51 protein-coding genes and 2 tRNA genes (2 of these 53 only partly in view) are annotated in these 57,671 nt (G+C 58.7%); 34 read left to right on the forward strand and 19 right to left on the reverse strand.

Annotated elements, in window-relative coordinates; all coding sequences use genetic code 11:
* From DWV57_RS10895 to dnaA, 8 genes are all read right to left on the reverse strand, one after another.
* Nucleotides 1-15, reverse strand: partial view of a glycosyltransferase family 2 protein gene (locus DWV57_RS10895; protein WP_120020806.1) — the start only. It extends 981 nt beyond the left edge of the window; 15 of the gene's 996 nt are visible here — the first part of the coding sequence; its start codon is at nucleotides 13-15; its stop codon lies off the left edge, out of view.
* A 143-nt stretch (nucleotides 16-158) separates the two neighbouring features.
* Nucleotides 159-2,741: a DNA gyrase subunit A gene (gene gyrA, locus DWV57_RS10900; protein WP_120020807.1), complete on the reverse strand. Its 2,583-nt coding sequence runs from the start codon at nucleotides 2,739-2,741 to the stop codon at nucleotides 159-161.
* A gap of 83 nt (nucleotides 2,742-2,824) precedes the next feature.
* Nucleotides 2,825-4,819: a DNA topoisomerase (ATP-hydrolyzing) subunit B gene (gyrB, locus tag DWV57_RS10905; protein WP_097774101.1), complete on the reverse strand. Its 1,995-nt coding sequence runs from the start codon at nucleotides 4,817-4,819 to the stop codon at nucleotides 2,825-2,827.
* An 83-nt stretch (nucleotides 4,820-4,902) separates the two neighbouring features.
* Entirely contained in the window at nucleotides 4,903-5,160 is a 258-nt protein-coding gene (locus tag DWV57_RS10910; RefSeq protein WP_005937016.1) for a DUF370 domain-containing protein, read from the reverse strand.
* An 82-nt stretch (nucleotides 5,161-5,242) separates the two neighbouring features.
* Nucleotides 5,243-6,364: a DNA replication/repair protein RecF gene (locus DWV57_RS10915; RefSeq protein WP_120020808.1), complete on the reverse strand. Its 1,122-nt coding sequence runs from the start codon at nucleotides 6,362-6,364 to the stop codon at nucleotides 5,243-5,245.
* On the reverse strand, nucleotides 6,364-6,579 hold the full coding sequence (locus tag DWV57_RS10920) for an RNA-binding S4 domain-containing protein (RefSeq protein WP_005937022.1): 216 nt from the start codon (nucleotides 6,577-6,579) through the stop codon (nucleotides 6,364-6,366). Before DWV57_RS10920 ends, DWV57_RS10915 begins: the two co-directional genes overlap by 1 nt.
* Nucleotides 6,580-6,591: 12 nt before the next feature.
* Nucleotides 6,592-7,698 (reverse strand): DNA polymerase III subunit beta, encoded by a 1,107-nt coding sequence (gene dnaN, locus DWV57_RS10925; protein WP_097776786.1) that lies wholly within the window; start codon nucleotides 7,696-7,698, stop codon nucleotides 6,592-6,594.
* A gap of 398 nt (nucleotides 7,699-8,096) precedes the next feature.
* Nucleotides 8,097-9,419 (reverse strand): chromosomal replication initiator protein DnaA, encoded by a 1,323-nt coding sequence (dnaA, locus tag DWV57_RS10930; RefSeq protein ID WP_005937115.1) that lies wholly within the window; start codon nucleotides 9,417-9,419, stop codon nucleotides 8,097-8,099.
* 356 nt (nucleotides 9,420-9,775) lie between these two features.
* Between dnaA and rpmH the strand changes: the two genes are divergently transcribed.
* The 22 genes from rpmH to DWV57_RS11040 all read left to right on the forward strand — a co-directional run bounded on the left by rpmH (nucleotide 9,776) and on the right by DWV57_RS11040 (nucleotide 32,258).
* Nucleotides 9,776-9,910, forward strand: coding sequence for a 50S ribosomal protein L34 (rpmH, locus tag DWV57_RS10935; RefSeq protein ID WP_005924258.1), 135 nt, complete (start codon nucleotides 9,776-9,778; stop codon nucleotides 9,908-9,910).
* 215 nt (nucleotides 9,911-10,125) lie between these two features.
* The gene (rnpA, locus tag DWV57_RS10940) at nucleotides 10,126-10,536 is read left to right on the forward strand and encodes a ribonuclease P protein component (protein ID WP_120020809.1); all 411 of its coding nucleotides are present in this window, start codon (nucleotides 10,126-10,128) and stop codon (nucleotides 10,534-10,536) included.
* Entirely contained in the window at nucleotides 10,533-10,847 is a 315-nt protein-coding gene (yidD, locus tag DWV57_RS10945; protein WP_118529193.1) for a membrane protein insertion efficiency factor YidD, read from the forward strand. The genes rnpA and yidD overlap by 4 nt, the downstream gene beginning before the upstream one ends.
* 95 nt (nucleotides 10,848-10,942) lie before the next feature.
* A complete protein-coding gene (locus tag DWV57_RS10950) occupies nucleotides 10,943-12,004 on the forward strand; it encodes a YidC/Oxa1 family membrane protein insertase (RefSeq protein ID WP_243112351.1) in 1,062 nt (353 codons plus the stop codon).
* Nucleotides 12,005-12,021: 17 nt separating this feature from the next.
* On the forward strand, nucleotides 12,022-13,185 hold the full coding sequence (gene jag, locus DWV57_RS10955) for an RNA-binding cell elongation regulator Jag/EloR (RefSeq protein WP_120020811.1): 1,164 nt from the start codon (nucleotides 12,022-12,024) through the stop codon (nucleotides 13,183-13,185).
* A gap of 303 nt (nucleotides 13,186-13,488) precedes the next feature.
* Nucleotides 13,489-15,300, forward strand: coding sequence for a 5'-nucleotidase C-terminal domain-containing protein (locus DWV57_RS10960; RefSeq protein WP_243112352.1), 1,812 nt, complete (start codon nucleotides 13,489-13,491; stop codon nucleotides 15,298-15,300).
* Nucleotides 15,301-15,509: 209 nt separating this feature from the next.
* On the forward strand, nucleotides 15,510-16,565 hold the full coding sequence (locus DWV57_RS10965) for a GGDEF domain-containing protein (protein ID WP_097776781.1): 1,056 nt from the start codon (nucleotides 15,510-15,512) through the stop codon (nucleotides 16,563-16,565).
* A gap of 10 nt (nucleotides 16,566-16,575) precedes the next feature.
* Nucleotides 16,576-17,946 (forward strand): tRNA uridine-5-carboxymethylaminomethyl(34) synthesis GTPase MnmE, encoded by a 1,371-nt coding sequence (gene mnmE, locus DWV57_RS10970; protein ID WP_118529197.1) that lies wholly within the window; start codon nucleotides 16,576-16,578, stop codon nucleotides 17,944-17,946.
* A gap of 22 nt (nucleotides 17,947-17,968) precedes the next feature.
* Nucleotides 17,969-19,840: a tRNA uridine-5-carboxymethylaminomethyl(34) synthesis enzyme MnmG gene (gene mnmG, locus DWV57_RS10975; protein WP_120020813.1), complete on the forward strand. Its 1,872-nt coding sequence runs from the start codon at nucleotides 17,969-17,971 to the stop codon at nucleotides 19,838-19,840.
* 1 nt (nucleotide 19,841) lies between these two features.
* Nucleotides 19,842-20,399, forward strand: a complete 558-nt coding sequence (locus DWV57_RS10980; protein ID WP_347562396.1) for a prolyl-tRNA synthetase associated domain-containing protein — start codon at nucleotides 19,842-19,844, stop codon at nucleotides 20,397-20,399.
* Between the two features lie 19 nt (nucleotides 20,400-20,418).
* On the forward strand, nucleotides 20,419-21,126 hold the full coding sequence (rsmG, locus tag DWV57_RS10985; protein ID WP_120020814.1) for a 16S rRNA (guanine(527)-N(7))-methyltransferase RsmG: 708 nt from the start codon (nucleotides 20,419-20,421) through the stop codon (nucleotides 21,124-21,126).
* A gap of 160 nt (nucleotides 21,127-21,286) precedes the next feature.
* Complete coding sequence (locus tag DWV57_RS10990; RefSeq protein WP_097774092.1) at nucleotides 21,287-22,084, forward strand: ParB/RepB/Spo0J family partition protein; 798 nt, start codon at nucleotides 21,287-21,289, stop codon at nucleotides 22,082-22,084.
* Nucleotides 22,085-22,683: 599 nt separating this feature from the next.
* Entirely contained in the window at nucleotides 22,684-23,517 is an 834-nt protein-coding gene (locus tag DWV57_RS10995) for a ParA family protein (RefSeq protein ID WP_097774091.1), read from the forward strand.
* A gap of 18 nt (nucleotides 23,518-23,535) precedes the next feature.
* Nucleotides 23,536-24,405, forward strand: coding sequence for a ParB/RepB/Spo0J family partition protein (locus DWV57_RS11000; RefSeq protein WP_118529200.1), 870 nt, complete (start codon nucleotides 23,536-23,538; stop codon nucleotides 24,403-24,405).
* An 86-nt stretch (nucleotides 24,406-24,491) separates the two neighbouring features.
* Nucleotides 24,492-25,823: a serine--tRNA ligase gene (serS, locus tag DWV57_RS11005; protein ID WP_005937144.1), complete on the forward strand. Its 1,332-nt coding sequence runs from the start codon at nucleotides 24,492-24,494 to the stop codon at nucleotides 25,821-25,823.
* A 203-nt stretch (nucleotides 25,824-26,026) separates the two neighbouring features.
* Nucleotides 26,027-26,103, forward strand: a tRNA-Met gene (locus tag DWV57_RS11010).
* A gap of 92 nt (nucleotides 26,104-26,195) precedes the next feature.
* Nucleotides 26,196-26,267: transfer RNA gene (locus DWV57_RS11015), tRNA-Glu, on the forward strand.
* Between the two features lie 1,196 nt (nucleotides 26,268-27,463).
* Nucleotides 27,464-28,327, forward strand: a complete 864-nt coding sequence (locus DWV57_RS11020) for a branched-chain amino acid ABC transporter permease (RefSeq protein ID WP_005937151.1) — start codon at nucleotides 27,464-27,466, stop codon at nucleotides 28,325-28,327.
* A gap of 1 nt (nucleotide 28,328) precedes the next feature.
* Nucleotides 28,329-29,384 (forward strand): branched-chain amino acid ABC transporter permease, encoded by a 1,056-nt coding sequence (locus DWV57_RS11025; RefSeq protein WP_120020815.1) that lies wholly within the window; start codon nucleotides 28,329-28,331, stop codon nucleotides 29,382-29,384.
* A gap of 2 nt (nucleotides 29,385-29,386) precedes the next feature.
* Nucleotides 29,387-30,136, forward strand: coding sequence for an ABC transporter ATP-binding protein (locus tag DWV57_RS11030; protein ID WP_005937157.1), 750 nt, complete (start codon nucleotides 29,387-29,389; stop codon nucleotides 30,134-30,136).
* Complete coding sequence (locus DWV57_RS11035; protein ID WP_118529203.1) at nucleotides 30,129-30,836, forward strand: ABC transporter ATP-binding protein; 708 nt, start codon at nucleotides 30,129-30,131, stop codon at nucleotides 30,834-30,836. The genes DWV57_RS11030 and DWV57_RS11035 overlap by 8 nt, the downstream gene beginning before the upstream one ends.
* Nucleotides 30,837-30,935: 99 nt before the next feature.
* Nucleotides 30,936-32,258 (forward strand): ABC transporter substrate-binding protein, encoded by a 1,323-nt coding sequence (locus DWV57_RS11040; protein WP_120020816.1) that lies wholly within the window; start codon nucleotides 30,936-30,938, stop codon nucleotides 32,256-32,258.
* Between the two features lie 63 nt (nucleotides 32,259-32,321).
* Here the strand turns inward: DWV57_RS11040 and DWV57_RS11045 are convergent, their stop codons facing one another.
* From DWV57_RS11045 to DWV57_RS11065, 5 genes are read right to left on the reverse strand one after another with little or no spacing between them, the layout of a single operon-like run.
* A complete protein-coding gene (locus tag DWV57_RS11045; RefSeq protein ID WP_120020817.1) occupies nucleotides 32,322-32,978 on the reverse strand; it encodes an HAD family hydrolase in 657 nt (218 codons plus the stop codon).
* 21 nt (nucleotides 32,979-32,999) lie between these two features.
* Nucleotides 33,000-34,352, reverse strand: coding sequence for a PH domain-containing protein (locus DWV57_RS11050; RefSeq protein WP_120020818.1), 1,353 nt, complete (start codon nucleotides 34,350-34,352; stop codon nucleotides 33,000-33,002).
* A complete protein-coding gene (locus DWV57_RS11055; RefSeq protein WP_120020819.1) occupies nucleotides 34,349-34,780 on the reverse strand; it encodes a hypothetical protein in 432 nt (143 codons plus the stop codon). The genes DWV57_RS11050 and DWV57_RS11055 overlap by 4 nt, the downstream gene beginning before the upstream one ends.
* A complete protein-coding gene (locus DWV57_RS11060; RefSeq protein ID WP_118529207.1) occupies nucleotides 34,777-35,442 on the reverse strand; it encodes an NAD-binding protein in 666 nt (221 codons plus the stop codon). The genes DWV57_RS11055 and DWV57_RS11060 overlap by 4 nt, the downstream gene beginning before the upstream one ends.
* 16 nt (nucleotides 35,443-35,458) lie before the next feature.
* Nucleotides 35,459-35,872 carry a TrkA family potassium uptake protein gene (locus tag DWV57_RS11065; RefSeq protein ID WP_005937093.1) on the reverse strand — a complete coding sequence of 138 codons (414 nt, stop codon included), beginning with the start codon at nucleotides 35,870-35,872 and terminating at the stop codon, nucleotides 35,459-35,461.
* Nucleotides 35,873-36,095: 223 nt separating this feature from the next.
* On the opposite strand from DWV57_RS11065, the gene DWV57_RS11070 reads away from it, so the two are divergent.
* Nucleotides 36,096-36,956, forward strand: a complete 861-nt coding sequence (locus DWV57_RS11070; protein ID WP_256372191.1) for an undecaprenyl-diphosphate phosphatase — start codon at nucleotides 36,096-36,098, stop codon at nucleotides 36,954-36,956.
* Nucleotides 36,957-37,367: 411 nt separating this feature from the next.
* The gene (locus DWV57_RS11075; protein ID WP_120020820.1) at nucleotides 37,368-38,492 is read left to right on the forward strand and encodes a DUF362 domain-containing protein; all 1,125 of its coding nucleotides are present in this window, start codon (nucleotides 37,368-37,370) and stop codon (nucleotides 38,490-38,492) included.
* 305 nt (nucleotides 38,493-38,797) lie between these two features.
* Here the strand turns inward: DWV57_RS11075 and DWV57_RS14840 are convergent, their stop codons facing one another.
* The gene (locus DWV57_RS14840; protein ID WP_242959163.1) at nucleotides 38,798-39,415 is read right to left on the reverse strand and encodes a hypothetical protein; all 618 of its coding nucleotides are present in this window, start codon (nucleotides 39,413-39,415) and stop codon (nucleotides 38,798-38,800) included.
* Nucleotides 39,416-39,663: 248 nt separating this feature from the next.
* Here DWV57_RS14840 and DWV57_RS11090 point away from each other — a divergent pair, with 248 nt between their 5' ends.
* Together DWV57_RS11090 and gluQRS are read left to right on the forward strand one after the other, a co-directional pair.
* Nucleotides 39,664-41,211, forward strand: coding sequence for a PTS transporter subunit EIIC (locus DWV57_RS11090; protein ID WP_120020821.1), 1,548 nt, complete (start codon nucleotides 39,664-39,666; stop codon nucleotides 41,209-41,211).
* Nucleotides 41,212-41,678: 467 nt separating this feature from the next.
* A complete protein-coding gene (gene gluQRS / locus DWV57_RS11095) occupies nucleotides 41,679-42,659 on the forward strand; it encodes a tRNA glutamyl-Q(34) synthetase GluQRS (RefSeq protein WP_120020822.1) in 981 nt (326 codons plus the stop codon).
* A gap of 54 nt (nucleotides 42,660-42,713) precedes the next feature.
* Here gluQRS and DWV57_RS11100 read toward each other — a convergent pair whose 3' ends face one another.
* From DWV57_RS11100 to DWV57_RS11110, 3 genes are all read right to left on the reverse strand, one after another.
* Entirely contained in the window at nucleotides 42,714-43,373 is a 660-nt protein-coding gene (locus tag DWV57_RS11100; protein WP_118529211.1) for a phosphatase PAP2 family protein, read from the reverse strand.
* A gap of 183 nt (nucleotides 43,374-43,556) precedes the next feature.
* A complete protein-coding gene (locus DWV57_RS11105; RefSeq protein WP_120020823.1) occupies nucleotides 43,557-44,924 on the reverse strand; it encodes an MATE family efflux transporter in 1,368 nt (455 codons plus the stop codon).
* Nucleotides 44,925-45,021: 97 nt separating this feature from the next.
* Nucleotides 45,022-45,819 carry a hypothetical protein gene (locus tag DWV57_RS11110; RefSeq protein WP_243112353.1) on the reverse strand — a complete coding sequence of 266 codons (798 nt, stop codon included), beginning with the start codon at nucleotides 45,817-45,819 and terminating at the stop codon, nucleotides 45,022-45,024.
* Nucleotides 45,820-46,051: 232 nt separating this feature from the next.
* On the opposite strand from DWV57_RS11110, the gene DWV57_RS11115 reads away from it, so the two are divergent.
* Together DWV57_RS11115 and DWV57_RS11120 are read left to right on the forward strand one after the other, a co-directional pair.
* Nucleotides 46,052-47,707: a putative manganese-dependent inorganic diphosphatase gene (locus tag DWV57_RS11115; protein ID WP_120020825.1), complete on the forward strand. Its 1,656-nt coding sequence runs from the start codon at nucleotides 46,052-46,054 to the stop codon at nucleotides 47,705-47,707.
* 166 nt (nucleotides 47,708-47,873) lie between these two features.
* Nucleotides 47,874-48,206: an acylphosphatase gene (locus tag DWV57_RS11120; RefSeq protein ID WP_120020826.1), complete on the forward strand. Its 333-nt coding sequence runs from the start codon at nucleotides 47,874-47,876 to the stop codon at nucleotides 48,204-48,206.
* Nucleotides 48,207-48,268: 62 nt separating this feature from the next.
* Here DWV57_RS11120 and DWV57_RS11125 read toward each other — a convergent pair whose 3' ends face one another.
* Nucleotides 48,269-48,940, reverse strand: a complete 672-nt coding sequence (locus tag DWV57_RS11125; protein ID WP_120020827.1) for a hypothetical protein — start codon at nucleotides 48,938-48,940, stop codon at nucleotides 48,269-48,271.
* A gap of 426 nt (nucleotides 48,941-49,366) precedes the next feature.
* On the opposite strand from DWV57_RS11125, the gene DWV57_RS11130 reads away from it, so the two are divergent.
* The 6 genes from DWV57_RS11130 (at nucleotide 49,367) to DWV57_RS11155 (ending at nucleotide 57,047) form a co-directional block, all read left to right on the forward strand.
* Nucleotides 49,367-49,843 (forward strand): hypothetical protein, encoded by a 477-nt coding sequence (locus DWV57_RS11130; protein WP_120020828.1) that lies wholly within the window; start codon nucleotides 49,367-49,369, stop codon nucleotides 49,841-49,843.
* 217 nt (nucleotides 49,844-50,060) lie between these two features.
* On the forward strand, nucleotides 50,061-50,594 hold the full coding sequence (locus tag DWV57_RS11135) for a hypothetical protein (RefSeq protein ID WP_120020829.1): 534 nt from the start codon (nucleotides 50,061-50,063) through the stop codon (nucleotides 50,592-50,594).
* 219 nt (nucleotides 50,595-50,813) lie between these two features.
* Nucleotides 50,814-51,338 carry a hypothetical protein gene (locus tag DWV57_RS11140; protein WP_120020830.1) on the forward strand — a complete coding sequence of 175 codons (525 nt, stop codon included), beginning with the start codon at nucleotides 50,814-50,816 and terminating at the stop codon, nucleotides 51,336-51,338.
* Nucleotides 51,339-51,746: 408 nt separating this feature from the next.
* Nucleotides 51,747-53,174: a Wadjet anti-phage system protein JetA family protein gene (locus DWV57_RS11145; RefSeq protein ID WP_120020831.1), complete on the forward strand. Its 1,428-nt coding sequence runs from the start codon at nucleotides 51,747-51,749 to the stop codon at nucleotides 53,172-53,174.
* A complete protein-coding gene (locus tag DWV57_RS11150) occupies nucleotides 53,161-53,757 on the forward strand; it encodes a DUF4194 domain-containing protein (protein WP_097776755.1) in 597 nt (198 codons plus the stop codon). The genes DWV57_RS11145 and DWV57_RS11150 overlap by 14 nt, the downstream gene beginning before the upstream one ends.
* Nucleotides 53,754-57,047, forward strand: coding sequence for an SbcC/MukB-like Walker B domain-containing protein (locus DWV57_RS11155; protein ID WP_120020832.1), 3,294 nt, complete (start codon nucleotides 53,754-53,756; stop codon nucleotides 57,045-57,047). Before DWV57_RS11150 ends, DWV57_RS11155 begins: the two co-directional genes overlap by 4 nt.
* A gap of 146 nt (nucleotides 57,048-57,193) precedes the next feature.
* Here DWV57_RS11155 and DWV57_RS11160 read toward each other — a convergent pair whose 3' ends face one another.
* A protein-coding gene (locus DWV57_RS11160) for a Type 1 glutamine amidotransferase-like domain-containing protein (RefSeq protein ID WP_120020833.1) crosses the window boundary here: on the reverse strand, nucleotides 57,194-57,671 show its 3' portion. It continues 260 nt past the right edge of the window; the window shows 478 of its 738 coding nt (coding positions 261-738); the start codon falls outside the window, past its right edge — the gene reads right to left on this strand; its stop codon occupies nucleotides 57,194-57,196.

Raw genomic sequence — 57,671 nt, forward strand, 5'->3', positions numbered from 1 at the left:
TTTTTGCTTTGTCATGTTCCTTAAACCACTTTCTGTGTTTATTTTTATTCTTCACACGCTATTTCTATTATACATGGTTTGGATGGATTTGAAAAGAAGCCGCCGTACAGAAATCTCTGCGCGGCGGCTTCTTTCAAATCTTATTGTGTTTTCAAGGTTTACTCTTCGCCCTTATCGTCTGCTTCCGGGGCTTCTGCAGCGGCGGCAGCATCTGCAGCTTCCATGGCGGCAAGCTGCTCTGCGGTGGGTTCGGCATCGGCATCGGAGGTGTCGATTTGCTCGGTCTGGGCCTCGTCGTCGTGGTCGGTGCGGGCAAGTACCATCACCTTGTCGTTCTCACCCAAGCGCATCACCCGCACGCCGGAACCGTAGCGGCTCTGCAGCGGGATCTCGTTGGCGTGCAGGCGGATGATGATGCCCTCCTGACTGCTCAGCAGTACATCATCCACGTCGTCCACGATCTTGACCGCAGCCACCTTATCCTTGGCGGCATCGTAGTTGCGGATGCCCTTGCCGCCGCGGGCGGTGATGCGGTAGGTATCGATGTCCGACCGGCGGCCCTTGCCGTTCTCGGTGACGGTGAGCACCGTGCCGCCCTCGCGGCAGATGCACACGCCCACAACTTCATCGCCCTCGGCCAGACGGATGGCGCGCACGCCGTGGCCGCTGCGGCCCATGGGACGTGCATCGGCTTCGTTGAAGCGGATGGCCTGACCGTTGCGGGTGGCAACGATGAGCATATCGTGGCCGGAGGTCAGGCGGGTCCATGCCAGAGCGTCGCCCTCGTTCAGGGCAATGCCGATCAGGCCGGACTTGCGGATGTTAGCATACTGCTCCAGCGGGGTGCGCTTGATGAGGCCCTGCTTCGTGACCATGGTCACAAAGCCGCCCTCAGTGTCGGCTTCCTTCGACTGGCAGATCATGTTGGTGACCTTTTCGCCCTCGGCCAGCTGCAGCAGGTTGACGATGTTGCTGCCCTTGCTGGTGCGGCTGCCCTCGGCAATGGTATAGCCCTTGATGCGGAACAGACGGCCCCGGTCGGTAACAAAGAGCACATAGTCGTGGGTGGAGCCTACGAACATCTCCTGCACGATGTCCTCTTCCTTGCGGGTCATGCCGGAGATGCCGCGTCCGCCGCGGCGCTGTGCCTGATAGGTGGCCTTGAGCTGGCGCTTGATATAGCCGGCCTCGGTCAGGGTGTAGACACACTGCTCCTCGGCGATCAGATCCTCGATATCCACCTCACCGGTCACGGACTGGATCTCGGTGCGGCGCTCGTCGCCGAAGCGCTTCTTCATTTCCAGCAGCTCGTCCTTGACGATGGCAAGCACACGGGCATCGTCGGCCAGAATGGCCTCCCAGTTCTCGATCTTGGCCTGCAGGCTGGCAAGCTCTTCCTCGATCTTCAGGATCTCAAGGCCTGCCAGACGGCCCAGCTGCAGCTTGACGATGGCATCTGCCTGCGGGTCGTCAAAGCCGAACTGCTCCATGATGGCAGCCTTGGCCTCTGCCATGCCGCCCTTGCAGGCGCGGATGGTGGCGATCAGCTCGTCCACGATGTCGGTGGCCTTCTTCAGGCCTTCCAGAATGTGGGCGCGCTCCTTGGCCTTTTTCAGGTCGTACTGGGTGCGGCGGCGCACCACCTCGTCCTGAAATTCCACGTATTTCTGAAGCATCTGCTTCAGGGTGAGGACTTTCGGCACCTTGTGGTCGATGGCCAGCATGATAACGCCAACGGTATCCTGCAGCTGGGTGTACTGGTACAGCTGGTTCAGGATGACCTGTGCGTTGGCATCCTTGCGGATGTCTACCACGATACGCATGCCCTTGCGGTTGGTCTCATCGTTCAGGCCGGTGATGCCCTCGATGCGCTTCTCCTTGACAAGGTCGGCCATGTTCTCAATGAGGCGGGCCTTGTTGACCATATACGGGATCTCCGTAATGATGATCTGGGTACGGCCGTTCTTGGTCTCCTCGATGGTGGCGCGGCCCCGCAGGGTGATCTTGCCCCGGCCGGTGGCGTAGGCGGCGCGGATGCCGCTGCGGCCCATGATGATGCCGGCAGTGGGGAAGTCCGGGCCCTTGATGTATTCCATCAGGCCGGGCAGGTCGATGTCCGGATCGTCGATATAGGCGATGCAGCCGTCAATGACCTCGCTCAGGTTGTGGGGCGGGATGTTGGTGGCCATGCCGACTGCAATGCCCTGACTGCCGTTGACCAGCAGGTTGGGGAAGCGGCAGGGCAGCACGCTGGGCTCCTTCTTGGTCTCGTCAAAGTTGGGGTCCCAGTCGATGGTGTCCTTCTCGATATCGGTCAGCATCTCCACCGCCATGCGGCTCATGCGGGCCTCGGTGTAACGGTAGGCAGCCGGGGGGTCGCCATCCACAGAACCAAAGTTACCCTGACCATCCACCAGCGGATAGCGCAGAGAGAAGTCCTGTGCCAGACGGACCATGGCATCGTAGACCGATGCGTCGCCGTGGGGATGGTAGGAGCCCAGCACCGCACCAACGGTGTCGGCGGATTTGCGGTAGGGATGGCTGGGGTCGTTGCCGCGCTCATGCATGGTGTACAGAATGCGGCGGTGGACGGGTTTCAGGCCGTCGCGCACATCGGGCAGGGCGCGGGACACGATGACCGACATGGAGTAGTCCAGAAATGCGGTCTCGATCTCCTTTTTCACATCGCGGATGATCTTTTTGGTTCCGCTGCCCGGTATCATCACATAATCTTCTTCCATTGTTTCCTCCGTAGGGTTTGACCCTCTCTTTTGTACAGGAAAGGGATTTTTTTCTCGGAAAACAGCCTTGTCCTCTCAGGCGCTTACACGTCCAGCTTTGCGTACTGGGCGTTGGTCTCGATAAAGCGGCGGCGCGGCTCCACCTGATCGCCCATCAGGATGGTAAAGGCTTCGTCGGCCTTTTCTGCATCGTCAATGGTTATCTGTACGATCACGCGGTTATCGGGGTTCATGGTGGTCTCCCACAGCTGTTCGGGGTTCATCTCACCAAGGCCCTTGTAGCGGTTCACCTTTGCGCCGGGCATTTCCTGCGAAAGCACGGCCATTTCGGCATCGTTGTAGGCGTACTTGATGGTGTTGCCCTTCTGCACCTTGAACAGAGGCGGCTGGGCCACATACACATGGCCCTGCTCAATGAGCGGGCGCATATAGCGGAAGAAGAAGGTGAGCATCAGGGTGCAGATGTGGGAGCCATCCACATCGGCATCGGCCATGATGAACACTTTATCGTAGCGCAGCTTGGAGATATCGAACTCGTCACCAATGCCGCAGCCCAGTGCCAGCACAACGGGCATCAGCTTGTCGTTGCCGTAAATTTTATCGGCGCGGGCCTTTTCCACGTTCAGCATCTTGCCCCACAGCGGCAGGATGGCCTGAATGGCAGAGTCGCGGCCCATTTTTGCGGAACCGCCTGCAGAATCGCCCTCGACGATGAAGATTTCGGTGCGGCTGGGGTCTTTTTCGCGGCAGTCTGCCAGCTTGCCGGGCATCCGGCTGGTCTCCAATGCGCTCTTGCGGCGCACCAGTTCGCGGGCCTTTTTGGCAGCGGCGCGGGCGCGGGCGGCCTGGGTGGCCTTTTCAAAGATGGCCTTTGCCACACCGGGGTTCTCCTCAAAGAATTCCATCAGCTTGGAGTAGACCATGTTGGAAACCAGGGTGCGGATCTCGGTATTGCCCAGCTTTGCCTTGGTCTGGCCCTCAAACTCGGCCTCCTGCAGCTTGACCGAGATCACGCAGATCAGGCCCTCGCGCACGTCCGCACCGGACAGGTTCTCGTCCTTATCCTTCAGCAGGCCGTGGCTGCGGCCATAATCGTTGAACACGCGGGTCAGGCTGTTCTTGAAGCCCTCCTCGTGGGTGCCGCCGTCCGGGGTGTTGACGTTGTTGGCAAAGCTCAGCAGCAGCTCGTTGTAGCTGGAATTGTACTGCAGTGCGATCTCTGCCATGCCGCGGTCGGTCTGGCCCTTGAGGTAGATCACATTGGGGTGCAGCACGTCCAGCTTGCGCTTCTCACCCAGATAGGTGACGAAGCTCTTGATGCCGCCCTCGTAGCACATGACCTCGGTGCGGTAGCAGGGTTCACCCTCCTTGCCGTCCTCCAGTACGGGAGTGTACATCTCGCGCTCGTCGGTCAAAGTGATCTTGACACCGGCGTTCAGGAAGCTTTCTTCCCGCAGGCGCTTTTCCAGCGTGTCGAAGTCGTACACGGTGGTATCCCGGAACATCTCCGGGTCCGGCTTGAAGGTGACCCGGGTGCCGGTGACGCCATCGGCTACGGTGCCGATGCACTTGAGCGGGCCGTCCGGGTCGCCGCGGCGGAAGGTCTGCTCGTACTCGTGGCCGTCGCGGCGCACGTTGACGGTGAGCCACTCGGAGCAGGCGTTGACCACCGAAGCACCCACGCCGTGCAGGCCGCCGGCCACCTTGTAACCGGAGTTCTCGCCGCCGAACTTGCCGCCGGCGTGCAGGATGGTGTAAACGACGGTGACGGCGGGCAGGCCGGTGTCGGCCTGAATGTCCACAGGGATGCCGCGGCCGTTATCCGTGACCTGAATGATGTTGTCTTTCAGGATCTTGACCTCGATGTGGTCGCAGTAGCCGGCCAGTGCTTCATCGATGGCGTTGTCCACGATCTCGTAGACCAGATGATGCAGGCCGCGCTCGCCGGTGGAACCGATATACATGCCCGGGCGCTTGCGCACCGCCTCCAGACCCTTCAGGACCTGGATCTCGCTGGCATTATACTCATGGTCGGTAGCGGTTTCGGCATTTGTGCTGGTAATGATTTCTTCTGCCATTTCCTTTCTCCCTTTTGTTCAATGTTTGCATTTTTGTTCGATCTATCGTAAAAGCAGAGCATATTCTCCGCCTGTTGGCTGGTTTACTCGATCATTTTTTCGGCTCTGCGCCGCATGGCAGCAGGCGACAGCTCCGAAAGATACACCGTGTCCACCACGGCCCCGTCTGCCAGAACATAGCTCTGGGGCAGCTCGTCCGAAAGGCTCACCACCGCGCCGTTCTTCTGGGCGTAGTTCAGAAACTCCCGGCCCCGGGGGGTGATGGTGGTGGTTTCCAGATTGAAGATGCCGATAATGTCCCGGTCATTCAGCACGTAGTCACGGCCCAGATGAATATACATACAGTATTTTCCTCATTCTGGCAGTTCATGCATAAAACGCCGTTTATTCACCGGCAGCTGCATGTACTTTTGCATCATTTCTTCATGCTTTGCTCAGCACACCGCCGTTCATGCGGTACACTTCGCCGTCCGTTTTCAGGAACGCGGTATCATCGCAGCTGGTCACGAATGTCTGCTTTTCCTTCATGCGGGTGAGCAGATACTGCTTGCGGCCCTCGTCCAGCTCGCTGAGCACATCGTCCAGCAGGAGCACCGGGTGCTCTCCGGTGATCCGGGCAGCGGCAGCCGCTTCGGCCATTTTCAGGCTCAGCACCACGCTGCGCTGCTGTCCCTGACTTGCAAACACCTTTGCGGGCTGGTCGTCCAGCAGCAGCTCAACGTCCTCGCGGTGGATGCCGCACAGGCTCTGCCCGGCGCGCAGCTCTTCGTTCTGGCGCTGCTTCAAAAGTGCGGACAGCCCGCCCGGCTCAAACTGGGCGGCATACCGCACCGCCATGCGCTCTGCCCCGTGGGAAAGCTCGGCATAGTTGGCACAGGCCAGCGGTGTGAGCAGGGCCAGATATTCCCGCCGCCGCTTCTGGATGGCCTCGCCCTGTGCGGCAAGCTCCACGTTCAGCACTTCCAGCAGGGCGCATTTTTCTGCCCACGGGCGCTCCGTGCCGCCTGCGGAATGACGCAGAAGCGCATTTTTCTGCTGCAATGCCCGCACATAGCGACGGTAGGTGGCAAGGTAGCCGGGGTACAGCTGGCACAGCGCCGCGTCCAGAAACCGCCGCCGTCCTTCCGGTGCACCTTTTACAAGGCTCAGGTGCCCGGGGTCGAACACCACAGCCGGAAAGCTGCCCGCAAGGCCCGCCGCCCGCTTGGGAGGAGAACCGTTGACCGATGCATACCGGCCGGGGCGCTGTGCATCCGGCGTGCCCACCGTAATGCGCACATTTGCCGGTTCGTCCGGTTCCTGATTCTCCTGCCGGGTGCGCTGGGTGACGGCCTCCAGTACCGCGAATGTTTCTCCGCGGCGCACAAGCTCGGCATCCTTGCCGCCCCGGAAGCTTTTGCCGCCGGTCAGCAGCCAGATGGCCTCCAGCAGGTTCGTTTTGCCCTGACCGTTGTTGCCGCAGATCACGGTCAGCTCCCGGCCCGGTTCCAGCTGCGCTGCCGCAATATTGCGGTAATTCGCAACTTCCAGTGAAAGCAGACGCATTACTGGCCCTGACCCACTTCCACGGTCTGGCCGTCCAGCTCGATCACATCACCGGCACGGCACTTCTTGCCGCGCATGGTGCACACCTCGCCGTTCACCTTCACGGCACCGCCCTGCACCAGCTCCTTGGCTTCGCCGCCGGTCTCGCACAGGCCTGCATATTTCAGCAGGGCATCCAGCTTGATAAATTCCGTATGGATGAGAATTTTCTGCATAATTTCGCCCTCTTAATCGTTCTTGAAGCGCACCGGCAGCACCAGATACAAAAAGTCGTTGCCCTCGGCAGGCAGCACCTTGACCGGGCTCAGAGGGCCGCTGATCTCCATGCGGACCTTCTCGGTGCGGGCGTTGCGCAGCGCATCCAGCAGATAGCGGTTGTTGAAGCCGATCTCCACTTCGTCGCCCTCGCAGTCGGCGTTGAACTCGTCCACCACGCGGCCAAGGTTGGTCTGGCAGCGCACCACGACTCTACCCTCTGTAAAGGAGATGCGGAGGGGATTTTTTAAACGCTCTGTAATAATCAGCGAAGCACGCTCGATGGTCTCGATGAATTCCTTGGTGTCGATGGTCACGCGGGTGCGGCTGTCGGCGGGGATCACGTTGCGGTAGTTGAGGAACTCGCCCTCGATCAGACGGCTCATGATGGTGTAGCCGCCGGCCATAAAGACCACATAGCGGCGGTTGGCGCTGATGTGCACCGGCTCTTCGTCGTCGTTTGGCAGCAGATGGGCGACCTCGGTCATGGTCTTGCTGGGCACGATGATGCGGATATCCTTTACCGCCGTCACCGGGCGTTCCACGATGGCCAGACGGTAGCCGTCCAGTGCCACCACAGTCAGTTTGTCAGGCAGGATCTCGAACAGCTCACCGGTGTGGGCGGGCTTTTTCTCGTCCTGACTGACAGCATATAACGTACGATCGATCATATCTTTCAGCACGCCGGTCTTGATGGTCAGGGTCTCTTCCGCTCCGGTATTGGGCAGCTCCGGAAAATCGTTGGCCGGCATGGACTGGATCTCGAACTGGACCACGCCGCTCTGGATGGTGGTCTTGCCGTTCTCGGCAGAGAGGATGCTGACCTGACCGGCGGGCATTCGGCTGATCATGCTGCTGAGCAGCTTTGCATTCAGCACCACCTCGCCGGCTTCCTTGACATTGGCTTCGATGGTGGTCACGATGCCCATTTCCAGATCGTAGCCGGTGAGGTTGAGCTGGAAGCCTTCGGCTTTCAGCAGGATGCCTTCCAGCACAGGGATGGCAGAACGCATGGTGACGGCTTTGGACACACCATCGATGGCTGCGCTCAGCAGAACTTTATCACATACGATGTTCAAACTGAATTCTCTCCTTTGTTTTTTTCGTTTCTGATGTTGTTTTGTGTTTGAAAACAGTTTCAGAACCGGTCTATCTTATTGAACTTGTTGTAGTAACCGTAGTAGGGGGTGGGGAACTTGTGGAAAACCCCGAAAAGCCTTGTCGGAATGCGGGGTTTTTGGTTTCCACGGGGTTGTGAATGTGTTGTGAATGGATCGTGGAAAGGTTGGAATAGGTCTTTCTTTCCACAGACCATGTGGAGAACGGAGGTTGAATGTTGAAAACTCTGTGGAAAGTGTGGAAAGGTTTGCGTTTTTACCACAAGATATAGGTTCTTTTTTCCCGTTTTGTTCCGTTTTCTCCCCATATTTTGGGGTTTCACCCATAAATGAGTACGACTTTTACACGATTTCTGCGGTCAGGCCTTTACGTTCTTGATGATGTCGCTCACGGTCTCGCGCAGGTGCTGGTCGTTCTTCATGTCACGCTCCATGGTCTTGAGGGAGTAGACGATGGTGGAGTGGTCACGGCCGGAGAATTCACGGCCGATCTCTTCCATGCTCATGCCAGTGACCTCGCGCAGGATGTAGATGGCCACACGGCGGGCAGAGGCAACGTTGGCGTTGCGCTTGGTGCCGCGGATGTCGGCAGGGGAGACGTTGAAGGTGCGGGACACCTCGCCGATGATCTTCTCGATGGTCACGGGCACCGGCTGGGTCTCGTTGAGGATGTCCTTGATGGCATTCTGGGCCACACTGATGACCGGCTGGATGCCCTCCAGCATGTAGTAGGCGTTTAGTTTTTTTACAGCGCCTTCCAGCTGGCGGATGTTGTTCTTCAGGTGGTTGGCAATGAACTCGGCCACATCCTCGGGCAGGTCCAGATGCAAAAGCTCTGCCTTGCGTTTGACGATGGCCACGCGGGTCTCAAAATCCGGCGGCTGCACATCGGCGGTCAGACCCCACTCAAAGCGGGTGCGCAGACGCTCTTCCAGACTTTTGATCTCCTTGGCCGGGCGGTCGGAGGCAATGACGATCTGCTTGTGGGCATCGTGCAGGGAGTTGAAGGTGTGGAAGAACTCCTCCTGCGTGGACTCCTTGCCGGCGATGAACTGGATATCGTCTACCAGCAGCAGGTCTGCCACGCGGTACTTCATGCGGAAGTCCTCGGTGCTTCCGGCGCGGATGGCGGCGATCAGCTCATTGGTGAACTGCTCGCAGGTAACGTACATGATGACGAAATCGGGGTGGGTGCGCTTGATCTCGGTCTGGATGGCCGTGAGCAGATGGGTCTTGCCAAGGCCGGAGCCGCCGTAGATGAACAGCGGGTTGTATGCGCCGGAGGGATTGGCCGCAACCGCCTGTGCAGCAGCAAACGCAAACTGGTTGGAAGGGCCTTTGATGAAGTTTTCAAATGTGAACTCGTAGTTGCCCTGCGGGGAGGCGGGGTTCGCCTCGTACTGCTGGGCCAGCACCACCTCATGCGGCGGCGTGCTGGGCACCACCAGCGTGATGTCCACGTCGAAGCCCAGCACGGTCTTGAAGGCTTCCTTGAGCAGGCCAAGGTAGCGGTCCGTCACGATTTTGCAGATGAAGTCGTTGCGCACCGAAAGGGTGATGTGGCTGGAATCCTCAAAGCTGATCGGCTCCAGTCCGTCGATATAGAGATTATAGGTCGGCTCGGCCATCTGCGTTTTGCAGTACGCCTGGGCGGCCTCTAAAACGTCCTTAAAAGAATCCATAAAACATCCACTCCGTTAAAGTTTTCAACAATGCTGCTGATACTAGGTTAGTATACCACAAAAAACGCTGTGCGTCCATATTTCTATAATGTAATTTATAATACATAAGAAAAGCCCCTGCACGGCCGTTGTGGCATGGGCAAAACAGGGCCACAATATCTTGTAGTAAAAGAGTTTTCCACGGCAGACTTGTGAAAAAGTTGAAAATCTTTTCACAAAAAAGTTTGAAGGAAAGCGAAAAAAATGCTTGACAGAACGCCATACTATGCGATATACTGTTGAATTGCAAGCCTGTCCCCAATCTGGGACCACATCAGACCCCATACCGGGGATAAGTTTTTACGGAGGATACAACCATGAAGAGAACTTTTCAGCCCAAGAAGCGTCAGCGCAAGGAAGTTCATGGCTTTCTGACCCGCATGAGCACCAAGAACGGCCGTAAGGTCATCAATGCTCGCCGTGCAAAGGGCCGCAAGAGCCTGACTGTCTGATCCGGCCTTTTATGACGGGATCCGGCGCAGAAATGAATATGCGCACAAAAGACCGCTGATATTGGATTAGCGGTCTTATTTTTTTTTTTGAAAATTGAAAGAATTTTCGTAAAAATGCCCGCATGGGCTTTCAAAGTCGAAAAAATTTTGATATACTGGCTGAAGAATGCACTCTTCGGGGCGTGTTCTCAGCCACAGAAAGGAGGCGCGGAATCATGCGCTATCGTTCCATCCGCCGCAACAGCGAGTTTGGCAGAGTGTATGCCCGCGGCAAATCCTATGTAAACCCCGGTCTTGTGATGTATGTGCTCAAGACCCGCAGCAAAAAGACCCGCGTGGGCCTGACCGCCACCAAAAAGATCGGCCACGCCGTGCAGCGCAACCGCGCCCGCCGCGTGATGAAGGCGGCCATCGACGAGCATCTGGACTACAACATCGGCGGCTATGATCTGATCTTTGTAGCCCGCGGTATGACCCCGCGGTTGAAGAGCTGGCAGCTGAGCAGCGTTGTGGCAAAGCTGTTTGCACAGGCCGGTCTGCCGGATAAGGCCAAACGGCCGGATGCGCCGCCCCCTGCCACCGTGCCCCCGGCACACAGGGCACAGGCGGAAAAGCCGAACGCATGAACCGCCTGCAGTACATCTGCCGCCGCGCGCTGTGCGTGCCCATCCGGGCCTACCAGTATGTTTTAAGCCCGTGGATCGGCCGCAGCTGTCGTTTTACGCCCAGCTGCAGCAACTACACCATGCAGGCCATCATGACCCATGGGTGCGTAAAGGGCATCCTGCTGGGGGCATGGCGCATCGCCCGGTGCAATCCCTTCGGAAAATGGGGCTTTGACCCGGTGCCGGAGCCGGGCCGCTGGCAGAACCCTGCCCGCCGGCTGCAGCCCGCAAAGCTGTTTTCCACACGGCACAAGCAAAAGGTGGAAAAATAAATATGCTTCTTGTGACGCGGTGCACTGTGGGCAGCGTGTCCTACGATAAAAAATAACAAGTCCCGTGCCACAGACGGGGCAGAATGGACAAAGGTATGAACTTCTTTTACATCCTGAGCGGTCCTCTCGGCTATGTCATGGAGTGGATCTACAAGCTGCTCCCGAGCTACGGCTGGGACATCATCATCTTCACGCTGCTCATCAACATCGTCAAGATCCCTCTGCAGCTGAGCCAGCAGAAGAGCATGGCTAAAATGTCGGCCTTCCAGCCCATGATGATGGAGATCCAGACCAAGTACAAGGACAAGCCCGAAAAGCAGCAGGAAGAAATGCTCAAGCTGCAGCAGGACTACGGCTATAACCCCACCGCAGGCTGCGTGCCCATGCTGTTGAACTTCCTTGTCATGTTCGGCGTTATCGGTGTCGTGTACAATCCGCTGGAGCGCATCTTCCACATCAGCGCTGCGGCTCTGACCGCCGCCGGTGAGGCCCTGACCGCCTCCGGCGTCGCCTTTACCGCCATCACCCGCGATACCAACATCATCGCACAGGTGGTTGCTGGCAACGGCGGTGTGCTGGGCTGCTTCAGCGCCGAGCAGATCGCTACCATTACCGAGTTCAGCCAGCACATGAACTTCCTCGGCATCGACCTGACCCGCATCCCCAAGCTGGGCCTTTCTCTGGACATCGTGCTGCCGCTGCTGTCGGTCATCACCATGCTCCTGTCCACCCATATCAGCATGAAGGCCAGCGGCCAGCAGATGCAGGGAAGCATGAAGCTGACCATGTATATGATGCCGCTGATGTACCTGTTCTTCTGCTTCACCTATCCTCTGGCATTCTCTCTGTACTACGTCATTTCCAATATCGTGATGACCGTGCAGACTCAGGTCATGCGCAAGGTGTACGACCCCGAGAAGATGCGCAAGGAGATCGAAGCGCAGATCGCAGAAAAGAAAAAGCAGGAAAAACGCGGTGTGAAGAACACTACCGTCAAGGTCACCGATCCCAAGACCGGCAAGACCACGGAAAAGAACCTTTCCGCCAGCGAGATGAACAAGCACCGTCTGGAGTATGCCCGCCGGCTGGACGAGGAACGCTACAAGGACGAGCGCACCGTGCCGCTGAGCGAGCTGAACAAGCAGGATAAAGAATAAGAGGAGGATGAACGGTTATGATCCGTAAGCAGGAAGCGACCGGCAAAACGGTCGATGAAGCCCGCGCAAAAGCCTGCGCTCTGCTGGGCGTGCAGGCCGATGATCTGAATGTCAGCTGCGAAGTGTTGGAAATGCCCCAGAAGACTGGTTTTCTGGGCCTGAAGCTCACCCCCGCCAAGGTGTGCGTGAGCGTGGAGGAGCCGGACGCTCCGGCTGCAGCACCCGCTGAGCCTGTTGTTGAGAAAAAGACTCCCGTGCAGGAGGCTGTCAAGGCCGCTCCCGTGGCAGAGGAGCCTGCCGCTGCGGCAGAACAGCCGGAAGCAAAGGCCGAAGAGCCTGCTGCCCCCGCTGCAGAAGCTGCTGCAGAGCAGCCCGCTGCCGAGGAAGAGGAGCCGGAAGTCCCCATCGTGATCGAAGAGAACGCTAAGGTCAAGGCTGCTGTGGACTACCTGCGTGAGGTCATTGCCCTGATGGGCGTGGAGAATGTCACCTTCAGCGCTGTGCAGAAGGGCGAAGCTACCATCATCCGTCTGGACGGTGAAAAGCTGGGTGCCCTCATCGGCCGCCGCGGCGAGACCATGGAGAGCCTTTCCTATCTGGCAAGCCTTGTGGCAAACCGTCTGGAGGGCGATTACATCAAGCTGGGTCTGGATGTGGCCGGCTACCGCGATAAGCGCGAGAGCGACCTGACCGCACTGGCACAGCGCATTGGTGCCAAGGTGCGCAAGACCGGCCGCAGCTTTGCCATGGAGCCCATGAACCCCTACGAGCGCCGCATCATCCACTCTGCCATCAGCAAGATGGAGGGCGTGCGCAGCGAGAGCAAGGGCGAAGGCCGTGACCGCCGTGTGGTCATCTACTCCACCGCACCCGATGCACAGACCGAGAACACCTATGGCGAGCGCCGTCCCCGCGGCGGACGCGGCAATGGCCGTCGTCCCGGCGGCAGCCGCAATGGCGGCTATCGCGGCGGGAACCGTTCTGAGCATGGCGACCACAATGGAAGCCGTGGCGGCTACCGCGGCAGCCGCAATGGTGCACCCCGCGGCCCGCGGCCTTCCAGCGTGCCGGAGCGCACCTATGCACCCCGTGATGCAGAGAATGCAGCACCGGTAGCACCCAAGCGCACCGAGCGCGTGGACGATTTTGCCGATTTCAGCTTTGGCAAGATCGAGCTGTAATGCGGAATTACTTTTGAAATCAGGGTCTCCGGAAGATCTGCGGATTTTCCGGAGACCTTTTTTCACGCAAAAAGGATTTTACCAAAACCTGATGCCAAGGTGGTTTCGGGGCGGGCCGCTGTTGCGGTATACTGAGCACGAAAAAAGTCATTCTTCTCAAAAATTGGAGAAACTGCCTGTTTTTTGCCGAAATCTTTCTCTTAAATGGCAATTGTAAAACAATTGGTCAAGGCTTTATACTGTAGTCAAGAGCGTTCTGTTCGTGAGGAACAGACAGAATGATGAAAAGAGAGGTATTCAACTATGGCTCAGAACAAGATCTCCCGCCGCAGCTTCCTGCGTGGTGCAGGGGCATCCGCAACCATCGCAGCCGCCAGCTGCATGGCACCCTCTGCAGCCGCCTGTGACATCAAGTCCCTGTGGAGCATGGATCTGCAGATCCTTGCCACCAGCGATACCCACGGTAAATTCGATCCATGGGACTACGCCGCCAATAAGGCAGATGCTTCCGGCAGTGTGGCCCAGCAGGCGACCGCCATCAAGCAGTGCCGCACCCGGAACACGCTGGTGGTGGATGCAGGCGATACCATTCAGGCCAACTCCGCAGAGCTGTTCCTGAACGATGACCTGCATCCCATGGTCGCTGCCATGAATGCCATCGGTTATGATATCTGGACCACCGGCAACCATGAGTACAACTACGGCATGGATGTGCTGAAAAAGGTCATGGGACAGCAGAAGGCCAAGGTGCTCACCGGCAACGTTTACGCACCGGACGGCACCCCGCTGGCCGATGGCTACACCATCATCAAGAAGGGCACCGTCAAGATCGGTGTCATCGGCATGGTCACGCCCAACATCATCCGCTGGGATGCCAAGAATCTGGAGGGCTGGAAGGTCACCAACCCTGTGGACGAGAGCCGCAAGATCATTGATAAGATCAAGGATCAGGTGGATGTTCTGATCGGCGTCATGCACATGGACACCGAGAACGAGTACGGTGTGTACGGCTCCGGCGTTACCGATCTGGCCAATGCCTGCCCGGAGTTTGATGTGATCGTGGGCGGCCACGGCCACAGGAGCATCCCCAACATGATGATCAACAACGTGCTGGTGGTGGAGAACAAGAACGCCGGTGCCACCCTGTCCGAGATCCACGTCTATCTGGAGCGCCAGCTGGATGGTAAGTGGAAGGTCGTGAACCGCACCTCTGAAAACCTGCAGATCAAGGAGTACGAGCCCGATCCGGAGCTGACCGCTTTGCTGGCCTCCTACGACACCCGCGCCAAGGAAGATGCTGTTACTCCCATTGGCGAGCTGAAGGGCGGCGATCTGGCCCCCGAAAACGAGATCGACTGCCTGCCGCAGGCCATGGTGCAGGATACCGCGCTGCTGGACTTCATCAACGAAGTGCAGATGTACTACACCGGTGCGCAGGTCTCTGCTACCGCCCTGACCTCCATGACCTCCCAGATGCGCGCAGGCACCATCCGCAAGTGTGATATGGCCAGCATCTACACCTACCAGAACACCCTGTACAAGCTGCAGATGACCGGCGAGCAGCTGCGCCGCTTCATGGAGTGGTCTGCTGCCTTCTTCAAGACATGGAAGCCGGATGAAGTGACCATTGCCTTTGACCCCTCGGTGCGCTACTACCTGTACGATGCTTTTGAGGGTGTCAGCTACGAGCTGGACATCTCCAAGGAGCCGGGCCACCGCATCAAGAACCTCAAGTGGCCGAACGGCAAGGCCGTAAAGGACACCGACACCTTTGTTGTGGCAGTGAACAACTACCGCGCAACCACCCAGCTGCTGACGGCTGCGGACATCTTCCTGCCGGGCGAAGAGCTGCCCAAGCTGTTGGAGATCGATGTGCGCGGCGACGTGGGCGGCATCCGCGAGCTGCTGGGCGAGTACATCCGCACCGTGAAGGGCGGCACCATTGAGCCGCACGTGAACAACAACTGGAAGATCGTGGGCAACAACTGGAAGGCTGCCGATCACCAGAAGGCTGTGCAGCTGCTGCGCGAAGGCAAGCTGGCCCTGAATGAGAACGCCGATGCACGCACGCTGCCCGGCAAGGCCATCACCACGGCGGATATCGCCAAGTTCTAAAAAACAAATCTCTGTAAAAACGGGGGCTTTCCGGTTTGGGCCGGAAGGCCCCTTTTGAGTAATAGAAGACGCTTTTTTCAACCTTTTCCCGGGAAATGGTTGAAAAACAGTATCATTCTGTGAATTTTCGTGGTACAATAAAAAAGTATTGGTATCTTTTTTGAAAGAAAAAGGATCACAGGGATCTTGCAGAAAGAAGGCAGACAGCGTTGAACCAGATCCAAAAGCTCCTGTGTTATAGCGGGCTGGAAGTGCAGGATTACAGGGACTGTCAGCCGGAGATCGAGGAAGAGAACCGCAGAAAGATGCATGTGTACCTGAACATGGCGTGCGGCCTGTTGTTTGCAATCACCTGCCTGTCGGGAGGGATCGGTGTTCTGCGAGAGCACAGCCTGCTCTATTGCATCGCCCTTGTGGTGTGCGCGGGCCTGCGTGTTGTGGATCTGATGTTCCCGGATCAAAACGGCCTGCTTCTGCGGTGGCTGATGTATGCCTTTGCAGCTATGTTGTATGCGCTGGGCATTGCGGAAGCGGTGCACGCGCCGGAAGAGCTTTCTGTCACCTTCATTGCATTTTTGCTGGCGGTGCCACTGCTGTTCATGATGCCGCCCATCCAGCACATTGCCAATGTGCTTCTGTTTGACGGCATCTTTATCGGGATGGTGGTCGTGTTTGAAAGCGGCCGCACCGTAACGGTGGATATCGTCAATGCGGTGTTTTTTGGGGTGATCTCCTGCATTATTTCCACATTTACCATGATCACCATGTACCAGAACGCACTCTCCCGCAAAAGGATGCGCGAAATCGCCAGTTTTGATATCCTTACTGGCATGAAGAACCGCAATGCTTACGAACGGGAGCGGGAGGACTGGGCTTCCCGCTGCTCGGTGTCGCTGAGTTGCATCTATATGGATGTGAACGGCCTGCATGACCTGAACAACAGCGAAGGCCACGACAAAGGTGACCGGATGCTGCAGGTGGTGGCGCTGGAAATACGGGAAATGTTTGGCAAAAACAACTGCTACCGCATTGGCGGCGATGAATTTTTAGCCTATGTGACGGACCGGCAGGATCCGGCTGTGCGCAAATGTGTAAAGGATTTTGTCTCCATCGTGGGCAGCGCGGGTTACTCGGTGGCCGTGGGTGTTGCCACCGAGAGTGCGGGCGGCATCGATGTCGGTGCGCTGTGCCGCAAGGCAGAAAAGCGGATGTATCTTGATAAGGAAGAGCATTACCGCGTCCTGCGAGAGCAGCAGGGACGCTGAAAGGAAAACCATGCAGGAAACGACCATTGCAGCCATTGCAACAGCGCCGGGCGCAGGCGGTATTGCCGTCGTGCGGCTCTCCGGTGCGGAGAGCTATCCCATAGCAGCCCGGGTGTTCCGCCCGGCCAACGCCGCAAAAAAGGTGGAGGATGCCAAAGGCTACACCGCCATGTACGGCACATTCCGGGAAGGGGACGAAGCCTTTGATGAGGGGGTGGCCCTGTTTTTCCGCGCGCCCCACAGCTATACCGGCGAGGACGTGGTGGAGCTTTCCTGCCATGGCGGCAGCGCCGTGGCCCGCCGTCTGGTGGAAGCCTGTCTTGCTGCCGGTGCTCAGCCTGCCGCGCGCGGCGAGTACACCCGCCGCGCGTTCCTGAACGGTAAGCTGGGTCTGACGCAGGCCGAAGCGGTGATGGATCTGATCTCGGCGGATGGCCGTCAGGGTGCGGCGCTGGCCAATGCCGCGCTGGGCGGTGCGCTGGCAAAGAAGATCAGTGCCCAGAAGGAAGCGCTTACCGCCATTCAGGCTCACCTTGCCGCATGGGTGGATTTTCCCGAAGAAGATGTGCCGGAGCTGGACGGTGACCATCTGCACCGCGTACTGAGTGGGGTAAAGGCAGAGCTGGACGAGTTGATCCATAATTATCAGGCAGATACCGTCCTGCGCGAAGGTGTGGACTGCGCCATTGTGGGCAGACCAAATGCGGGCAAATCCACACTGCTCAACCTGCTGGCCGGGTTCGACAGGGCCATCGTCACGCCGGTGGCTGGCACCACCCGTGATGTGGTGGAGCAGGCGGTACAGCTGGGGGATATCCAGCTGAATCTGTTCGATACCGCCGGTCTGCGCGAGACCGAAGATGCCATTGAAGCCGAGGGCATCCGCCGCAGCTGGAAAAAGCTGGAGGAGGCAGGCCTGATCCTGGCTGTGTTCGATGGCTCTGAGCCGCCCACGCGGGAAGATCTGGAGCTTGCACAGCGTTGCACAGGCCGTCCAGCCATTGCACTTATCAACAAAGAGGATAAACCAACGCAATTTGACGCAGAGTTCATAGCGCCCTGCTTTGCCATGGTGCTGCCGGTGTGCTGTCAGGAGGAGGAGAGCCGCAAGGTGATCTCCGCTGCGGTGGCCCGCCTGCTGGGTACCAGCCAAATCGACCCCCATGCCGCCAGTCTGTCCGGCCAGCGTCAGCTTTGCGCCGCACTGCGTGCGCGGGACGCTGTGGCCGGTGCACTGGATGCTGCCGCAGACGGCTTTGGGCTGGATGCCGTTTCCGTCTGTGTGGACGACGCACTGGCCGCCCTGTGCGACCTGACCGGTGAGAACGCCTCGGAAGCTGTGATCGAACAGGTGTTTGAACGCTTCTGCGTGGGAAAATAAGAGGAAAACCAAGGAAAAGTATATGAACCACTTAGGAGATTATGACGTTATCGTCGTCGGTGCCGGTCATGCCGGCATCGAGGCAGCTCACGCCGCCGCAACGCTGGGCGCGAGAACGGCCGTATTTACCATGAGTCTGGATGCCATTGGCAACATGCCCTGCAACCCCAGCATTGGTGGAACGGCAAAAGGCACGCTGGTACGTGAATTGGATGCGCTTGGCGGCGTGATGGGCCTTGCTGCAGATGCCACCTATCTGCAGAGCCGGATGCTCAACAAGGGCAAAGGTCCGGCGGTGCACGCCCTGCGTGTGCAGACCGACCGCAAGCGCTACCATGAATATATGAAGCATGCATTGGAACTCACGCCCGGCCTTGCCATCCATCAGGCTGAGGTTGTGAGCATCGAGACCGAGAACGGCCGTGTGAAGGGCGTTGTGACCCAGCTGAACGGGGAATACAGCGCCAAATGCGTGGTCATTGCCACCGGCACGAACCTTGGCGGCAAAATTTTTGTGGGTGATGCATGGTACGCCTCCGGCCCGGACGGGATGCACGCCGCTAACGCCCTGACCGACAGCCTGAAGGCTGCCGGGCTGCCGCTGCGCCGGTTCAAGACCGGTACCCCTGCCCGGGTGCACCGCCGCAGCATCGATTTTTCCAAGCTGGAATGCCAGCCCGGCGACCCGGACAATGAGCTGCAGCCCTTCAGCTTTATGACCGATGCACCCATGCACAACAAGGTGGAGTGCTGGATCGCCTATACCAATCCCGAGACCCACAGGATCATTCTGGATAACATCCAGCGCAGCCCGCTCTACGGCGGCATGATCGAGGGTGTTGGCCCGCGCTACTGCCCCTCCATTGAGGATAAGGTGGTGCGTTTTGCGGGCAAGGACAGGCATCCCATCTTTGTGGAACCCTGCGGCGAGAACACCGAAGAGATGTATCTGCAGGGTGCCTCCAGCAGCCTGCCGGAGGATGTGCAGAATGCCTTTTACCGCAGTATCAAAGGGTTTGAGAACATCGAGATCATGCGCCCGGCCTACGCCATCGAGTACGACTGCGTGGACCCCACCAGTCTGGAAGCCACACTGGAAAGCAAGGTGGTGCGGGGCCTGTACGGCGCGGGACAGTTCAATGGCACCTCCGGTTACGAGGAAGCCGCCGCGCAGGGCCTGCTGGCAGGTTTGAACGCCGCCCGCAATGCGCTGGGCAAAGAGCAGCTCATCCTGCCGCGCCACACCAGCTATCTGGGCACACTGGTGGATGATCTGGTTACCAAAGGGGTTATGGACCCCTACCGCATGATGACTAGCCGCAGCGAGTACCGCCTGACCCTGCGTCAGGACAACGCTGACCAGCGGCTGACCCCCATCGGCAGGGAATACGGCCTTGTGCAGGATGACCGCTGGGCCAAGTACCAGCACACCCAGAGCATTCTGGAAGCGGAGCGCCGCCGCCTGCACGAGACGCATCTGCGCACCGCAGACCTGCGCGCCGCCATGGAAGCCACAGGCCTTGTCCCGGCTGCTGAGGGCGGCATTGCGGAAGAGCTGCTGCGCCGCCCGGAGATCAGCTATCCGCTGCTGGCGGGTATGATCGGCTGGGGCGAGCAAATCACCCCCATGCTGGCCGAACGGCTGGAGACCGAGATCAAGTATGCGGGCTACATTGCCCGGCAGGATCGGATGATCCGGGACGTGGCCCGGCACGAAAAGACCCTGATCCCAGATGATTTTGAATATTCCGACCTGACCGGCCTGACACTGGAAGCCCGCGAAAAGCTGGCCCGCATCCGGCCGAAGAACCTCGGTCAGGCGGGGCGCATCCCGGGCGTATCGCCCTCCGACGTGGCGCAGCTGAGCATTGCACTGGCAGCGAGAGGAAAATAAAATGGAAGAACTGAAGCTTTACGAGGGCCGTCCTGCCGACTGCACCGGGCGGCTGGAAAAAGAGATCCGTACCTATGACCTGCTGGACAAGCTGGGCATCCAATTCTGGCGCACCGACCACGGTTGGATGAAGGCCGACACCATGGAGGACTGCCATGTGATCGATGCCTGCCTGAATACCACCGTGTGCAAGAACCTGTTCCTGTGCAACCGGCAGAAGACGAACTTCTATCTGCTCATGATGCCCGGGGACAAGCCCTTCAAAACCAAAGAACTTTCCCATCAGCTGGGCATTGCCCGCCTGAGCTTTGCCTCGCCCGAGGATATGGAGCAGTATCTGGACTGCACGCCCGGCTCCTCCTCCATTATGGGCCTTGCCAATGATGCTGAAAATAAGGTGCAGCTGCTGATGGATGAGGACATAAAGGCAGGGGAGTATCTCGGCTGCCACCCCTGCATTAACACCTCCTCGCTCAAGCTGCGAACGGCAGATGTGCTGGAAACTTTCCTGCCTGCCGTGCACCACGAGCCGATCTTCGTTCACTTGACCGGCGAATAACAGAAAGGAAAACCTGCGTATGATCGATAAACCGCGCCTTGAAGCAAAATGTTCCACATGGAACATCACTCTCACCGGCACCCAGCTGGACCAGCTGGATGCCTTTGCCGAAATTCTGGTGGACTACAACCAGAAGGTCAACCTGACCGCTATCACCGACCCCGAGGGGATCGAGGATAAGCACTTCCTCGACAGCCTGCTGTTTGCCAGCCAGCCGGAAGTGGCGGGCCGCATGGTGGATGTGGGCGCAGGCGCAGGCTTCCCGGGCATCGTGACCAAAATCTACAAGCCGGAACTGGAGCTGACCCTGATGGAACCCACCGGCAAGCGGGTGGAGTTTTTGAAGTACGCCTGTGCCCAGCTGGGCTTGACCGGCGTGGAGTTTGCAAAGGAGCGCGCTGAGGAAGCTGCCCGCAAGGCGTGGCGTGAACAGTTTGATCTGGCATCTGCCCGTGCAGTGGCCGTGCTGCCCATGCTGGCCGAATACTGTCTGCCGCTGGTAAAGGTGGGCGGCAATTTCCTCGCCATGAAAGGCTCTTCCGGTGAAGAAGAACTGGCCGCAGCGCGCGGTGCCATCAAAAAGCTGGGCGGCGAGTACAAAGAGACCCGCACTCTGCACCTTCCGGGTGGCGACACCCGTACACTGATCCTGTGCAAAAAGATTTCGCAGACTCCGACAGCCTACCCCAGAAACGGCGGAAAAATTGCGAAAAGCCCGTTGAAATAACGAAATATCGATAGAATTTTGTAAAACCCTGCCGAACGAAACTTCTGGCAGGGCTTTTATTTGTGTGATACACTGTGCCTGAAAGCCTGAGTTTTCCACGCTTTCCCGGGAAAATGTGAAAAACAAAACCCATCCACCACGCGAAAGGAGCCGTGTACCCATGTTTGAACGCAAAAAGCAGGCGGGCAAAATTTATTTCCTGCCCATCGATCAGATCAGGCCGTCGCCGTTTCAAGCACGGCGGGAGTTCAGCGAGCAGGAGCTGGCTGCGCTGGCCCAGAGCATCCGAGAAAATGGTCTGCTGCAGCCCATCTCGGTGCGAAAAGTGTCGGATGGCGGCTACGAGCTGGTAGCCGGGGAACGGCGGCTCCGTGCCTGCCGCCTTGCTAAAATGAACACCATCCCTGCCATCCTCTGTGATTACGACGATGAGCGCACCGCCGCGCTGGGCCTGCTGGAAAACATCCAGCGGGCCGACCTGAACCCCTTTGAGCAGGCGCAGGGCTTAAAGGATGTGATGGTGCTGTGGGACTGCACGCAGGCCGAAGCCGCCAAGCGACTGGGCATGGCGCAGCCCACCCTTGCCAACAAGCTGCGGCTTTTGCAGCTGAACGCTGACCAGCGGCAGTTCGTGCTGGACAACAGCCTCACCGAGCGACATGCCCGGGCGGTGCTGCGGCTGCCGGAGAACCGCCGCAGTGAAGCCTTGATCAACATTGCCAAGCGCCGCATGAACGCCCGGCAGACCGACCTTTACATTGAACAGCTGCTCAACACCCCTGCAAAAGGCAGGCACCGCATCTCGATGGTCAAGGATGTGCGTATTTTTGTGAACACCATCGACCATGCCATCCGTCTGATGACCGATAATGGTGTGCCCGCCACTGCCCACCGGGAGGAGAAGGACGGGTATATCGAATATACGGTGCGCATCCCAACCACCGCCGCCGAACGGTAAAATTGTTCCATGTGGAACAGAAAACTCCCGTGCAGAGCGTAGTCGCGTGTTTAAAGTTTCATGCCTTTTGCTAAAGCATTGCCGCCGGGTACGTTCTCTTTTGCGTGCCAAAAGAGAACCAGAAAAGCACTCGCTACTTTCGAGGCGCGGGAGGCACGAACTAGGGGCTGCTCGCCCCTAGTAACCCCAAAGCAGTTGGGCTCCATACAAAAAATCGAAGTCGCTTCGCTAAAGGATTTTTTGTGTTCCGCCGATTGGAAGCCCCTCAGTCGCTGCGCGACAGCTCCCCCAAGTGGGAGCAAGCGCACCCGCAAGCGTTACGGTTTATCCGGCAGCTTTCCCGCCATGTCAAGGGCCCCATCCCAGAGGGGGCTGTCTGCGCAGCAGACGGGGGAGTTTTCTCCCCAAAGTGTCCGCTTTTCCGTTTTCCCACCTCTAAAAGTTAAAAATCCAGCGGAAAAACGCTTCAGATGGTTCAAAAACCGATTTGGATGTGCTATACTAGGTGTTAAGGTGCCTGTATGGACGGGAAACCGGCGGGCATGACTGCGAATGTTCCACATGGAACAATTGAATTTTCCCGGAAGGAAGAATTGTGCGTGGCAAAAATTGTAGCAATTGCGAACCAGAAGGGCGGCGTTGGCAAAACCACCACCGCCGTCAACCTGTCGTCCTGCGTTGCGGCGCTGGGCAAGCGGGTGCTCATCGTAGACCTTGATCCGCAGGGCAATACCACCACCGGCTACGGCATCCCGAAGCGCAGCGTGGAAAAGGGAACCTACGAGATCCTGATCGGTGAGGCGCGGGCATCCGAGGCCATCCGTAAGACCGAGTACCGCACCGATGTCATCGGCTCCAACACCCGTCTGGCTGGTGCCAGTCTGGAAATGATCGACCTGCCCGCTCGTGAGAGCCGCCTGCGCAAGGCGCTGGCCGAGGTGCAGAAGGACTATGACTTCATCTTTATCGATTGTCCGCCCAGTCTGGACCTGCTCACCCTGAACGGCCTGAGTGCCTGCGACAGCGTTCTCATTCCGGTGCAGTGCGAGTATTACGCGCTGGAGGGTCTTTCGGAGCTGATCAGCACCTTAAAGACCATTCGCAAAAAGTACAACCCGTATCTGGATATCGAGGGCGTGGTGTTCACCATGTTCTCACTGCGGTATAATCTGACCGTGCAGGTGGTGGAGCAGGTGCAGAAGTATTTCGGCTCCAAGGTGTACAAGACCACCATCCCGCGCTCCATCCGTATTTCGGAGGCACCCAGCTACGGCCAGCCCATCAATTTCTATGAACCCAAGGGCAAGGGCAGCGAAGCGTACATGGATCTGGCAATCGAATTTGTCAAGAACAACCGCCCGCACGAGCCCAAGAAGGCCCGCAGCAAAAGTGCACCCGTCGCAGAGCAGACGAAAAACGCTCTGGAAGATTAAACCTCAGGGGGAACATGAATGGCAAGAGGAAAAGGAGGACTTGGCCGCGGGCTGGACAGTCTGTTTGAAGATGCCGCCCCGGTTTTTGAGTCCGGTGCAAAGGTAGACACCTTGCCCCTGCGTGAGATCGAACCGGACCCGGAACAGCCGCGCAAGACCTTTGACGAACAGGCGCTGGGCGAGCTGGCGGCCAGCATTGCAGAGCATGGTCTGCTGCAGCCCATCGCGGTGCGTCCGCGCCCGCGCGGCGGCTACAGCATCGTGGCGGGTGAGCGCCGCTGGCGTGCCTGCCGCATGGCAGGGCTGAACGATGTGCCGGTGGTCATTAAGGAAGTCAGCGACGAGCAGGCCATGGAGCTGGCTCTGGTGGAAAACCTGCAGCGCGAGGATCTGGACCCGGTGGAAGAAGCAACCGGCATCCGGGAGCTGATGACCCGCTGCGGCCTGACGCAGGAGCAGGCGGCACAGAAGTTGGGCAAGAGCCGCAGCGCACTGGCCAACAGCCTGCGCCTGCTGAACCTGCCGGAAAACGTGCTGGAACTGCTGAAAAGCGGCTTTATCAACATCGGCCACGCAAAGGTGATCCTGAGCCTGCCCACGCCGGAGCTGCAGGAGCAGGCGGCGCAGATCATTGCAGACAACCAGCTGAACGTGCGTCAGGCCGAGGCGCTGTGCAAAAAGCTGGCAAAGCCCGCAAAGGAGCCCAGAGAACCCAAGCCGCGGGGCACTCTGCCGGTGGAGGTGGAAGAAAGCCTCAAGCAGGTGCTGGGCAGCGAGGTGAACGTGGCCTACCACGACGGCAAGGGCAGGCTGACCGTGCATTTCTATTCAGACGAGCAGCTGCGGGCCTTTGCCAACCTGCTGGGACAGTACCAGAACGAAGAATAAAGCGATCCAAGGCGGGCGACCGTCTTTGAACGGCACAGGGGAGGGGATCTTCTGTGCGAACCGAAATAGAGCAAGGAGAGTCAATCATGCTTGATATCAAATTTGTCCGTGAAAACCCGGACGCTGTCAAGGAAAACATCAAGAAGAAGTTTCAGGATGCAAAGCTCCCGCTGGTGGACGAGGTCATCGAGAAGGATGCCAAGTACCGCGCATGCCTGAAGGAAGTGGAAGCCCTCAAGGCTGCCCGCAACAAGCTGAGCAAGGCCAACGGCCCCCTGTTCGGCCAGCTGAAGAAGTGCACCGATGAGGCACAGAAGGCCGAACTGCAGGCTCAGATCGATGCCAACAATGCCGCCGTCAAGGCCGATGCCGACAAGATGGCTGAGCTGGAAAAGGAAGAAGAGACCCTGTCCGCACGCATTCAGGAGATCATGTACACCATTCCGCAGATGATCGATCCCAGCGTGCCCATCGGCCCGGATGATACCTACAACGTGGAAGCACAGCGCTTTGGTGAGCCTGTGGTGCCCGATTTCCCCATTCCGTACCACACCGAGATCATGGAGAGCTTCGACGGCATCGATATGGACGCTGCAGGCCGCGTGGCCGGCAACGGTTTCTACTATCTGCTGGGCAACATCGCCCGCCTGCACGAGGCTGTGCTGGCCTATGCCCGCGACTTTATGATCAACAAGGGCTTCACCTATGTGATCCCTCCCTTCATGATGCACGGCAACGTGGTGCAGGGTGTCATGTCCTTCCCGGAAATGGATGCCATGATGTATAAGATCGAGGGTGAGGACCTGTACCTGATCGGTACCAGCGAGCACACCATGATCGGCCGCTTCATCGACCAGACTCTGGACGAGGCCACTCTGCCCCTGACCCTGACCTCCTACAGCCCCTGCTTCCGCAAGGAAAAGGGCGCTCACGGCATCGAGGAGCGCGGCATTTACCGCATCCATCAGTTCGAGAAGCAGGAAATGATCGTGGTCTGCCGCCCCGACGAGAGCGCTGACTGGTACGAGAAGCTGTGGAAGAATTCTGTGGAGCTGTTCCGCAGCATGGAGATCCCGGTGCGTCAGCTGAACTGCTGCTCCGGCGACCTGGCCGACCTGAAGGTGAAGAGCTGCGATATCGAAGCATGGAGCCCCCGCCAGCAGAAGTACTTCGAGGTCTGCTCCTGCTCCAACCTGGGCGATGCACAGGCACGCCGCCTGCACATCCGCGTGAAGGGCAAGGACGGCAAGACCTATCTGGCCCACACCCTGAACAACACCTGCGTGGCACCTCCGCGTATGCTGATCGCCTTCCTGGAGAACCATCTGCAGGCCGACGGCACCGTGACCATCCCCGAAGTGCTGCAGCCGTATATGGGCGGCCTGAAGGTCATGGTTCCCACCCATAAGAAGGGTTGAAGAATTGACCGGCTTTTCCACAAGGCTCGGATAAATGGTTGAAAAATCCCGCTTTCTATTCAATGGAAAGCGGGATTTTTGCGTATCTTCGTTTGTATTTTGGACGACACGAAAAAATATGATTTTTTTAAAAATATGTGTTGACAAAAGGGGTATCTGTGGGTATAATAATAGAGCACTGTTCGAGTGCACAAACAATATGTGGCGGTATAGCTCAGTTGGCTAGAGCATTCGGTTCATACCCGAAGTGTCACCGGTTCAAATCCAGTTACCGCTACCACTTTTACAGAGTTTCGCTAAGGTTAGGGGGACGGTCGTCTGCAGTAGTGGACGATGGAAGTCGGAGGTTTTAGCGAAGCTCTGTATTTCTAAGGCCCGTTGGTCAAGCGGTTAAGACACGGCCCTTTCACGGCTGTAACATGGGTTCGATTCCCGTACGGGTCATGAATAAAATCCCTGATCTTAGGATCAGGGATTTTTTCATGCAACCCGTACGAGGAATCGAAGGAACACGGCCGCCCGCAGGCGGCAAAAAAGAGCCCAGTGGGCTCTTTTTTAGTGTTCGGGTCCCATCCTGTAGGAATGTCTACCGTGGTAGCTGCCGCTGCATTCGCTCGGGGGATTTTTAATTTGACCCGTACGGGAATCGAACAGGGCGGCGGTGCGCAGCACCGCAACCAAAGCCCCAGTGGGGCTTTGGTTAGCCCGCGGGTCCCAACGGCCAGGAATGTCTACCGTGGTTGCTGCCGTTTTGACCCGTACGAGGAATCGAAGGAACACGGCCGCCCGCAGGCGGCAAAAAAGAGCCCAGTGGGCTCTTTTTTAGTGCCCCGGGTTGCGGCTCCCAGCATCCGCGCGTGCCTTGGGCGGCACTTGCGTCTTGCTGGCCGCTGCCCCAACAACTCCTCCCTGCATCGGCCACTGGCCGCGGTCGTCGTTGTTGCAGGTCCCGTCCTGTAGGAATGTCTAATGTGGTTGCTACCGCTGCATTGCGCAAGGGCGTTTTTAATTTGACCCGCACGGGAATTGCAGCTGAGCTGACCGCCGCCAGCGAGCAAAGACTTCCCCCGGTCGGGGGAAGATGTCGCATAGCGACAAAAAGGGGAGTACAGGGAAGCGAAGCTGGGGCCGTGGTCAGCGGGATGCGAACGCCGCTCCAAGGCGTGAAGCATACGCTGGGAACCACAACCCGGGACAGGGCGGCGGTGCGCCTTCGTCTTGAATACTACATACCAGATCACGGATAAAAGACCCGGCAGAGGAACACGTTCAAGTGCTCTTCTGCCGGGTCTTTCTACATTTTTTTCGCAGATTTTCGACCTGAAATAGTAACAAAATTATGTCATTGAGACATCAATCCTCTATTTTTAACCGCGAAAATTGACTTGCATGCCAAAAAATCCGGGATGTTCTGGCACTTTCCATATAAATTCATGACAAAGTTTGGTAGAAATAATATCTTGTATACAGGCTGCACTTACGTTACAATACAGATGATATATCAATTGTACGAGCAGAAGGGAGGAAATGGAGTCCATAAGGGCGGTTTTCAATCACGAGTACGGGCTGGTGGCGGATGCAGCGTGCAGTTTTTGCATCATCTGTTCCCATCGCCTGATGCTTAGAACGGGAGGATGTCAATGGAAGTCTTTTTGCAAGCACTGGTAAACGGGATCCTGCTGGGCGGTTTCTACTCCCTGATGGGAATGGGCCAGAACATCATTTTCGGTGTTATGAACATCGTCAACTTCTGCCACGGCGAAATGTTGATGGTGGGCATGTACATCACCTATGTTCTGTATACCTACTTTGGGGTGGACCCCTATGTAGCCCTTCCCATCGTTGCAGTGCTCATGTTCGGTCTGGGTGCGCTGATCCAGTCCACTCTGATCACCCCTTCGCTCAAGACCAAGAGCTTTACGAACCTGCTGTTCCTCACCGTCGGTCTGGGCCTGCTGCTCACCAACGGCGCTCTGGTCATCTTTGGTTCCACCTATTATAAGATCATTACCCCTTATTCCCAGACCTACATTCCGCTGGGTCCGGTCACGATCGCGCTGCCGCGTCTGGTCAGCTTCCTGATCCTGATCGTGGTCGCGATTGCGCTGTTTGCCTTCCTCAAGTATTCCACCACCGGCAAGCAGATCCGCGCCGTATCCCAGAACCCCATTGGTGCTGAGGTCGTGGGCATCAACGTCAAGAAAATTTACATCCTGACCTATGGTCTGGGCGTGGCTCTGGCCGGTATCGCCGGCTCTCTGCTGACCCAGTTCTACACCATCTATCCCACCGCAGGCGCAAGCTTCGGCTTCCGCGCACTGATCGTCGTGGTCGTGGGCGGTCTGGGCTCCATCCCCGGCGCATTCTTCGCCGGTATTTTCCTGGGCCTGCTGGAGCAGATGAGCGCATTGTTCATCAGCCCGTCCTACAGTGATATGATCGTGTTCGTCACCTTCATCATCATTCTGGTCGTGCGTCAGGTCATGATTCTGAGGAGGCGATAAGATGGATACCAGAAAAGCAGTTAAAACCTATCACCGCAATCTGGCGATCGTTCTGGCTATCATCATCGCCATCTTCGCAGCGATCCCGCTGGTCGTGGATAAACCCTACATCATCAACATTTTCGTTCTTACCTTCTATATGTCCACCCTGTCCATGGCATGGAACATTCTGGGCGGCATCACCGGCCAGAACTCGCTGGGTCTGGCCGCTTACATGGGTCTGGGTGCCTATGTGTGCTGTCTGGTGGTCACAAAGACGGGCATGAACCCCTGGGTGGCCGCTGTGCTGGATATGCTCGTTGTGGGCGTTGTGGCCGGTGTCATCTTCTTCCCAAGCCTGATCCTGCGCGGCCCCTACTTCACGCTGGTGTCCATCGCGTTTGCCGAGTCCATCCGTCAGTTCATCATCAACTCGGAGTTCTTCGGCCGCGCATCCGGTGTGGGCCTGCCCTTCGGCAAGGACTCCTTTGCGCAGTTCCGCTTTACCAGCAAGGTGCCGTATTACTACATCGGCTTCATCATGATGGTGGGCGTTTATCTCATCATGAAGAAGATCGGCCGCTCCAAGCTGGGCTTTGCGCTGCGCACCATCCGCGAGGATGAGGACGCAGCCGCCGCTATCGGCATCAACCCCACCAAGTACAAGGTCATTGCCGTTGTCATTTCGGCTATCATTGCCGGGCTGGTCGGCTTCTTCTATGTCAGCTACATCCGCTACATCGACCCCGATGTTATGATTCAGTCCAAGTCCACTGAGATCGTGCTGCCCGCAGTCGTGGGCGGCGCTGCCTACATCGAAGGCCCGCTGATCGGCGGCCTCATCATGATCCCGCTGAGCGAACTGCTGCGTGCAAACTTTGCCGCCATCCTGCCCGGAATCAACATGCTGATGTACGCCATCGTGCTGATCGTGGTCATCCGCTTCCGTCCGTCCGGTATTCTGGGCTGGTACATGAACTCGAAGGTCAAGACCTTCATCGATGAAAAGATCCTCAAAAAGCCGTCTCTGGACGTGCTGGAAGAGTATGAGCTGATGGCAGACAAGGGAGGGAAGTAATCATGGCAGAAAAGCCTATTATTGAAGTCCAGGGCCTGACCAAGCGGTTCAAGGGTCTGACCGCCGTGCATGATGTTTCTTTCTCGGTGGAGAAAGGCTCCATCACCGGCATGATCGGCCCCAACGGTGCTGGTAAATCCACCACCTTCAACATGATCTGCGGCTACTACCCGCCCACCGAAGGCAAGATCTTCTACAATGGTGAGGACATCACCAACAAAAAGGCGTATGAGTACACCAACATGAAGATCGCCCGCACCTTCCAGATCATGAAACCTCTGAAGAACCTGAGCGTTCTGGATAACGTCACAGCCGCCGCCTACTTCGGCCACGCCGGTGCAAAGAGCGAAAAAGAGGCCAAGGAGCGCGCCATGGAGGTGCTGCACTTCACCGGCCTATACGAAAAGCGTCATGTGATCTCCAAGGACATGGGCACGCCGGACCAGAAGCGTCTGGAGATGGCCCGCGCTCTGGCCACCAAGCCCGAAGTGCTGTTTCTGGACGAGAACATGGCAGGCTTGAACCCGGCTGAGACCGAAGAGGCCATCCAGCTGATCCGCAAGATCAACGAGTCCGGTGTCACTATCCTGCTCATCGAGCACATCATGAAGGCGGTCGTGAGCCTGTGCGAGAAGGTCATCGTCCTTCACCACGGCGAAAAGATCGCTGAGGGCACGCCCGAGCAGGTCATGAACGATCCTTACGTCATGGAGGTGTATCTGGGCACCAAAAAGGAGGGCGCAAGTGCTTAAAGTTGAAGGTCTGAACGCCGGTTACGGCTCTGTGAACATCCTGTGGGACATCGGCTTTGAGGTGAAGGATGGCGAGATCGTTTCCATCCTTGGCTCCAACGGTGCCGGTAAGACCACCATGGTGCGCACCATCACAGGTATGGTCAAGGCCAGCTCCGGCAAGGTGGAGTTCAACGGGGAGGACCTCTCCGGCAAAAGCTCCCGCGTTATTCTGGACAGCGGCATCGTGCAGGTGCCGGAAGGCCGTCAGCTCTTTACCGAGATGACCGTGCTGGAAAATCTGGAACTGGGTGCATTCAATAAGGAGACCAAGGCGCATTTTGCAGAAAATCTGGAAAAGTGCTATAACTGGTTCCCCAAACTGCGCGAGCGCGCAAAGCAGGCTGCCGGCACTCTGTCCGGCGGCGAGCAGCAGATGGTGGCCGTGGCCCGTGCGCTGATCGGTATGCCCAAGCTGCTGATCCTGGACGAGCCCAGTCTGGGCCTTGCCCCCAACATCGTGGACGACATTCTGGAAGTGGCCAAGACCATGGTGAAGAATGACGGCATCTCGGTGCTGCTGGTGGAGCAGGACATTACCAAGGCCCTTGCAGCGGCTGACCGCGGCTATGTCATCGAGAACGGCCGCGTGGCGCTGGAAGGAACCGCCGCCGAGCTCTCGGCAAACGAGCACGTCAAGAAGGCGTACCTCGGCATCTGATTTTGGAAACTGGATGTCCGGCGGGCACTACTTCACACGGTGCGGCGGGGCATCTCGGATTAACAAGCTGTTTTTTACAAACAGAATTGGAGGACAATTATGAAAAAGATCTCTCGTAGAAGCTTCCTGAAGGCATCTGCCGTTCTGGGCGGTGCAGCTGCTCTGACCGCTTGCGGCGGCTCTTCCGCTTCCACCAGCACTGCAGCATCTACCAGCACCGCAGCATCCGGCAGCACTGCAGTAGCCAGCGGTGACACCATCAAGATCGGTACCATCTATGCAATGTCCGGCGGCAACGCAGCCATCGGCGAGAACATCCTGCGCGGCATCGACTTCGCAGTGGACGAGATCAACAAGGCAGGCGGCGTGAACGGTCAGATGCTGGAAGTTGTCCGCGGCGACCATGCAGGCGACGCAGCCACCGGTAAGTCTGAGGCAGAGCGCCTGATCACTCAGGAAGGCGTCAATGTCATTATGGGCTGCCATATGTCCGTTGTTACCGAGGTCGTGGCTCAGGTCTGCCAGCAGTACGGCATCCCCATGATCACCGCTATCTCCACGCTGGACCGTCTGACCGACGAGGACCACAAGGACTACGATTACTTCTTCCGTCTGTGCCCGCTGAACTCCGTCTACGTGGAAGATATGCTGAAGTATCTGCAGGACTCCAAGGAGCAGACCGGCAACGAGATCAAGAAGGTCGCCATCTTCACCGATAAGGCTGCCATCGGTCAGGAGCTGATCCGCTGCGTCAACCTGTTCGCACCCGATTACGGTCTGGATGTTGTGGCCGAAGTGGACTACAGCTCCAACGCGACCGACCTGTCCTCTCAGATCCTGGCTCTGAAGCAGGCTGATCCCGATGCCATCCTGTGCGACTCCTATATCGGCGACGCTACCCTGTTCGTCCAGACCCTGAAGGAGCAGAACTACAAACCCAAGATGATCGTTGCCAAGGCAAACGGCTTCACCGATCCTTCCTTCATCCCGAACCTGGGCGCATCCGCAAACGGCGTGGCTTCTGTTGTCGAGTTCAACCCCGACCTGACCAACGGCGTGGAAATCAACGAGGACTTCAAGAAGGTCTACAATGTCAACATGAACGGCCACTCTGCTGAGTCCTACACCGTTGTGTGGCTGTTCAAGTCCGCCATCGAGAAGGCCGGCTCCACCGACGGTGCCGCTGTCCGCGACGCTCTGGCAGAGCTGTCCATCGACGGTGCATTCGAGGGCGGCCGCAAGATCGTTCTGCCCTACTCCAAGATCGAGTTCACTCCCGAGTACGAGATCGGCGGCGTAAAGCACTACCGTGACAACACCTACGCTTCTGTTGCAATCGCACAGGTGCAGGATCAGGAGTGGAAGACCGTCTGGCCCTTCGAGTTCGCTTCCTCCAAGATCCAGGAAGTCACTCTGGGCTGATAAAGTTACCCCAAAGAACACAGCAGGCGAGCCGTCCAATGGGCGGCTCGCCTTTTTGCGTCTTCAGTTGTTTTTGATGTAAGTAAAAATATCCTCCGGCACCGCTGCCAGTGCATCCGCACCGGCAGCGGTCAGTTCTGCGCGGCCCCGGAAGCCCCACAGCGCGCCCATGGCGGGCAGTCCGGCATTGTGTCCGGTGAGGATGTCCACATCGCTGTCGCCCACAAAAAGGGTGGCAGAGCGGTCTGCACCGATCTCGTCCATCAGCGCATACAGCCCGGCGGGGTTCGGTTTGGTGGGCACGCCGGGCCTGCTGCCGCGCACAGCGGCAAAGCGGCCTGTGCCGAAATAGTGGGCGATGATCTTGCCGCAGAGCGGGTCGGCCTTGTTGGAGAACACTGCGCACTGAACACCCTGTGCCCGCAGCTCGTCCAGCAGCTCCGGGATGCCGGGATAGGGGGCCGTCTTGTCCTCCTTGTGGGCATCGTACCGGGCAGTGAATTCAACCAGCGTGGCTGCCAGCTGCTCCGGCGTGCGGGCATTTTCCGGCGAGAAGCGCTCCACCAGCTTCGGGATGCCGTTGCCCACCATGTGCTTGAACTGTTCCACCGTAAAGGTGGGCCAGCCATGCTGTGCACACACCCAGTTGCCTGCATCGGCAAGGTCGTCGATGGTGTTCAGAAGGGTGCCGTCCAGATCGAATAATACAGTTTTTATCACAGAAAAAGACTCCTTACAGTTTCAGAAAAGCAAAAAAGGCAATTCGATGCACTTTACGCTGCGCACCCTGCACTTCACCCCGCCCGGAAAGGTGAGGGTGAGGTTCGTGCGGTGCACCGCCGCGGCCCATGGCGACTGCATGGCCGTCAGGGCCGGAACAGGGCAGAGCACGCAGATGTCGTGCAGATGGAAGCCGTGCTGCCAGCGCAGGGTCAGGCGGCCGTTTTGCAGCCAGATGCCCTCTTTGCGCCAGCCGTTGTACGCACCCACCAGCAGGGCGGCAAACATAGCAGTGACCACCAGAAGCGGCACCGTGAGGGCGGGCAGGGTGTAGCGGGATACCGCTGTCAGCAGCAGGCACAGCCCGCAGGGGATGCCGGCAGGCAGAAAAAACGCCGGGATGCTGCGGCCTGCGGTGTCCACCGGGGCTTTTGGCGGCAGGACAAAGCCGGGCAGAAGCTCCTGTAGAAAAGGGCCGTCCTCCCGCCAGACCAGCAACGGGATCTCCGGCTGGCAGCTGCCTGCTGTAACGAACACCGGGCAGCAGCCCAGCGCCCATGTGGCAGGCGAGCGGCGCAGGTCCGCATAGCTCAGATGTTCCAGCGCAAGGCGCATCTCGTACTGGCGCACAAAGCCGCCCCTGCTGCCAAGGTGGCTCTCGGTGCGCCACACGGTGTAATGGGCCGCATGGGCCGCACTGCGCACAAGGCTTGCGCAGAACAGCACACCGCCCAGCACCAGCAGCCATGCTGTGCCCATGGGCAGCCAGCGCGCCGCCCACGCCGCAATGCGGTTCAGGTGGGCAAAGGCCGCCGTCTGGGCATCCGGCGCATAGGGCCTGCTCTGTTTGATGGCCAGCGCCAGCAAAGCAAGGGTGGAAAGGCCGTTGGCACCCAGCACCGCAAAGGCCAGCTTTTCGCCGCCGCGCGGGGTGTGGGCCACAGCATCCCGGCGCGGCATCATGCGGTCAGCTAAAAACTGCGCGTCCTGCGCGCTCAAAAGCAAGGTCAGGGTGCGCTTCTGCCCGGCAGGATACAGCACCACCCGGCTGGCACCGGCCAGCCGGTAGAGCAGGGGCCGCTCGATGGTGAGCGCTGCCAGCTGGCTGGCTTTCAGGCAGCGGTCCAGCCGCACGCCCAGCCGCCAGCGCACCCGCAGGGTTCCCTGTGCATCCACCCGCCAGCGGCCTGCGTGCAGCACGGCGGCGCTCACAGCGGCAAGCACTGTCAGCAGCGCCGCGCCCTGCACCAGAGCCGTGCGCAGCGCCGCCCAGTTGCGGGCAAACAGCACCTGCAAAAGCGGCAGCAGATACAGCAGAATGGTCTTGCGCAGAAAATGCAGCACCGCAAACGGGTGGAAGCCGCGTTCGGTCATGGCGTTTCCTCCATCAGCACAGCGGCAAGAGCCTGCGCCTGCAGGGCATCCACGCCCGGCAGGAACAGCTGTACGCCCGGGCCCCGCACCACCAGCACGCTGCAACCGGCCAGCCACAGAAGCGGCGTGCGCAGGGTCCACACGCCAGTCACGGCCCGGCGGGGAAGCTGCCGTGTGATGGGAACGGCGATACCGGCCCGCACGGCAGTGTTCCGGGCGGTGAGCACTGCGGTAAAGCTGCAGGCTCTTGCCCACGCGGCGAACACAAGGCACACCCACAGGGCACAGAAAATACACCCGGCAAACAGGCTCTGCCAGAACACAAAAGGCGCGCAGAACACGCCGGGAACAGCGGCCCAGACGCACAGTACGGCCCGGCCCTTGGGCGGAATGATCAGCGCCGTGCGCAGCAGGTCACGTTCGGTCATTTGCCGGAAAGGCCCCATGCATCCATCAGCAGGTGCAGGGTGTCATCCTGCGTCAGGCAGAGGATGCGGTCCCACGGCAGTAAGGTGGTATTGCCGTGGGGGATGATGAACTCCGCATCGCGGGTGATGCACACCAGAATGACGTCGCCCGGCATAGGGATGTCCTTGACCGCCTGCCCTGCAAACTGGAAGTTCTCCGGCAGCAAAATTTCGTTCAGGCTGGCAGTGCCGCCGCCCAGCGAGAGCAGCTGGCGGATGGTATCCGTCTCGATCTCGCGCTCAAGGATGTGGCTCAGGTTGTCGGTGCCGCACACTACGGTGTCCACGCCTAAGGTGTGCAGCAGCTCGCGATTCTTGGGGTTGGAGGCCCGGGCCACAGTGCGGTTCACGCCAAACTCCCGCTTTGCGATCTGGCAGGCCACAAGGTTATTCTCGTCCGCACCGGTCACGGCCACAAAGGCATCGCAGCTGGCAACGTCGGCCGTGCGCATGGTGTCAAAGCTGATGGCATCGCCGCAGATCACCGGGATATCCAGCGAATCGGCCAGCGAACGGCACAACATTTCCTGCGGTTCAATGATGGTCACTTTGTGGCGGTGGGCCAGCAGGCTCTGGGCCAGATACATGCCCACCTTGCCGCCGCCTGCGATACAAACTTTCATATGCTTCCCTCACTTTTTACTTTGCCAGTGCGCGGAACACCGATTGCTCGGTGAGCACCGTGGGGCAGATGGTGTCGATCTCGTAAGCCTTGTGGTACAGCACCTGCAGGTGCGGGTCGGACACGCGGCAGATCACCTTCTCACGGCGGAAGATGCTTTTTGCGATCTGTGCCGCCATCAGATTTACCGAGTCGTCCTCGCTCACAGCGGCCACGGCATCGCAGCTGTCAATGCCGCCCTGCCGCAGGGTATCCGGGTCGGTGGGGTCGCCCACCAGAGCCGTGCCGCCAAAGCTGTAGTCGTCAAAGGCATCCAGACGCTTGAGCTGTTCGGGATCCTTTTCGATCAGCGAGATATCATGGCCGATGCGTTCCAGATCGCGGATGAGGGAAGCACCCACCTGGTCGCAGCCGATCACCAGAATATTCATATGGATTCACCTCGTTGTAGAATAGTTCAACAAAAATACCAAGAGTGCTTAAACTCTGTTTTGATTTGCGGATAAAATAGAAGGAAAAGGGTCTTTGCATCAGTATAACACATTTCCCGGCGCAGTAACAGCCTGCAGGGCAAAAGTGGCGGCGGGCGTAAAAATTTTCGCATTCTGCGTGCGTGCAGAGACATAGTATGGTATACTGGAAGAAAATAAGCTGCTGTGCCTTTGTGCACAAGGAGGGGTACTTACGTTTTTTGAGATCATCAAAGCCATCCTGATGGGCATTGTGGAGGGCATTACCGAGTGGCTTCCCATTTCGTCCACCGGTCATATGATCCTGCTGGAGCAGATCATCAAATTCAACGCAAGCGAAGAGTTCATGTCCATGTTCCGTGTGGTCATCCAGCTGGGTGCCATCATGGCCGTGGTGGTGCTGTTCTGGGGCAAGCTGTGGCCCTTTGGCATGAAGCAGGGCAGGGTCATTTCCAAGCCCAGTGTGTGGAACCTGTGGTTCAAGGTGGTAGCGGCCACGATCCCGGTGCTCATCATCAGCCCGCTGGACGACTGGATGGAAGCTCACTTCTACAATTACATCACGGTTGCCGCGATGCTCATTCTGTACGGTGCGCTGTTCTTTGTTGTGGAGAACCGCCGCGCTGCGCCGCACGTGAGCCGGCTGGAGCAGATCACCTACCGCGATGCCATTATCATTGGCCTGTGGCAGTGTCTGGCCATCATTCCGGGCACCTCCCGCTCCGGTGCCACCATCGTGGGCGGCCTGCTGCTGGGCCTGTCCCGCGCCTGTGTGGCGGAGTTCACCTTCTATCTGGCCATCCCGGTCATGGCGGGTGCATCCCTGCTCAAGGTGGTCAAGTTCGTTGTCGGCGGTTCTGTGATGACCGGCACCGAGGTGGCTGTGCTGGCAGTGGGCTGTGTGGTGGCCTTTGGCATGAGCCTTGCCGCCATCCGCTTCCTGATGGATTACGTCAAGCGCCACGATTTCAAGTTCTTTGGTGCCTACCGCATCGTGCTGGGCATCATCGTGCTGGCAGTGGCGGCTGCGACGGCAATCTTCTGATTTTAAGCGGAAGAATTATTTTTATAATTTACAACCCCGGAAAATCTGCGGATTTTCCGGGGTCGTTTTTTCACGGGAAGGGTCGTGAAGGCAAGCGGCATTTGTTTTTTTACGGTGCTGTGAGCGGCAAAAAATTTCGATGCAGCCAAGGCGGGTGCGCCCTCTGCGGCAGCGCTGACGCGATGCCATTGTCTGCCAAAGGGCACAGGACTTTGCCAGATTTAAAGATGCCGTTTTTACGGAGTGCGAGGGCTTTCCGCGCTGGATGGACTGGCACCCGGAAGCGAGGACGTGGAGGGCGTGCCCGCCGCCCTTTACGACAGCACTTTTTCTTTGCAAAAAGATGTGCTATACTACAAAACAAGAGAGTATGCGGCAGCGTGCCGCGCAAACAAAATGGAGGAACCTGCTATGGAAGCATCCAAGGTCTATTATACAGATTTCCGCTGTCCCGTGGGCACCAGCCTGCTGGACAAGCTGCGCCGCGTGTGCATTGCTGCCGGCATCAAGGACATTGATATGGACGGAAAGTTCGTTGCCATCAAGATGCACTTTGGCGAGCTGGGCAATCTGGCATTCCTGCGCCCCAACTACGCCAAGGTGGTGGCCGACCTGTGCAAGGAGCAGGGCGGTCTGCCGTTTCTGACCGACTGCAACACCCTGTATCCGGGCAGCCGCAAGAACGCACTGGAGCACCTCACCTGCGCCCAGCTGAACGGTTTCTGGCCCATGACCACCGGCTGTCAGGTCATCATTGCGGACGGCCTGCGCGGCACCGATGAAGCAGAGGTGCCGGTGCCGAACGGCGAATACTGCAAGACGGCAAAGATCGGCCGCGCCATCATGGACGCAGATATCTTTATCAGCCTGACCCATTTCAAGGGCCACGAAGCCACCGGCTTCGGCGGTGCCCTCAAGAACATCGGCATGGGCTGCGGCTCCCGTGCAGGCAAGATGATACAGCACGCCGCCGGACACCCGGAGGTGCAGCAGAGCCTGTGCCGCGGCTGCCACCGCTGCGCGAAGGAGTGCGGCTCCGATGCCATCACCTACGATGCAAACAACAAGGCTGTCATTGACCAGACCAAGTGCAAGGGCTGCGGCCGCTGCATCGGTGCCTGCAACTTTGACGCTATCTATTCCCAGTGCGACAGCGCCAATGAGATGCTGGACCGCAAAATGGCCGAGTATGCGGCTGCCGTATGCGCAGGCCGTCCCTGCTTCCACATTTCTCTGGTGCAGGACATCAGCCCCAACTGCGACTGCCACGGCGAGAACGATGCACCTATCCTGCCGGATATCGGCATCTTTGCATCCTTTGATCCGGTGGCGCTGGATCAGGCCTGCGCCGATGCCTGCCTGAATGCACAGCCGCTGCCGAACAGCCAGCTGGGCCAGAACCTTGCAAAGCCCGGCTGGAACTGCCACCACGACAACTTCAAGGATTCCAACCCCAATATCGAGTGGAAGGCCACGCTGGAGCAGGCCGAGAAGATCGGCATGGGCACCCGCCAGTATGTGCTGAAGAAGGTATAAAAATCAGAAACAGAAGGAATGCTGCACATGGTCAGCATCCTCGCCCTCTCCGTCACCTACGGTGCCACCTCTCCCAAAGGGAGAGGCCTTGGCAAAGAGATGGACTTTGCGTGGACTGCCAAGGGCTCCCACTTTGAGGAAAGACGTCCCCCGACCGGGGGAAGATGTCGCGCAGCGACAAAAGGGGGAATCTGGCGAACGAATGTGAGCCTGAGAGGGCGAGCCCGCTAAAGAAAAAAGCATCTGCAACAAAATCGCTGATTCTGAAATTCAGAAGCGATGGTTGCAGATGCTTTTTTCTTTTATTAAGCCTCGCCGTTTGTCTCCGGCACGCAGTCGTCCAGCACGGTCTGCAGGGCCTGCCAGTTCTTCAGGGTGCAGCCGGGCAGGGTGTCCGGGTCAAGGCCGGCATCCTCAATGCGGCCAGCCATGCTGTCCTTGTCGCTCAAAAGGCTCAGCGCGTCCGGCTCGATCATCGTCCAGGCCTCGGCAAAGCTTTCCTGCTCATCAGCGTCCAGCGTGTCGTACCAGCTGTAGAAAGCTTCCTGCACGGCTTCCGGGGTGCGGGAGGCAAGGCGGGCGTTTTCTGCCCACTGCAGCAGGGATGCCGCTGCGATCACCGATTTGAGCGAGCAGCCGGAAACACCCGGCCCCCAGCCCAGACAAGGCTCAAAGGCGGCAGCGGTGCCGGTGATGGAGAAGATGGAGTTCTCGTCAAAATCGCCGGGGTTCAGGCCAGAGGTGTCGGCCCGGGTGGTGGAATCGGGCAGGTCCTCGCCGGAAGCAGCGGAGCTTGCAGAACTGCTGGCAGAGCCTGGCGCTTCGGAACTGCTGGCGGTTGAGCCGCCGCAGCCTGCCAGAATGCTGCAGGCCAGCGCTGCGCAGAGCAGCAGCGAGAGGATGCGGGTATATCTCAATTTCATAGTAATGTCCTCCTTGAGCGGTGCCGCAGCCGGGCCGCAGCACTTCAAAACGATACACCCTAAGTATACGTTCTGCCGCGGCGGTTGTCAATCGGACAGCGCAGAACGAATTTCAAGCGGGAAATATGCACCCTGCACAAAGAAGGGATGTATTTTTGGGAACTTTGCATTCTTGACATTTTTTGCAAAAATCGGTTGACTACAAGTATAGTGTCTGCCCACGTCAGCCGGAAAGGAGGGAAACGCCCATGAAGCACCGCATCACAGCCGCATTGGAGCGGTTCTCCCGCGCAATGCTGGCACCGTTGAGCTATCTTTCGGCGGCGGGCCTGCTGCTGGTGGTGGGCGCACTGCTCACCAGTGCGCCGCTGGCCGGGGTGCTGCCCTTTCTGCGGTGGGAGCCGGTGCAGCTGGCGGGCAGGATCATTTACAAATGCCTCACGGCGGTCATTTCAAATCTGAGCGTGCTGTTCTGCACCGGTCTTGCGGCGGCGCTGGCAAAGCGGGAAAAGCATCAGGCGGCGTTCATCGCCCTGATGAGCTATCTTGTCTACCTGACAGCGGGCAATGTAACGCTGACCGAGTTGGGCCTGCTGGCGCAGCCGGATGCGCTTACCGGCCTGTACAGCGCAGGCCAGACCATGGTGCTGGGCATCCAGACTGTGGATACCGGCGTGTTCGGCGGCATTCTGCTGGGCCTGCTCACCGCCTTTGTGTATGACCGCACCTGCGAAAAAGCCCACCGCGGCATTCTGGGCGGTGTGTTCTCCGGTGTGCGGTGGTCCTTTGCCTGCATGGCGGCACTGGCGGCGGTGCTGGGCTTTGGGGCCTGCTTTGTCTGGCCGCCTGTCCAGAAGGCCATTGCGGCCGTCACCGGCTTCATTGCCGCTTCCGGCAATATCGGGTTGTTTTTGTACGGCTTTCTGGAACGGCTGCTCATCCCTACAGGGCTGCATCATCTGGTGTATATGCCGTTCCAGTTCTCGCAGCTGGGCGGTCAGCTCACGGTGGGCAGCATCACCTATACCGGTGCCTATGTGGTCACGATGACCGAATATAACCTCGGCCTGCCGTTTTCGGATGGCATCGTGTGGATGTACACCGGCTTTACCAAGACCTTCGGCTACTTTGGCATTGCGGCGGCATTCATCTTCTGTGCCCGGCGGGGCAGCCGCAAAAAGACTGCTCTTCAGCTGCTGCCGCTGGCCTTTACGGCATCGCTGGCTTCCATTACGGAGCCGCTGGATTTTCTGTTCTGCTTCTCGGCACCGGTTTTGTGGCTGGCGCACGCAGCCATCTCCGGCATCTTCATCGTGCTGCTGCACCTGTGCGGAGTCACGGCGTTTACCTCGAACCTTCTGGGGTCGCTTGTGATGAACCTTTCCGCTGGTGCGGCCCGCACGAACTACCCGGTGCTGTATCTGCTGGGCCTTGCCCAGATCGCGGTGTATTTTGTGGTGTTCACTGTGCTCATCAAGGCGCTGGACCTGCCCACACCGGGCCGCCGCCCGGAAGAGCCGTCCCGGCCGGAAAAGGCCCTGCCGCTGGACGAGCAGGGAGTAGAAAAGCTCATTGCAGCCTTTGGCGGGCGGGAGAACATCCGCACGGTGGACAACTGCTTTACCCGCCTGCGTGTCACGGTGAACGACCCGGCCTTCGTCAAGGAGCAGGCCCTGAAAGCCCTGCCCTGCAGCGGTGTGGTGCAAAGCGGCTGCGATGTGCAGATCGTGTACGGCATCCGCGCGCCGGAGGTGCGGCAGGCGGTGGAGCGGCGGCTTGGCCGGGTGGTCTGTTGACCTTTGGCGAACGGGCAACTATAATAGGGAAAAAGCGGCTTCCCGCGCAGAGCGTATTCGCGTGGATCAAGTTTCATGCCTTTTGTAAAAAACATTACCGCCGGGTACGTTCTCTTTTGCGTGCCAAAAGAGAACCAGAAAAGCACTCGCTACTTTCGAGGCGCGGGAGGCACGAACTAGGGGCTGCTCGCCCCTAGTAACCCCAAAGCAGTTGGGCTCCATACAAAAAATCCAAGTCGCTCCGCTAGAGGATTTTTTGTGTTCCACCGATTTATAGTCGCTGCGCGACGGCGATAAGCCGACAGCAGCAACATGCCGTTTGCCTTTACGACCTTTCCCGTGAAAAAGTAACTCCGAAACGACCGCAGTCGTTTCGGAGTTGCAAATTTAAAAATAATATTTCCGCTGATATTGCCAAAGCGAACGCGTCGGCAATTTTAAATCGTCCGGCGGTTGAAAGGATACACATGCAAGAACAAGCAGTTTTTACGCAAAAAACAGAGCCTGTGCCGCCAACCGGCCGCTTTGCACCCAGCCCCAGCGGGCGGCTGCATCTGGGCAATCTGGCCTGCAGCCTGCTGGCGTGGCTCAGCGCCAGAAGCCGTGGTGGACGCATCGTGCTGCGCATTGAGGATCTGGATGCCGAGCGCTGCCCGCGCATCTATGCCGACCTGCTGGAACAGGATCTGGACTGGCTGGGCCTTGCGTGGGACGAGGGCGGCAGCACCGGCGGGCCGAACGGCCCCTATTACCAGAGTGAGTGCGCGGAGATCTACACCGCAAGCTACAAAAAGCTGGAAGAGCGCGGCCTTGTGTACCCGTGTTTTTGCTCCCGCGCCCAGCTGCACGCGGCCAGCGCGCCCCATACCTCGGACGGCAACGTGGTCTATCCGGGCACCTGCCGCGGCCTGACCGCTGCCGAAATTGAGGAAAAACGCAAAAAGAAGGCCCCTGCCTACCGTCTGATGGTGCCGGACGAGGACATCACATTTGTGGATGGCTGCATGGGCCTGCACACCGAAAATCTTTTGCACGACTGCGGTGACTTCTACCTGCGCCGGGCGGATGGCGTGTTCGCCTATCAGTTGGCCGTGGTGGTGGACGATGCCCGCATGGGCGTTACCGAAGTGGTGCGTGGTGCAGACCTGCTTTCGTCCACGGCACGGCAGCTGTATTTGTACCGCCTGCTGGGCCTGCAGGCACCGGGGTTTGCCCACTGCCCACTGCTGCTGGCCCCGGATGGGCGGCGGCTCTCCAAGCGCGACGGCGACCAGAGTCTGGAAAACCTGCGGGAAAAGTATACCGCGCAGGAGATCGTGGGCAAGCTTGCCTACGCCTACGGCCTGCAGCCGGAGCCTGCGCCCCGTACACCGGAAAGCCTGATCAAGGACTTTTCCTGGGCAAAGGTGCCAAAGCAGGATGTCTGCCTGCCGGAGGATCTGTTCTGAACAAAAAAGAAATGCGCTGCCTCCGATGACAGCGCATTTCTTTTTTATAGAGATTCAGATGCGGCGCATCTGCGGCAGATCGTTGGTGTCCATCATACGGCTGAACGCGGTATCCAGTGCCAGCGCCAGCAAAGCGCCCAGCGCTGCATCGATGCAGCTGTGCTGCTTGAGCAGCATGGTGGAGCATACAATGGAGATGCACAGCACATCAGCGGCCGGGCGCATCCAGCGGAACCGGGGCTGCTCAAAGATGCGGCAGCGGTGATAGGCCAGCATCAGCGTGACCGAGTTGAACACATGGATGGACGGGCAGACATTGATGGGTGTGTCGGTGCTGTACAGGAACCGCACCGCACGGGCGAAGATGTCTGTGCCCGGCACATAGCAGGGGCGCAGATTCAGCCCGGTGGGCAGGATCACGTAGCAGGCCAGCGCAATGGTCATACCGCTGAACAGCGGCATACACAGCCGCCAGAAGTCCTCCCGGGGTGCCTTCCACAGAAGGAAGAACAGGGTGAACGGGATCCACGGAAACCATGCAAAATAGGGGATGGCCGCATATTTGCAGAAGGGAATCAGATCGTCCAGCCGGCAGTGCACGAGGATGTGCGGCATATGGATCTGGGTGTTCAGGAAATTGAATGCGGAAAGATAAAGTATGAGATACAGCGCCATGAAGCAAATCGGATGGCGCGAAAACCAACTGCGTTTCATTGAAAAAGCCTCCTTTTTGCAGAAGTGAAAGCTCTTAGCACTGTGAAATTATACGCCGGGAATGTGACAAAAACAAGAACGAAAGCAGACAACATTGCTGAAAAACAAATAAATTATTTGTGCGTATTGCGTAAAAAAGAGCCTGCCTTCGCGGCAGGCTCTTATAAAATGCAGAGGAAAGATTCAGATGACCTGCTGTTCCAGCCACTTGCCGCGCAGGAAGCGTACAAAGAAGCACAGGGAGCGGAACGCCCAGTCCAGATACATGCCCATCCAGATGGCCAGCAGGCCGCCGTGGAAGGCCAGCACACACAGGTAGCAGAAGCCCACCCGGAAGGCCCACATGGACACGATGCTCACGGTCATGGTAAAGCGGGCATCGCCTGCCGCACGCAGGATGTTGGGCATGGTAAAGCTGGAAGGCCAGATGAACAGCGAAACGATGTTGAACCACACCATCACTTCCAGCGCCATGGCGTAGGCCTCCGGCGAGAGGTTGAACAGGCTCAGCGCAAACCTGTTGGCAAACAGAAAGGCCGAAAGGTTCATGAACCATGCGCCGCAGTAGGCAAACAGCATCAGGCGGCGGGAGTAATACACGGCCTGATCTTTTTCGCCTGCGCCAAGGCACTGGCCCACCACGGTCAGCGCAGCCATGCCCACGGCGTTGGCCGGGATGTTCAAAAAGGTGGTGGTGGTGTTTGCCACGGCGTTGGCCGCAATGGCGGCGGTGCCCAGAGTGGAGGTCAGGCTGGAAACGGACAGCTTGCCGATCTGGAACATGCCGTTTTCAATACCGGCCGGGATGCCCACCCGCAGGATCTGCTGGATGAGCCGTGCCTTCGGGGCAAGGGCCTGCAGGCCGTCCACCCGCAGCGGGCAGGCGGGCCGCTGCAGCAGGTACAGCACAGCCACGCAGGCAATGGCGCGGGACACAAGGCTGGCCAGTGCGGCACCCATCACGCCCATTTTGAAGCCGTAGATCAGCACGGCGTTGCCGCCAATGTTCACCACATTCATTACAAGGCTGGACATCATGCTGATCTTGCTGTTGCCCTGCGCCCGGAACAGGGCCGCACCGGCGTTGTACAGGCCGATGAAGGGGTAGCTCAGGGCCGAGAGCAGGAAGTAGGTCTCGGCATAGCGCATCACGTCCACGTCGATGGAGCCGAAGATGCCGCGCAGGATGGCATGGCGGCCCGCCACCACAACGGCGGCCACCAGCAGGCTGAAGCTGGACAGGATGAACAGGATCTGCGCCGCTGCATTCTTGGCATCCTTTGGCTCCTGCCGGCCAATGTACTGGCTGGTGACCACCGCGCCGCCGGTGGCAAGGGCGCTCATGATCTGGATCATCAGGGTGTTGAAGCTGTCCACAAGGCTCACGCCGGAAACAGCGGCTTCCCCCACCGAGGAGACCATCAGCGTGTCGGCCAGACCGATGGTCACGCTGAGCGCCTGCTCTGCGATCAGTGGCAGCAGCAGGGCAATGAGCTGCTGCCGGGTGAACAGCGGCGGCTTATGGAACGCGGGCGTTTTGGTTGCTGTCATAGGTTCCTCCGTGACGGTGACAAGATACACTTGGATACATGACCTATATCATACAGCAGAACGCGCAGAATTACAAGAGATGGGCCGAAATCTCCCGTCAGGAAAATTCCTGACTGGGGGTCAGGCTGGTGCCGTAATATACGATATAATCATACGGGACGGTCGGCCCGAACACTGTTTTGTCTGGGTACTTCCTCAACATGTCCGCTTTCAGGTCGGCCGGGGTCTCGGGCACACCGGCGCAGAGCGTATCGGAGCACACGGCATTCCAGAGGCCAGCAGAGAACGAGGTGCAGTTGTAAATGGCCGACCAGTGGTCTGCGTTGGCCAATGCCTGATTTACAGTGTCTAGCTGGCTCTGGTCCAGTGAGACCTGAATGCCGTAAAGATTCTGATAGTAAGAAGCGTTCAGGTAATATTTGTAGTAGCCCTCCAGATTGTACCAGATGCCGGAATGCTCGCAGCGGTTGCCGCGGGTGCTTACGGTGATGGACGTATCCGGCGCAATGAGCAGTCCGCCCACATTGATATCCTGCTCCGAGACATTGGTGATGGTGAGGAAGCTGTGTCCGCTGGTGTTGAGGGGAACATCGCCGTGGTCATCGGCGCGGGCAAAAAGCCGCAGCACCGCAACGGCTCCCTCGGCAGGGGCATCACCGTAGGCCTGCGCAGGGGACTTGTGGTCTGCCTGCGCAAAGTGGTACGGCCCGCCAAAGTTGGTGGTAAAGCCAACGACATTGCGCATCAGGTCGGCAGAACCGGTGACATCTGTTACCACCTTATCCTCCTTTGCGGCGGGCTGTGCGGCCTTGGGTTCCTGTGCGTAGGCGGGCAGGGCGCACAGGCAGGCCAGCAGCACGCAGCAGGAGAGGATGCCGAAAAACTGTTTTTTCATAGATGCCTCCATTTGTGTTTTTTTCAGGTAAAGCTTACCGTTTTTTGCAGGGTCTGTCAAGGACTGCGGCAGGCGGAAAAGCCGCGCCGCAGCGTGTTTGTTCCACTTTACCCGTGCAGGCAATTGTGCTAAAATAAACCTGAGGTGCACCGCGCTTTGCAGGAGCGGGGAGTGCACTGTGGTAAATGAGATAAGAAATAAAAGGTAAATCAGAACCCAAAGGGGGAACAATATGCCAAAAGCAGCCCATAAGGTGGTCGTGATCGGCCACCGCAACCCGGATACCGACTCCATCTGCTCGGCCATTGCCTATGCAGAGCTGAAAAATAAGACCAGTGATCTGGTCTGTGAGCCCCGCCGTGCAGGCAAAATGAATCAGGAGACCGAGTTCGTGCTCAAAAAGTTCGGGGTAAAGCCCCCGCGCATGTGCACGGACGTGAACCCGAAGATCCGCGATGTGGACTACCGCGAGATGCCCGGCATCCCCGGCTCCACCAGCCTGCGCAAGGCGTGGGAGATCATGCGCGACCAGCAGATCGACACCCTGCCGGTCACCAGCCCGGACAACGAGCTGGAGGGCGTGATCACGGTCAAGGACATTGCCACCGCCAACATGGACGTGTTCGATACCGGCATCCTTGCCAAGAGCCGCACCAGCTTCCGGAACATTCTGGAAACGCTGGACGGCACCATGGCGGTGGGCAGCGCGGATGATATCTGCACCACCGGCCACATCCGCATCGGCACCGCTACGCCTGAAATGCTGGAAAGCACGGTGGAAAAAGGGGACATCGTGATCCTGACCAACCGCTACGAGAGCCAGCTGTGCGCCATCGAGAAGGAAGCGTCCCTGCTCATCCTGTGCAACAACGCCAAGGTGGGCCGCACCATCCAGCGCATTGCCGAGGAGACCGGCGTTGCCATCATGACCACCCCGGTGGATACCTATGCTGCCGGTAAGCTCATCAGCCAGTGTGCGCCCATCTCCTATTATATGACCCGCAGCGACATCATGAAGTTCACCCTCGTCACGCCGGTGGCCGATGTTACCCGCGTGATGGCCAAGGTGCGCCACCGCTATTTCCCCATCCTCGACGAGGACGGCAAATACTGCGGCATGGTCAGCCGCCGCAACATCATCAATCTGCGCAAGCGCCGCATCATTCTGGTGGACCACAACGAAGCCACACAGGCCGTGGAGGGTTTCGACCAGGCCGAGATCCTTGAGATCATCGACCACCACCGCATCGGCAGTCTGGAAACCAGCGGCCCGGTGTACTTCCGCAACCAGCCGGTGGGCTGCACCGCCACCATCGTCACCCAGATGTACGACGAAAACGGCGTGGAGATCCTGCCCCAGACGGCCGGTCTGCTGCTGGCGGCTATCCTGTCGGATACCCTGATGTTCCGCAGCCCCACCTGCACCCCCGTGGATGAAGCCAGCGCCCGCCGCCTTGCCAAAATTGCAGGGGTGGACATCAACGAGTTTGCTAATGAGATGTTTGAAGCAGGCGAAAAGCTGGACGGCAAGACCGCCGAGGAGGTGTTTCTGCAGGACTTCAAGGTGTTCATGTGCGGTGATATCCGCTTTGGCGTGGCACAGGGCAGCTACATGACCCGCAAAAACCTGCTTGCTGCCGAAGCACTGCTGCAGCCCTATCTGGAAGAAGCCCGCAACAAGCAGAACGTGGAGGATATCTACATGCTGCTCACCGACGTGCCCAAGGAGGAGAGCGTGGTCATCAGCGATGGCCGCTATGCTTCCGAGGTGCTCTCGGACGGCTTTGAGACTCAGCCTGCCGAGGACGGCAGCTTTACCCTGCCCGGTGTGGTGAGCCGCAAAAAGCAGTTCATCCCGGCGCTGATGACCGCCTATCAGGAGCTGTAAACGGCTTGCGCCCTCTCCGTCATTGCTTGCGCAATGCCACCTCTCCCAAAGTGAGAGGCCTTGGCAGTCCATGCAAAGTCTCCGGTTTCGCCAGAGGATCTCCCTTTGGGAGAGCTGGACGCGAAGCGGCCTGAGAGGGCGAGCACGCTAAAAAGGATGTGTGCCAATGTTCGATTTTTTGACCAGAAAGGCAAAGGATGCCACGCCGCCCGCCCTGCCGGAAGGCACTGTGCGCCGCCGCTATTCCATCGAAGGGCAGGTGCAGGGGGTGGGCTTCCGCTACCGCGCCCGCTATGCGGCCCAGACGCTGGAACTGACCGGCTGGGTGGAGAACGAGGATGACGGCAGCGTAACGCTGGAAGTGCAGGGCGACCCGGAAAAGTTCCTGCGGCTGTTCGCCATGATCCAGAAAAGCGATTATATCCAGATTACCGGCATCCGCCAGAAGGATCTGCCGCCCGACCCATGGGAGCGGGGCTTCTCGGTAAAAGGGTATTGATTTGAACTGCAAACAAAAAAGCTGACGCGAAAGCGTCAGCTTTTTTGCTCTTTCTAAATTTATCAGCCTGCTGTTTTCAGCGGGGAATTGTCTGTCCAGATGGTGCCGTCCAGCAGCCGGGTCACAGCCAGAGTGCCGTTTGCGGAAACGCGGGCCGGGTCCAGCGCGTAGAAATCGCTCTCCTTCAGGTTCGCGGGGTCTGCATCCGCACGGATGCCCACCACGCAGACCCAGTGGCCATAGGCGGCGCTGGTGGCGATGTGCGGGTAATTGACCTCGTTCCAGCCGGAACTGGTCAGGTGGTATTCATAGCTGGAGGTGCGGTTCGTGTGCTTTTTTACACCGCTCACCGCGGTGTTTTTCAGATGCACGATCACCGGCTTCCCGGCGGAAAGCTCGGTGTAAAGCTTCTGCAGGCACTCGGACAGGCTGCCGGAATAACCGTAGTAGCCGCCCGCAGACCAGACCGCACCGTTTGACCACATGCCGCTGCCGGAGGAAACTTTTCCATCCAGAATGGTGCGTGCATAGCGCAAGGCGTACCAGCTGCATTTGCCGGAGGTCTGGTTGCCGATGGAAAGGATCTGGCTGGTGCTGAAGTCCAGCATCCGGATGCCGTGCGTTTCCTGCAGGGCAGCTGCGTGTGCGTGGGGAACGGCCAGAGCCAGCACAAGGCACAGCGCCAGAACTGCCGCCGCCAGCCGCTGTGCCGCGCGGGCGGGACAGTGTTGCATATTAAGCCACATCCTTTGTTTTTTCTACGACCTTATTTTACCATGCAAAAATGGTAGAATTGTGTAAAATCGTAATTTTTTGAAAGGATTCTGAAGGATGGATCGGAACACAACATCTGTCCAAACCGGGAAGGACTGTGCCCCGGAAAAGAACAGCATGGAGCTTCCGGCCGGAAGAAGATTTTCCGGCACGGTAAAGAACCTTTGCGAAATAAGGACGGTGTATCTCAATACTGCAACAAAAATCCGATGTTTCGTTGATTTTGAACGAAAATGTTTCGGAAACTTTATGCATCTTCTCGATTGACAAAACCAACTGATGTCGGATACAATAAGGCCAGAACGACACCCGTTCTGTAGTGCGAAAAAACAGCACTGAAATGAGACAAATCAACAAAATCTTGAAACGACAGGAGGCGCTTAACGATGAAAAAGCTGAAGAAATTTGCTGCCCTGCTTCTGGTGGGTGTGATGGCTCTGGCCCTGCTGACGGCCTGCGGCGGTGGCGGTCAAACCGAAGAGCAGAAAGTGCTGGCCAAAATCAGTCAGGAGAAGGGCGTCCAGGCGACCAATGACGCAGAGCTCCGCGCAGTGGCTGAAGGGCACTTGAACGAGGATCGCAAGGATCTTGATGCGAATTTCAAGATTGCTGGCTACTTGACAGCGTTCAATTTCCATTCGGAAAAGGTGGGAAATGACCGGGTCATTACCATCACCGCCCGGTATGATTATAAGGATACTCTTCTGAACGCTGTGCTGAAGAAAATCTCGGAGTACGTTGACACGAATAATGGTGTCACGGTGAACCAGAACGGCGACTGGTCGAATATAGGCGTTGTGGTCCAGAGCAACAACGAGCAGAGCTACATTGGTATTTCCATCCGCCTCAAGGGCAAAAAGTAAAAAATTCCTCACCCTTTCTCCCCGGAGAGCTTTCCTTCCCCCGGAAAGCCCTCCGGGGCTTTTTTGCGTTTGGGGACAATTGCCAAAAAGAACGGCGGAATTTGGGCGATATGTCTGTTGACATGCGGGGGGGGGTATTGCTAAAATAAATTCAGACGGGTAAAGCGATTTGGGGTCGCCCAAACCGTCAGAATTTGAAAACAGGAGGAACATTACAATGAAAATGTTCAAGCGTTTCGCAGCCGCCCTTCTGGCCGGCGTGATGGTTCTGGCAATGCTCACCGCGTGCGGCGGTGGCGCTGGTTCTGGTACATCCACGATTGGCGAGGAATTTGAAAACAAATACATCGCAGCGATTAACACTCTCCGTGGCGAGAATGCAGAAAAACTGGAAAATGATACCGACCTGCGTAACAAGGCTCTGGCCCAGTTGGCGAAAATCAACGAGGATGGCACGATTGCGGTTACTGATGCAAGCACTACTACTGCAACGCCCAATGCTGATGGAAAATCTGTAACAGTTTTAATGATTAACGTAGGAACGGAGGGCAAACCCGATAAGGGTGTGTGTCAGGCAAAAGAAATCACCGCCGATTCCTTGGGTGAAATTACCACAGAGGGTGCAGGTGAAGATGCTGCAGAAACTATGCGGGCACTTAAGAAAATCGGTATTGCCACTAAAGTAATCAATGGCAAAACCTACGCAGCAATAGCAATTGAAATTGTCACGTCTGTGCCGAATAACGCTTAATTCGCAAAATTGAAGAATTGACTTGCCCCGAGGAGCACCCCGCTCCCCGGGGCTTTTTGTATCCAACGAACTGACGTATTGGCTCAAAAATGATTGGAAACGATAGGTAGTCTGTACATTGACGCGGGGGAGGGGAAAACTGTAAAATATACATAGGCCCTCCGGGCATTTGGGACGCGGAAAAGGCCTGTAATTCATTTTATGATGGAGAGACCTAATATGAAAAAGATGAAACGTCTTGTGGCCGTCCTTCTGGTCGGCATCATGGCGCTGGCAATGCTCACTGCTTGCGGCGTTACTCCCAGCGCACCTTCAATGCGCGATACTGCGCTGGAAAGGGATGTTGCCAAGTGGACTGTGGAATGGGGCAAGAACCAAAACCCGACACTGACCGTTGATTCGGAATTGACAGAGATCAGCAATAAGTGCCTGCCTACTGCTGTCAAGGCGGTGGATGCTAGGCTTACTTCTCCGATTGATCCGAACGCTTACAATGACGCAGTGAAAAAGCGGGAGATGTTTTTTGCTGAAGCAAAGAAGGGCAAAAAGGCTGCGCTGGTGCCCGTGGACTTTCCGAGCGGAACAGAAGTCACCAAGGATACTCTGGCCCATGCCTATGCCGCTTTGAAAATGGATGTTCAGAGTAACTTGGAACAGGCTGGCGTTAAGAATCCGACCAAGTTCGGCGTTACCGTTACCAAGCAGAAGGAATACACTCTGGTCCTCTTCGTGGTCAGCGAATAAGCGTACCTTCTCAAAACTTGCATCCCTGCCCCGCAGAGCACCCCGCTCCCCGGGGCTTTTGTTGTGTTTAGGAGCAAACTCCCCCAGTCGTCTGCAGCGTGCCAGATTCCCCCTTTTGTCGCTGCGCGACATTTTCCCCCGGCCGGGGGAAATCGTCCCTCAAAGAGGGAGCCTTTCGCCTTCCGGTCAGATGCAATAAACCTCCCCCTTTCGGGGGAGGTGGCATCGCGCAGCGATGACGGAGAGGGTTGCCTCCCTCACTGAGGAAGGTGGCAAACCCGCAGGGTTTGACGGAAGGAGTTCGTCCCGCCTCTCCCAGCGGCAATTCTGAATGGTTTCTCTGTCAAACCGTGTCGTTTTGTGGTACAATAAAAACGTATTCTGATGTGAACAGGAAAGGACGTTTCCATGCAGCTGTTTGAACTGGTGTCCCCGCGGCTGTTCCGCCCGCTGGCGGGGCCGAACCGGGCTTTTTATGCGGAATTGCTGCTTCTGCTCTGGGAGGAGTGCCGCCACACGGCGGATTACAGCATTTCCCGCGCGGAGGCCGTCTGGCGTGCCGAGGATTACTTTGCCGCACTGGCAAAGCCCCTTGCGCTGGATGCCGACGGTGCGGGCGATGAGGACGAGCAGCCCACCCGCGACCCCCACACGCTGGCCGTGGGCTTTTTGCTGCGGCTGCGCCGCACCGGCTGGCTGGAAGAGCAGCCCGGCAGCTACGAGGGGGAAGCGTCCCTTGCCTTTGTGCCGGAGGTAACGCCGCTGCTGGAAGCGCTGGAAGAGATCCTGAATCCCCGCGTGGTCACCTACACCGGCAAGCTGTACAAGGCATGGCAGCTGCTGGGCAGCATCGGGCAGGAAAAAAGCCCCTATGAGAACGTTCTGCGGGAGGTGGACGCAGACCTTGACGCGCTGAACCGCTCTCTCCGGGCGCTCAATGCCTCCATCGGCCACTATATCGACCGGCTCACCCGCAACCGCACCCCGCAGGAGGTGCTGGAACTGTTCGACCAGTACGAGGAAAAGGTGGTGGCGGCGGCCTACCACCGCTTCAAGACCAGCGACAACCTGTTCAACTACCGCGCCTATCTGGAAGAAGAGCTGGACGACTGCGAGGAGAACTACCTGCCGCAGCTGGCCTTTGATTATGCCCGGGTGGAGCGCTGCGCCCCGAACGAAGCGACACCTGCCGTGCGTGCACTCATCCAGAAGCAGCGGGACGCGCTGGAAGAGATGAGCCTGCTCATGCGCGAGATCGATGCAAGCCACATCCGCTACCGCAAGCGGGCTGTGCAGCGGGCACAGTTCCTGCTGCTGAGCGACCGTTCTTCGCAGGGCAGCGTCACCGCCCTGCTGCGCCGCTACGCCGAGGACATCCGCACCCCGGAGCAGCTGTTTGAGCCGGACGACGGCCCGGTGGCAAAGCGGCTGCATCTGTACCCGGCGGCGGTGTTCGGGGAGAAATTTCTGTACCCGCCCGCTGCCCAGCGCACCGCAGAGCCGCTGGCCCCGGTGCGCACCGAAGGATTCGATCCGGAACAGCTCAAAAAAGAGCAGCAATTGCTGCTGGATTACGCCCGCCTTGCCGTCACCGAGGAGAACGTGGCCCTGCTGGTCCGGCAGGCCCTTGCCGCCCGTCCGCAAGTGAACGCGTCGGCGCTGGCAGAGGAATACCCGAACGATTTTGCCCGCATCATCGGCCTGCACACCTACTCGCAGTCGCCGCACCGGGATTATGACATTCAGCTCACCGGCAATTGGGTGGAGCGCGGCGGTTTCCGCTTTGAGGACTTTGTCCTCACCCGCCGCAGGGAGGAAGAAAATGGCAACCATTAACATGCTGGAAGAAACCGCAAATTACCTGCTGAACCACTGCTTCGTGCTGGGCGGCGTGGAGGATCAGCGGGCAAAATATCTTTATGTGCAGGACCATCTGGACGAGGTCCGCGCTGTGTTCGCCCCGCTGGGCTATTCTGTATTGCTGTACCCGGCACCCCTGCAGGCGGCGGCTTTGGTCAACGGCCACGAGGGCAGTCAGGCCCGGCTGCTGAAATACGAGAGCATCCTGCTTTTGGTATTGCGGCTTTTGTACCTGCAAAAGCGCGAGAGCCTTGCGGCCAATGCCGACGAGGTGCTGGTGACGGTGGAAGAGGTGCAGACCGAGCTGCAGAAGATGAATCTGCCCCGCCGTCTGGACCAGAAAACGCTGGAAAACCTCATGCGCACCCTGCGCCGGTACAATCTGGCGCGGCCTGTGGGGCGGCTTTCCGGGCTGGACAGCCGCATTGAAGTATTTCCCACCGTGCTGCTGGCCCTGCCGGATGCCGACCTTGCGGATGCCGCCGCCGAGAGCGGGCGCACCCGCACAGAGCTTGGCCTTTATGAACGACCGGAAGAAGCAGGGGAGGGTGAAGAATGATCGAACTCAAACGGCTGAAGCTTATCAACTGGCACAACTTTGAAAATGTCACCTTCGACTGCGCACGGCTCACCTATATGATCGGTGTGAACGCCGTGGGCAAGACCACCATTCTGGATGCCATCCGCTACTGCCTGACCACCAACCGCAATTTCAATGCGCTGGGCAATAAAAAGAGCGGCCGCACCCTGCAGGGTTCGGTGCACGCAAAGCAGCGCGGCGAGAACGCCTACCGCCGCCCGGGCCATACCGTGGCCTACATCGGGGCGGAGTTCTGGGACAGCGTCAAGCGCACCCCCTTCGTCATCGCGGTGCGGGTGGAGTCCGAAGGCCCCATGCAGGAGCTGCACCCCGGCGATCAGACATGGTATCTCTCGGAGGACGGCTGCACGCTGGAACAGCTGCCCTTCATCGACCCCAAGACCGGTGCACCCAGCGCAAAGGAGGACTTCAAGCCCGCAACGGGCCGTCTCTCCTACACCCGCAGCCCCAGCGAAGCGCGGGACCGCATCTGCCGTGCGCTGGGCATCGGGCGCGCCTCCAGCCCCTTGGGCAAAAAGTTCAACGAGGTGTTCCAGATGGGCACCAGCATGGACGAGATCCCCAACTTCCGGGAGTTTTTGTACCAGTACATCCTGCCCCAGCCGGAGCTGGATCTGGACGCTTTGCAGGGCGACCGGCTGGAACTGGAAAATCTGCACGCCGTGCTGGCCGAGGCACAGACCCGCGCCGACGCGCTGGAAGAGATCGTGGATTTTGGCCGCGAAGCTGCCGAAAAGCAGACCCAGACCCTTGTGAACCGGGGCGCGGCGCTGCTGGCCCGCGCCGCTGCCGACGGCAGCGAACAGACCGTCTGGCAGGAGCATCTGGATGCGGGCCGCCGCCAGCTGGAACAGCTGAGCGCCCGCTATGCCGAGGCCAAAAATGCCGAAGCGGAAGCCCGCCGGGCCTATCTTTCCGCCCACGGTGCCGCCAGCGCCAGCGGCGAGGGCCGGGCATTGGATGCCCTGACCGAGGAGCTTTCCCGCCGCAAAACGGCGCTGGATACCGCCGCACGCAAAGCCGAAAAGGCAGAAAGTGCCCTTGCCCGCACCCAGAGCCTGCTGGCTGTGCTGCGCCGCAGCGGCTTTGCTGCCGGCATCAAGGCCGAAGAGCTGACGGCGGACACTCTGCCGCAGCTCACCGCATGGCTCTCCGCGCAGGAAAAACCGCTGGAGGAAGCCTATTTTGCTGCCCGCCAGAACACTGCTGCTTTGCAGAAGGAGCAGGCCGGCAAGCGCGCCGAGCTGGATGCGGTGTCCGGCGGCAAGTGGGTCTACCCCCACGGCGATGCCGCCACCCGGGTGCGGGATGCCGTGAATGCGGAACTCAAGAGCCGGGGCATGCAGCCGGATGCGAAAATTTTCTGTGAACTGTTGAACGTGGAGGACGAAAGCTGGCAGGACTGCGTGGAAGCCTGCCTTGGGGACCGCCGCTTTGATATCCTTGTGCCGCCCGCCCACTACGAAGCCGCCAAAAGCGCCTTTGTGGCTCTGAAGGACAAGGTCGGGCCCATCAGCCTGCTGGACACCCCGGGCATCCGCAAGGCCAACCGCCGCGCCGACAAGTACGGCCCGGACAGCCTTGCCGCGCAGGTGAGCAGCGAAAACCCGCTGGCTGCACAGTATGCCCAGACCATTCTGGGCCGCATCGTCTGCTGCGACACCCCCGATACGCTGGAACAGCATCCCGACAGCGCCACCCGCGACCTTCTGCGCCACCACCCCTTCCGGCTGGAACGGCTGCGCACTCCCCAGCGGTACATCGGTCTGGATGCCCGCCGCGCCCGCGCCGGGGCGCTGGCGGCCGAACTGGAAGCTCTGGGGGAAAGCGCCCGTGCTGCCGCCCAGACAGAACAGAACCTGAAAGCCGCCTATAACCAGTACCAGACCCTGCTGCGGGGCACGGCACTGGACGAGCTGGCTGCGCTGTGGGACGCCCGTGCCGCCCTGACTGCTGCACAGAATGCTGTGACCGAACAGGAAGCAAAGCTCACCGAGTGCCGCGAGAACCCGCTGCTGCAGCAGCTTTACAAGGAGGAAGAAGCCCGCGAAGCCGCGTGGGAGACTGCCCGCGCCGCCGTGGAGCAGGCGGGCGGCGACATCCGCGTGTGCCAAAAGCAGATCGCTTCCTGCGAAGCAGAGCAGAAAAAGGCAGGGGAAACGGCCCAGCAGAGCGCCGATGCTGCCCGGAGCTTCTTTGCGGCGCACCCGCTGGTGGAGCCGCTGGCCCGCGCACGGATGCTGGCGCTGGCCCCGGCAGATAAGCCCCGCGCCGCCGCACAGGCTGCGGAAAAGGCGCAGGCCAAGCTGGACGATGCGCTGGCCGTCTATCTGACCGGCACGCTGGAACCGGCCCAGAAGGCCTACAACGAGCACTATGTGTGCGATTATCCGCTGGGCCTTGCGGGGCTGGACCAGTACCGCGCCCAGCACGAGAGCCTTGTGCGCATCGATCTGGAACGCTACGCCGCCCGTCTGGAGCAGGCCCAGCGGGACTGCAAGGACCGCTTCCGCAAGGATATCCTGTTCCGCATGAAGGACGATATCTTCAACGCTCGGCGGCAGTTCCGGGAGCTGAACAAGGTGATGGAACAGCTGACCTACGGCGAGGAGGTCTACCGCTTTGAGCTGGAGCCCAGCCGTGACCCGCAGCTGGCGGCCTTCTATCAGGTCATCGTGGACAAGGGCAACCAGCAGATGACCGAGGGCGACTCGCTGGACAACCTTGCCGCCACCGCCGATCCTGCTTATGAGCGTCAGGTGGACGAGCTGATGGAAAAGATCATGGCGGACGTGGACGAGAACACCCGCGCCCGGCAGGAGGGCCGCACCGGCGGCGTGACCCTGTCGGACTATGTGGACTACCGCACCTATCTGGACTATGATATCAAGGTGACGAACCGAGTCACCGGCCAGCAGGCATACCTGTCCCGGGTCAGCCGCGACTCCTCCGGCGGCGAGAATCAGGCCCCCTTCTATGTGGCCATCTGCGCCAGTCTGCTGCAGATCTACGAAAAGAGCGAGAACAGCATCCGCCTTGTGCTGCTGGACGAAGCCTTCAGCAAGATGACCAGCGACCGCATCCGCCCCATGATGGAGCTGTTCCGCCGCCTGCAGCTGCAGGTGCTGCTCATCTCCACCGTGGAAAAGAGTACCGCCATCCAGCCCTACTGCGACATCACCTACTCCATCGTCCGCCACGGCGACACCAACGCCATAGCGCCCTTTGTCCGCCTTGCGGCGGAATGATGTGCGCATTGTATGCGCAATGATGTCTGCCTGCGGGGCATGATAGAATGTGCGATAGCACACATCATTTTGCGCAGCAACCTCATTTCTGCGCAGCAGAACATCATAAAAAAAGAAGCACGCATCTGCGTGCTTCTTTTTTATTGCTACCGCAGTGGCAGCACATCTTCATCCTCGTTGATCTCTTCCATCATCCCATCCGCAAAGTACCAGCCTTTGCCGTACAGCGCCTCGCTGCCGTCGGCGCACAGGATATACGAGCCGTCCGGCAAAGCGAGAAAATGCCGCTTTTTGCTGTCGGCAAGGGCGATGTCCTCCACCTTCTGTCCGTCCAGCACATGATCCCGGATGAACTGGTAGTGGGGCAGGATGCGGGTCTCGGTCAGGCCAAGGCCGTTCATCCAGCGGGAGTAGTGCGGGTCGGCGGCTTCGCCCGGTTCCTCGGGCGCGGCGTACACGATGTGGGCGGCGTTCATGCTGCCGGCACTCACGCCCAGCACGATGCCGTGGTAGTTGTGGAACAGCCCCGGCAGGCCCAGCTGAGCAAAAAAGTGGTTCTGGGTGGGCACGTGCCCGCCGCACAGCATCACAAAGCCGCTTTGGGGCAGAAGAGAACCGATCTCC

Origin of the sequence: Faecalibacterium sp. AF10-46, from assembly GCF_003604105.1 — a bacterium.
GTDB classification, from domain to species: domain Bacteria; phylum Bacillota; class Clostridia; order Oscillospirales; family Ruminococcaceae; genus Faecalibacterium; species Faecalibacterium taiwanense.

Coding starts and splice junctions, on each gene's coding strand:
- DWV57_RS11115 (WP_120020825.1), top strand. CDS start 46,052: ATGCCAAAAGCAGCCCATAAGGTGGTCGTGATCGGCCACCGCAACCCG.
- DWV57_RS11020 (WP_005937151.1), top strand. CDS start 27,464: ATGGAAGTCTTTTTGCAAGCACTGGTAAACGGGATCCTGCTGGGCGGT.
- rsmG (WP_120020814.1), top strand. CDS start 20,419: ATGATCGATAAACCGCGCCTTGAAGCAAAATGTTCCACATGGAACATC.
- DWV57_RS11000 (WP_118529200.1), top strand. CDS start 23,536: ATGGCAAGAGGAAAAGGAGGACTTGGCCGCGGGCTGGACAGTCTGTTT.
- DWV57_RS11100 (WP_118529211.1), bottom strand. CDS start 43,373: ATGAAACGCAGTTGGTTTTCGCGCCATCCGATTTGCTTCATGGCGCTG.
- DWV57_RS11145 (WP_120020831.1), top strand. CDS start 51,747: ATGCAGCTGTTTGAACTGGTGTCCCCGCGGCTGTTCCGCCCGCTGGCG.
- jag (WP_120020811.1), top strand. CDS start 12,022: ATGATCCGTAAGCAGGAAGCGACCGGCAAAACGGTCGATGAAGCCCGC.
- DWV57_RS11050 (WP_120020818.1), bottom strand. CDS start 34,352: ATGACCGAACGCGGCTTCCACCCGTTTGCGGTGCTGCATTTTCTGCGC.
- DWV57_RS10990 (WP_097774092.1), top strand. CDS start 21,287: ATGTTTGAACGCAAAAAGCAGGCGGGCAAAATTTATTTCCTGCCCATC.
- dnaA (WP_005937115.1), bottom strand. CDS start 9,419: ATGGATTCTTTTAAGGACGTTTTAGAGGCCGCCCAGGCGTACTGCAAA.
- DWV57_RS10920 (WP_005937022.1), bottom strand. CDS start 6,579: ATGCAGAAAATTCTCATCCATACGGAATTTATCAAGCTGGATGCCCTG.
- DWV57_RS11150 (WP_097776755.1), top strand. CDS start 53,161: ATGGCAACCATTAACATGCTGGAAGAAACCGCAAATTACCTGCTGAAC.
- DWV57_RS11105 (WP_120020823.1), bottom strand. CDS start 44,924: ATGACAGCAACCAAAACGCCCGCGTTCCATAAGCCGCCGCTGTTCACC.
- DWV57_RS10915 (WP_120020808.1), bottom strand. CDS start 6,364: ATGCGTCTGCTTTCACTGGAAGTTGCGAATTACCGCAATATTGCGGCA.
- mnmE (WP_118529197.1), top strand. CDS start 16,576: ATGCAGGAAACGACCATTGCAGCCATTGCAACAGCGCCGGGCGCAGGC.
- DWV57_RS10960 (WP_243112352.1), top strand. CDS start 13,489: ATGGCTCAGAACAAGATCTCCCGCCGCAGCTTCCTGCGTGGTGCAGGG.
- DWV57_RS11060 (WP_118529207.1), bottom strand. CDS start 35,442: ATGAAAGTTTGTATCGCAGGCGGCGGCAAGGTGGGCATGTATCTGGCC.
- DWV57_RS11025 (WP_120020815.1), top strand. CDS start 28,329: ATGGATACCAGAAAAGCAGTTAAAACCTATCACCGCAATCTGGCGATC.
- DWV57_RS10910 (WP_005937016.1), bottom strand. CDS start 5,160: ATGTATATTCATCTGGGCCGTGACTACGTGCTGAATGACCGGGACATT.
- DWV57_RS11030 (WP_005937157.1), top strand. CDS start 29,387: ATGGCAGAAAAGCCTATTATTGAAGTCCAGGGCCTGACCAAGCGGTTC.
- mnmG (WP_120020813.1), top strand. CDS start 17,969: ATGAACCACTTAGGAGATTATGACGTTATCGTCGTCGGTGCCGGTCAT.
- DWV57_RS14840 (WP_242959163.1), bottom strand. CDS start 39,415: ATGAAATTGAGATATACCCGCATCCTCTCGCTGCTGCTCTGCGCAGCG.
- rnpA (WP_120020809.1), top strand. CDS start 10,126: ATGCGCTATCGTTCCATCCGCCGCAACAGCGAGTTTGGCAGAGTGTAT.
- DWV57_RS11075 (WP_120020820.1), top strand. CDS start 37,368: ATGGAAGCATCCAAGGTCTATTATACAGATTTCCGCTGTCCCGTGGGC.
- gyrB (WP_097774101.1), bottom strand. CDS start 4,819: ATGGCAGAAGAAATCATTACCAGCACAAATGCCGAAACCGCTACCGAC.
- DWV57_RS11135 (WP_120020829.1), top strand. CDS start 50,061: ATGAAAATGTTCAAGCGTTTCGCAGCCGCCCTTCTGGCCGGCGTGATG.
- DWV57_RS11125 (WP_120020827.1), bottom strand. CDS start 48,940: ATGCAACACTGTCCCGCCCGCGCGGCACAGCGGCTGGCGGCGGCAGTT.
- serS (WP_005937144.1), top strand. CDS start 24,492: ATGCTTGATATCAAATTTGTCCGTGAAAACCCGGACGCTGTCAAGGAA.
- DWV57_RS11065 (WP_005937093.1), bottom strand. CDS start 35,872: ATGAATATTCTGGTGATCGGCTGCGACCAGGTGGGTGCTTCCCTCATC.
- DWV57_RS11110 (WP_243112353.1), bottom strand. CDS start 45,819: ATGAAAAAACAGTTTTTCGGCATCCTCTCCTGCTGCGTGCTGCTGGCC.
- rpmH (WP_005924258.1), top strand. CDS start 9,776: ATGAAGAGAACTTTTCAGCCCAAGAAGCGTCAGCGCAAGGAAGTTCAT.
- DWV57_RS11055 (WP_120020819.1), bottom strand. CDS start 34,780: ATGACCGAACGTGACCTGCTGCGCACGGCGCTGATCATTCCGCCCAAG.
- DWV57_RS11120 (WP_120020826.1), top strand. CDS start 47,874: ATGTTCGATTTTTTGACCAGAAAGGCAAAGGATGCCACGCCGCCCGCC.
- DWV57_RS11155 (WP_120020832.1), top strand. CDS start 53,754: ATGATCGAACTCAAACGGCTGAAGCTTATCAACTGGCACAACTTTGAA.
- DWV57_RS11090 (WP_120020821.1), top strand. CDS start 39,664: ATGAAGCACCGCATCACAGCCGCATTGGAGCGGTTCTCCCGCGCAATG.
- DWV57_RS10950 (WP_243112351.1), top strand. CDS start 10,943: ATGAACTTCTTTTACATCCTGAGCGGTCCTCTCGGCTATGTCATGGAG.
- DWV57_RS11140 (WP_120020830.1), top strand. CDS start 50,814: ATGAAAAAGATGAAACGTCTTGTGGCCGTCCTTCTGGTCGGCATCATG.
- gyrA (WP_120020807.1), bottom strand. CDS start 2,741: ATGGAAGAAGATTATGTGATGATACCGGGCAGCGGAACCAAAAAGATC.
- DWV57_RS10980 (WP_347562396.1), top strand. CDS start 19,842: ATGGAAGAACTGAAGCTTTACGAGGGCCGTCCTGCCGACTGCACCGGG.
- gluQRS (WP_120020822.1), top strand. CDS start 41,679: ATGCAAGAACAAGCAGTTTTTACGCAAAAAACAGAGCCTGTGCCGCCA.
- yidD (WP_118529193.1), top strand. CDS start 10,533: ATGAACCGCCTGCAGTACATCTGCCGCCGCGCGCTGTGCGTGCCCATC.
- DWV57_RS11130 (WP_120020828.1), top strand. CDS start 49,367: ATGAAAAAGCTGAAGAAATTTGCTGCCCTGCTTCTGGTGGGTGTGATG.
- DWV57_RS11040 (WP_120020816.1), top strand. CDS start 30,936: ATGAAAAAGATCTCTCGTAGAAGCTTCCTGAAGGCATCTGCCGTTCTG.